The sequence below is a fragment of the Ruminococcus sp. RTP21198st1_G1_RTP21198_201120 genome (genome assembly GCF_040924265.1).
Taxonomy (GTDB): domain Bacteria; phylum Bacillota; class Clostridia; order Oscillospirales; family Ruminococcaceae; genus Hominimerdicola; species Hominimerdicola aceti.
Genome location: NZ_JBCOMH010000004.1, coordinates 57672 through 115342 on the forward strand (window position 1 = coordinate 57672; position 57671 = coordinate 115342).

Genomic DNA, 57671 nt, shown 5'->3' on the forward strand with positions numbered 1-57671 from the left:
ATCTGCACTTACAGTTCTTACCACGCTTTCAATGACATCATGCGGAGCAGACAACACCATTTCGTCTGAGGCCTCCGAAAGTGCTGTTACATCTACGGCAGACAGCGGTAAAACTGCAAAGGATATCCTTTCGGCAATAGAGGGCGACCACATGGACGCTTCGACTTTTTACGGTGAGGACAGCTTCACAAAGAATACCGAAAAGCTTTATGGTATAGAAGCTGACAAGCTCAGCGACGGAGGAATACTTTACTCCTCTGACGGCAATTATGCTGACGAGATATCAATGCTCAAAATGGCTGACGGAAGCAGTGCAAAAAGCCAGCTTGCAGACAGGCTGAGCTACAGACTTAATCAATATGAAAACTACAAGCCTGAAGAAACAAAGAAAATACAGGCGGCAAAGATATTTCAGGCTGGAGATTACTGGGTGCTTGTTATCTCTGACAATGCTGACGAGATATCTGACGAGATAACAGACATGATAAATTAAAAGACGGAGGAAAGAAAATGACAACAGCGAAAAAAATACTTACCCTCGCACTTTGTCTGACCTGCCTTACAGCGGGTATGACAGGCTGTGCAAAAGATAAAAGCAGTTCTGATACTAAAATTGCTAAAAGCACATCATCACAATCAGAAAGCAGCGACAGCGAGAAGATAAAAGAGCTTAACGACAAGCTTGAAAAGCTGGAAAACACGCTTTCTAACATTCTGGGGGAGGATATATTTGATCCCGCAGACGGTGACGGCAACGTAAACGGTGAGATACACCCTATCTATGATGATACGGCAGTGGTTGAAGCTTACAAGTCGGGTGATGATTCAAAGCTCACTGACGACAAGAACAAATACATACTCAAAGAGCTAAAAAAGGCTGTGGGCGAGATAATCAAAGACGGCATGAGCGAATATGACAAGAAAAAGGCTGTTTATGATTATGTGTTCTCTCAGACCCACTTTAATGACGATTCTCTTGTGGCGATATCTGATGACAGTGAAGATGACGAGTCATACAATCCTTACGGATTTTTCCATGACCACTCTACTATCTGTGTGGGAAACGCAACAACAATAAAGCTGTTTTTTGATGTCCTAGGTATCGACAGCAAGATAATACACTCAACAGAAAACGGCGAACACGCTTGGAACGTTGTGAAGATAGATGGCAAATGGTATCACCTTGATGTGACATTTGATGGTGGCAACGAAGCTCCAGACTACGCATATTTCAACGTACCTGACACTGCAAAGGACGACGGCTCCTATCCTTGGAACAAAGAGGACTTCCCTGAATGCACTGCCACTAACGATTGCTACATATGCAAGAATGCCAAGAAGCTTGACAGCGTTTATGATATACCTGAGCGCATAAAGGAAGCAATGTCAGATAAAGGAAAAACTATATATATGTCACTGGACGTTCCGGAGGGGGCAGGCAGCACTGCTGTTGCGGAGCAGGTCACAAACATAATATCAAACTTTTACATTGACGATTACAACGTCTCTTCCACACCTGTTATTGACGCAGGGGACAAGGTTTGCTTTGGAATTTCTTTAAACTCGGCAGATGATGACGATTCGGATAATTCTTATGACACAGACAATGCACTCGGCATTGATTACGACAAGCTTTCAAAGGCTTTCTCAGATGCTCTCGGAATAGATTATGAGTATGAGCCTGATTATTCTGATAATAACATAATGGGTTAAAGCCTATAAGGGGATTCTTTAAGGCAATACCGCACAAAGATTGCACGCCGTCAGGTGGGATTTGTGCGGTGTTGCCTTAATAAAAGCCGCAGGGCATACAGCGTAAAAACTGTATACCCTGCGGCTTTTTATATCGGATTTGATCGAAGAAAGCTTGTTCATTGGGTCACACGTCAGCTTGCCTGACTGTCTGCCCTTTTCCGATTTTGTATGTTTGAGAAATTAGTTCTCGAAAAGTGCTGTTGAAAGATATCTCTCACCTGTATCAGGGAGAAGTGCAACGATAGTCTTGCCCTTGTTCTCAGGTCTCTTTGAAAGTATCTCAGCGGCTTTAAGCGCTGCACCTGATGAAATACCAACAAGGATACCCTCTGTTTTAGCGAACTTGTTGCCTGTCTTGAAAGCGTCCTCATTCTCGATAGGGAGGATCTCGTCATAAACCTTTGTATCGAGGACATCAGGAACGAAGCCTGCGCCGATACCCTGAATTTTGTGTGGACCTGATTTGCCCTGTGAAAGAACAGGTGAAGTTGCAGGCTCTACTGCTACTATCTTAACGTCAGGGTTCTTTGATTTGAGATACTGACCAACACCTGTTACTGTTCCGCCTGTGCCAACGCCTGCGATAAAGATATCTACCTTACCGTCTGTATCTTCCCAGATCTCAGGACCTGTTGTTGCAAAGTGAGCGGCTGGGTTTGCTGGGTTTACGAACTGACCGAGGATAACTGAGTTCTCGATCTCGCCCTTAAGCTCGTCAGCCTTCTTGATAGCACCTGTCATGCCCTTTGCGCCTTCTGTGAGAACTATCTGTGCGCCATATGCCTTAAGAAGATTTCTTCTTTCGATACTCATTGTTTCAGGCATTGTAAGAATTACCTTGTAGCCCTTTGATACGCCCACAGCCGCAAGACCGATACCTGTGTTTCCTGATGTAGGCTCTATAATAGTTGCGCCTTTCTTGAGAACGCCCTTCTTCTCAGCTTCCTCGATCATTGCAAGTGCAACTCTGTCCTTAACGCTTCCTGCCGGGTTGAAATATTCAAGCTTTGCAAGGATAGTTGCGTCAGCCTCTACTGCCTTTTCAAAATTAACTGCTTCGATTATTGGAGTTTTTCCGATAAGCTCCGAAACGCCCTTATAGATCTTTGACATTTTAATCTACCTCCGATATGAAAATTATTTTATGCGGTTTTCTGTACCGCTTATGTTTGCTATGGTTATACTATATCACTTTATTCCTACTATGTCAATAGGATTAATATGCTTTCTATGTTTTATACAACAAAGCCAGCTTATTCCGAGCTTCGATTTGTGCATTATGACCTATAATCATACTCAGTAATGCAATATGGCTTATTATTTTCATCGCAAAGCTCCACAAATTTTCTGCCCACATCGGTATAAACAAGAGCCTTTATGGCTTTACCACGCTTCAAGGGATTTTTATATTCCACACGGATACGCTTCACAGCAGACTCGTTTTCCACAAACTCGTCTGTTATGTCAAGATATCTCGCATTGTTGACGTGTTCGTTCATGTCGATATAGCATTTCAGCACCGGGATATCCTCATACACCTGTGGCTCAGTATCAGGTAGGGCTATCTTTCTTGGAAGATACTCCATATCAAGCTTTGGATAGAGCTTCACCCTATCAACAAGCTCCTGTGGAACTTTTATAGGCCGCTGAGAGGTCTTGTCCATGAAAGCGCCAGAAGCTATAGACTTCACGCAGATATCACCGTTTTCGTCATATATAACTGTATTTCTGTAGCCATACATTCTTTTTAGCTCATATGTCCATGTTTTGACGGTGAGCTTTTCGTTTTGCTCAGGTCTGCGGACTATATCAAGCTGTCTTGACACAAGAAACATCACGCAGTTTTCTTTCTCAAAAAAAGGCGACATAACAGGGTGAGTGTCAAGGTGGATAACAGAGCAATCCTGCAAAAGATCAACAAGGCAGCTATTTCTTATTATGCCATGCGAACCTATCTGGCTGCAATTTACAGTGCGTTTCATTTCGTACATATTGCTTTCCTCCATTCTGCTATATGATAATTATACAACTTATTGTCGCTTTTTTCAACAGCACATAGGTACAAATGTTAACAGAGGTAAAGAAATGTTAAAAAAAACTTGTTGAAATTAGTCCGCTTTGCTACTTATAATGATATTACAGCAATTTTACAGGAGGCAAAATATGTTTTTATGGTTAATGATAGCTATTCTTGTGGCGGTCTGCTCTGTGGCTGGCTTTATTTATCTCACAAGAAGAATATCAGCTTTTGGCTTTATAAAAAAGCTTTCAAAGGATAAAAAGGTACTTAAATACGCCATAAGTGCAGGTCTTATAGTGCTCACAGGCGGCATAATATGGCTTATATGGGACTGGATAAATGCGATAATCTGTTTGCTGCATCTTGTTATATTCTGGCTTTTGTGCGACTTGTTTGTGTTCATTGGAAAGAAGATATCAAAGAAACAGGCAAGCAAATGCCTTGCAGGCTTTATCGCCGTGCCGCTGACGGTGGTTTATCTTGCGGTGGGCTGGTATCTTTGCAGCAATGTGTGGGAAACTGACTACACACTGAAAACTGATAAGAAGTCAGGTGACATAAGGATAGTTCAATTTGCAGACTCTCACGTTGGCACAACATTCCATGGGGACGGCTTCGCAAAGTACATGGAAGAGATACAGAAGCTTGACCCCGATGTGGTGCTTATAACAGGCGACTTTGTTGATGATGACACATCAAAAGAGGACATGATACAGTGCTGTGAAGCTCTTGGCAAGCTGAAAACAAAATACGGCGTTTATTTCTCATTTGGCAACCATGACAAGGGATACTATGACCCTTCGTATCGTGGCTACAGCGGTGACGATCTTATTGCGGAGCTTGAAAAGAACAATGTCAACGTATTACAGGACGACACCGTGCTTATCGACGATCGTTTCTACATAATAGGCAGACAGGACAGGTCTGAGGAAATGGAAAAGGGCGGTCACAGAGCATCTATGGAAGAGCTCACAAAGGATCTTGACAGCTCGAAGTTCACAGTTGTAATGGATCACCAGCCTTGTGATTATGACGCTCAGGCGGCGTCAAAGGTAGACCTTGTTTTGTCAGGTCACACACACGGCGGTCAGCTCATACCAATAAACTTCCTTGGCACTCTCATCGGCGGCAATGACCGCACATACGGCTATGAAAAGCGTGAGGACACCAACTTTATCGTGACATCAGGCATTTCAGACTGGGCGATAAAATTCAAAACAGGCTGCAAGTCTGAATACGTTGTTATTGATGTTTCGGAGAATTAAATAGCAGGACAAAGCAAAAGGGTCAGCGAAAATGCTGACCCTTCAGTCTGTATCAGGGCTTTGAATGCTTTTCTATCGTGATTTTTATCCAAAATGTTCATCTGTCTTTCGGGTGTTCGCTGTGTCGAAAAACGCTGTGTATAAAAGTTTAGCACAATGTTTACCCGTAGTCAAGCACCGAACTATTGACAAATCGCACTTGTGGATATATAATTTACCATGAAACTACACTTTGAAAAGGAGGTGTGGCAGTGACAAAGGTCATATATCCTGTTATCGGCAGGCAGACTTCCCTGCCCTTTTATCTCACCGGAATAGGCATTTCCGACCCTGAATTTCACGTCACAAGGGACAAAGGGCTTGTTTCACATCAGCTTCTTTTTACCTCAGGGGGCGAGGGCAGACTAATTGTCGGGGGAGAAGAATTTGTGCAGACAAAAGGCTCAGCATTTTATCTGCCCCCTAGCGTTCCACATGAATATTATCCTGCAAATGGGAATTGGATAACAAACTGGATAGTTTTCCGTGGTGAATTTGCGGGGCAAATGCTTGCAAACCTTGGCTTTGACAGCTTTAGATTCTCCCCTGAGATAAACACCCAAAAACCTGCTCAGCTTTTTGAGCGAATTTTAGTTGCCGCTGCCGACCCTGTGAATTGTGGCGAAAAAACATCCGCACTTGTGTATGAATATATCCTCGCCATGAGGACTGCAATGCTTTTCCCTGACAGCCGAAACAACGTGGGAAGCATTACAAGGCAGGCGCTTTTGTATATTGACAGCCGATACATGGAGGATATCACCGCAGAAACACTTGCAGGACTTTCGGGAGTGTCAGTACAACATTTCTGCCGTGTTTTTAAAGCAGAAATTTCAATGCGTCCCCTTGAATATATTGCAAAACGACGTATCTCTCAGGCAAAATCTCTGCTTCTTAACACCAACTCTGACATAGGCGACATAGGCAAGCAGGTGGGCTATGAGGACAGAAACTATTTCAGCATCGTTTTTAAAAAGCTGGAGGGCGTTTCGCCAAGAGAATACCGTCGTTCAAGAGGAACAGGTTTGTAATAATATTTTAAGCTTTATTAGAATTTTCTTAGCATATTTCAAAGCAAAATGTTCGTATCTTAATAATATGCAAAATATTTCAGATTGACCATACACTCCTTTAAGCTTATAATTGTCATAAGAAAGCAAGAAGCCATGCTTTATGCAAGGAGGATAACTTATGACGATACTAAAAAGGAGCGCGTCAATGGTGTCAGCATTGGTCATGATGATATCTAGCGCAGGCGCTTACAATTGCAGTGCGGAGGGAACAACGGTGAACGATAGCAATACAAATAATACAAGAGAGATAGTTATTGACGGAACTACGGCTCAGCTCAAAGAAAATATGCGCTACAGAGGGGCAGGCATGGTGAGTGCAAACAACTCATCAAGGCTTCTGTTGGATTACAAGGCTGAACACCCAGATGTATATGAGCAGATAATGGAATATATGTTTGGCAAAGAGGGTATCGGCATTACTCACCTTAAGTTGGAAATGGGTGCGGATATAAACTCATCATCAGGCACAGAACCATCTGTAATGAGAACAGAGGACGAAAAGGCTGACGTAACAAGAGGTGCGGCATACCAGCTTGCCGCTGACGCAAAGAAGATAAATCCTGACCTCACATTGGATATGCTTTGGTGGAGTGAACCAAAGTGGGTATCTGACGCTTCCGACGTTTATGCTGCAAGATACAAATGGTATAAAAACACCCTTGACGCCGCTTATGAAACATATGGACTTGAATTTGACTATGTAAGTGCTGTGCAGAATGAGCGTGGAGCTGACCCTGAATGGGTGAAATATCTTTCCTCACATCTCAAAAGTGAAAAAGGCACCCCTTATGACTACTCAAAGATAAAGATAGTCGGTGGAGAAGAGGTCTGCACATGGGGCTTTGCTGACAGAATGTATGAGGACAGCGAACTTATGAACGTTGTTGACGTGGTGGGAAGCCATTACACAAGTGAGTCCACCGAGAACGCACAGAAGCTTGCATATGAAGAAAACAAAGAGCTTTGGTTCAGCGAAGCAAGCTCGCCAATGGCATATGCGCAGTGTACATACAGATATGACGGCTCAGGGCTGGCAGGCATAAACGGCACACTTGATATTGCAAACAGAATAATCGGAATGTATCCAAACGGCAAAATGATACTTTATGAGTATCAGCCTGCTGTATCGGCATACTATGACGGCGCTTGCTACTGTCAGAAACAGCTTATCTCAGCCTGCGACCCTTGGAGCGGTTATTATATGCTTGACAGCGGTTTTTATATGTCTTTGCATTTTTCGCAGTTCATTGAAAAAGGCTGGGCTTTCGTTGACAGTGGCTGTTACAGCGACGGCAAAAAAGGCGGTGACGGACACGCTATCGTCGACGCTGTTTATAGCTACATGACCGCCACCGATACAGAAACAGGCGATTACAGCACTGTTATCACAAACACTACAAGCGAGCCTATACAGTATGACCTCAAGGTATCAGGACTTGACAAGGCGTCAAGCAACGTGAGCGTATGGGAAACAAGAGGTCCTGACAGCATTGACGACAGCTATGACGAGAATTATTTCAAGAAAACTGAGGATATAACCCCTACAGAGAACGGCGGAGCTTATACATACTCTGTGACAGTGAAGCCAAATTCTATTGTGACAATTTCTACTGTTACACCTGAGCGCACAGAATACAAAAACGCTGACGAGAGCGAACGCACTGTTTTGAAGCTTCCATATTCGGACGATTTTGAGTATACAGGCTATCCTGAGAATTATCTTTCATCAAGGGGCAATGCGCCAAGATACACAACAGATCAGGGCGGTGCTTTCGAGGTGGAAAAGACCGACAAGGGCAATATGCTAGTTCAGCAGATAACGGCTGACATGAAAGCCAACGAGTGGGGCTACACCCCCGAACCTGTGACTACATTCGGTGACGACAGGTGGTATAACTACTCTGTGAACGTTGACGCTGCTTTTGCGACTTCGCAGGACGCAGGATCAAACTATGTGGGCGTTGGTCTGAGATACACGCTTGGCTGCAATTCATACAGTGGCTATTGGATAAAGCTTTATGAGAACGGAAGCTGGGAGCTTAAAGCAAATGACGGCACTCTTAGCAGTGGAAGCATAGACAGCTTTGACGGCACAGCTTCTCACAAGCTTAAAGTCGAGGCTGTAAACAACGTTATCCGTGGATATATTGACGGAAACATGGTGGCTGAATACACTGTGAACGAGGGTGAATCTCTTATCGGTGCAGGCAGAGCGTCACTTTTCAGCTCATACAACAAAAACAGCTTTGACAACTTCTCTGCTGAACCTGTGGAGGGCAGTGACACATATGTAACTCGCTTTGACGAAACAGACTCTTGCTTCACTTTTGAGGGCAACTGGGAACACAACCTTATGAGCAGCTTCAAAAACTACAAACGAACCATATCAGATGGCACAGAGGGCGACTCTTTCACAGTAAGCTTTGAGGGAACAGGCTTTGCGCTTTCAGGTGAAACAAGAGAAAACGCTATACTCGGGGTATCAATAGACGGAGGTGATGAACAGCTCGTGACAGTTTCAAGGACAGGTCAGCGTGAGATATCATGCCATTTTGAAGGCTTGTCTGAGGGTGCTCACACCGCAAAGGTAACCATAAAATCAGGCAAATATACAATTGACGCTATGCAGGTAACAGGCGGAAAGATACCATTCGAGAAGAAAAAGCCTGCGAAGTCTGAAAGCACTAAGTCAGGCAAAAGCAAGCTTCCTATAGCTGTTGGGGCAGGCGTTTGCGCTGCTGCGGCAGTCGGTGCAGTGATATATGGCATAGCAAGAAAGAAGCGTAAGGAAAATAATGACTAAAATAAGCAGAACAACAGACATGACACAAGGCAGTGAAATGCGACACATAATAATGTTTTCACTGCCCTTGCTTGCAGGAAATCTTTTGCAGCAGACATACAATATAGTGGACACTATGGTGGTGGGGCGTTATCTGGGCGATGACGCCCTTGCCGCTGTTGGTGCTACAGGCTCTATCACTTATCTTTTTTACACCCTTTGCATAGGGCTGTCGGTGGGTGCAGGAATAATTGTCGCACAGTATTTCGGTGCAGGCAAGAAAAAAGCCATGCGGTCGGCAGTATTCAACTCAGCGCTTGTTACAGCTATATTCGGCATTGTAATAAGCCTTTTATCCGTGCCTGCCGCAAGACCGATACTGGAGCTTTTGAAAGTTCCTGACAAGCTCATCGGAGATTCTGTGGCGTATATGCAGATAGCCTGCGGCGGAACGATAGCGGTGGCAGCATACAACTGGATAAACGCCATAATGAGGGCTTTGGGCGACTCAAAAACACCGCTGATATTCTTAGGTGCAGCAAGTTTGCTAAACGCCCTCCTTGACCTGCTTTTTGTGGTGGTATTCAAATTCGGCATAGCAGGTGCGGCGTGGGCGACAGTGCTTACACAGGCACTTTCTGCCATTTCTTGTATTGTGTACTGCTTTGCAGTGAGCGGAGAGATAAGGCTCACTGCCGACGATCTGCACGCCGACAAGGACATGATGAGCCGCTGTGTGAAAACAGGCGTGCCTATCGCCATACAAAACGGACTTATCTCGGTATCAATGGTGGCTCTCCAGCGTGTGACAAACGGCTTTGGCGAAACGGTCATGGCGGCATACACAGTTTCAATGCGTATCGAGCAGTTCGTTCAACAGCCGTTTTCTTCACTTAATGCGGCGGTTTCAACATTCACAGGACAGAATATCGGTGCAGGAAAAGAAAAACGTGCGCAGAAAGGTCTTGCTTGTGCGATAAAGATATCGGTGATATTCTCGGCAGTGGTGCTTGTGCTGTTCACACTGTTCGGTGGAGCGATAACATCTTGGTTTGTCAAGGGCAAGACTGTTATAAGCATATCGGCAAAAGCGCTTATCATAACCTCACTTTTCTACTGGTCGCTGGGTATTATCCACACCACAAGGGGCTTTTTAAACGGCGCAGGCGACACAAACTATGCCCTTGTAAACGGCATGGCGGAGGTAATATGCAGGATAGGTCTTTCACTTATCTTTACAAGGATAGCTTTCATAGGCTATTGGGGCATATGGTACACCACCGCTGCAACGTGGTTTGTGACCGCCATGGTGAGCCTTATAAGATACAAGGGTGGAAAATGGAGGCTTCATTCAATTGTAAAATAGATTTTCATAACTGCTGTACCGATTGGGTGCGGCAGTTTTTTTAAGTTGAAACAGTTTCATATTATATATGAAATATTCATATGAAACCATATTGAAAATTCATAGTGCAGTGGTATAATACAATAAAAGGAGTGACGAGCAATGAACATTACCGAATTTGCAAAAGCCGCAGGAGTATCAAAATCTGCTGTGAGCAGATATTTCAATGACGGCTATGTGAGTGAAGAAAAGCGCAGGCTTATTGAAGCCGCCATAGAAGCCACAGGCTATGCCCCAAGCGTTCAGGCGCAGAACGTGAGAACAAGGGTGACAAAGCTTGTGGGAGTTATTATACCGAAGCTTTCAAGCGAGAGCTGTGCAAGAGAGGTAGAGGGAATAAGTCAGGTACTCAGTGAGCAGGGCTATCAGCTTTTGCTTGTGAACTCTGCCAACGACCCAAAGAAAGAAGTGGAATATCTGGAGCTTTTCCGAAGCAATCGTGTTGACGGAGTTATCTTCTTGGCTTCTGTTTTCACTCCGCTCCATGACGCTGTGCTGAAAAAAATGCGTGTGCCGGTGGTAATTGTGGGACAGGAATACAAGGGTGCAAACTGCGTTTGTCATGACGATTACAAAGCCGCCTATACCGCAGAGAAGCTTATGCTTGACAAAGGCTGCAAAAAGCCCGCTTTTATCGGTGTTACCGAGCAGGACAAGGCGGCAGGTCAGGCAAGAAAAGACGGGTTTCTCCACGCCCTTTCTGACAACGGCATCAACATTGAAAAGTCTGATATGCAGACGGCTGAATTTAAAATGGACTCAGGCTACAAAAGGGCTTTGACATTACTGAGAAGCGGCAGAAGGTACGACCACATTTTCTGTGCCACCGACAGTCTTGCCGCAGGCGCGCTCCTTGCCTGCCGTGAGCAGGGATTGAAAGTACCAGAGGATATAATGATAGCAGGTATTGGCGACTCTCAGCTTTGTAATGTCACGTCCACTCCCCTGACCTCTGTGCATTTTCATTATCGCACCGCAGGCATAGAAGCGGCACAAATGCTGCTCAATTCACTTAAACGAGAAAGCTCTATACCAAGGACACTGACGCTCGATTTTGAGCTGGAAGAGCGTGAGTCCACAGAGAAAAAATGTGAAACTGTGTGAAACCTTGTAACACCGCCTTGTAAGTTTATATTATTTGTCAATAGACAAATGCACTGTCATGGGTTATAATATAGTTAATGAAATCGGTATCACATAAATGATGAAACTGATAAAATAACATAGTTCGGACAAAATAATAAAAAAGCAAGCAAAGGACGGGATATTATGGATCACAGAAGTTCAGCTCGTGAGATACTTTCTGCTATAGGCGGAAAGGAAAATCTGGTCAGTGCCGCACACTGTGCCACAAGATTAAGACTTATAATCGCAGACAACTCAAAGATACAAAAGGATACCCTGGAGAACATTGATGTTGTAAAGGGCGTTTTTGAAGCTTCAGGACAGCTTCAGATCATCATAGGCACCGGAACGGTAAACAAGGTCTATGACGAATTTATCGCAGAGGCAGGCGTGGAAGCCTCTTCAAAGGACGAAGTCAAGGCTCAGGTGGCTCAGAAGCAGAACTGGTTCAAAAGACTTATCAAAACTCTCGGCGACGTATTCGTACCTATAATCCCTGCTATCGTTGCAGGCGGTCTTATCATGGGAATAATGGAAGCTTTGAATTTCATGGCTTCAAACGGCTTTATCTCCCTTGACACAAATGGATATGTTTTCACAATATTCAAACTGCTTTCAAATGCAGCGTTCACATTCCTGCCGATACTTATTGGCTATTCTGCAACTAAGGTGTTCGGTGGCAACCCTTATCTTGGTGCGGTAATAGGAATGTTCCTTATCCACCCTGACCTGCAAAACGCATGGACAGTTTCCACAAACGGATATGAGCAGACTTTCTCCATATTTGGTCTGTTCAACGTTCACATGGTAGGCTATCAGGGTCATGTAATTCCTATCATAATCGCTTCATTCATTCTTGCGACTATGGAGAAAAAGCTTCACAAGAAAGTGCCTGACATTGTCGACCTTTTCGTTACACCTCTTGTGAGCCTTACAGTAACAGCTTTCCTCGTTTACACCTTTATCGGTCCTGTATTCGTTGCCCTTGAAAATGGCATTATCACAGGCGTTCAGAAGCTTATCACTATCCCATTCGGCATTGGCTCGTTCATAATGGGCGGTTTCTATTCAACAACAGTTGTTGGCGGTATACATCATATGTACACTGTTATCGACATTGGTCAGCTTGCTAAATATGGTGCGACATATTGGCTGCCTCTGGCATCTGCCGCAAATATGGCTCAGGGAGCTGCCTGCCTTGCAGTGGCAGTAAGAAGCAAGAACAATAAGATAAGATCAATGGCTTATCCATCTGCTCTGTCTTGTATGCTTGGCATCACAGAGCCTGCAATATTCGGTGTAAACCTTAGATTTGTAAAGCCTTTCATATTCGGCTCTATCGGCGGCGCTTGCGGAGCAATGGTCGCTTCTATCCTCCACCTTGGCGCAACTGCAACAGGTGTAACAGGAATATTTGCAATACTTCTTACACTCAACCACCCAGTGAAGTATATAATCTCAATGGCTGTAGCAATGGGCGTTGCATTCACTCTTACTTGGCTTTTCGGCACGAACAACGAGCAGATAAGAAATGAGAACAAGCCTTCCGAAAACAAGACAGAAAAGGCTGAACAGCCTGCACAGGCTATCGAAACAAAGGCTGAAAATGCAGACGTAGCAGATGACGGCATTATCACAGCTCCGCTTAGCGGCAAGGCTGTAAAGCTTGAAAACGTTCCTGACCAGACCTTTGCACAAGGCATACTTGGTCTTGGTGCGGCAATAGAACCTACTGAGGGCAAGGTCGTTGCACCTGACGACGGCAAGGTCGAAACGCTTTTTGACACTTTCCATGCAGTTGGTTTGACACTTGACAACGGCAAGGAACTTCTTATCCACGTTGGAATAAACACAGTTGAACTTAAAGGCGAGGGCTTCAAGGCTTACGTTTCTGAGGGCGACAGAGTAACAAAGGGACAGACGCTTATCACTTTCGATATGGACTTTATAAAGAGTAAGGGCTATCAGACTATCACACCTGTTCTTGTGGGCAATTCAGACGAATTTGCCTCCGTTGAGGAGCTTGCAGAAGAAGGCACAGAAGTGACTATAGGAGATAAGCTAATAAAGGTAAACGCATAAAGTACAGACAAACCGTCAATAATTATAGTCAACGCATTAAAAGGAGAGGATATAAATGGATAACAAAGAAAAACTGGAAAACAGAGAAAGAATAAAGAACGCAAAATGGCGTCAGAGATTTCATATCGAACCGCCAGACGGCTGGCTCAATGACCCGAACGGTCTGAGCTTTTACAAGGGCGAATATCATGTTTATTTTCAGTACAGCCCAATTGCCGCTGACGGTCACACGCCAAGAGGCTGGGGACATTATCACGGCAGCGACCTTATGCACATGACTTATGACAGAGCAGTTATGATGCCTGACATTCCTGAGGACAGCCACGGTGTTTACTCAGGAAGCGCCATTGAAAATGACGGTGTTTTGCATATTTTCTACACAGGTAATGTGAAGATGATAGGCGATTATGATTATGTCAAAGCCGGCAGAGGTGCGAACGTTATCCACGTCACCACCACAGACGGAAGCAAAATGAGTGAAAAGCAGGTACTTCTCAGAAACAGCGACTACCCTGATTTCTGCTCATGCCATGTGAGAGATCCAAAGGTGTGGAAAGAGGGCGACATATGGAAAATGGTGCTCGGTGCAAGAACTCTTGACGACGAGGGCTGTGTGCTTGTATACCAATCTGACGATCTTATAAACTGGAAATACGCCGGCAAGGTATACAAAGAGGGCTACGGCTATATGTGGGAATGCCCTGACTATTTCGAGATAGACGGCAAGGGCTTTTTAAGCACCTGCCCGCAGGGTATGCCTCACTATGAAACAAAGTGGCAGAACCTTAACGAATCAGGCTACTTCACTGTTCAGGGCAAGCTTGAGGACAGCGTTCTCGGTGACTTTACCGAATGGGACATGGGCTTTGATTTCTATGCACCGCAGACGTTCCTTGACCCACAGGGCAGGAGGATACTCATAGGCTGGCTTGGCATGGATAACAAGGTCTACGGCAATGCCACAACTGAACTTGGCTGGCAGCACTGCCTTACCATACCGAGAGTTGTAACTGTTGCACCCAACGGCAAGCTCAGACAGCAGCCTATAGCTGAATTTGACGAGCTTAAAAGCAACGCACGCCGTCAGAGCAGCGGTCAAACTGCAGAATATCCTCTGCCATTTGAGCTTGACGGCGAGCCTGCGGACAGCTTCAGCATATCATTTGACGGTAAGCTTGAACTTAGCTTTGATAAAGAAAAGCAGCTTTTTTCAATGAGATTTACCGATGAAAAATACGGCTGTGGCAGAACGGTAAGAAACGCAGAGATAGACAGCGTGAGAAACATAAGAGTTATCGCAGATATGTCAAGCATTGAGGTATATATCAATGACGGCGAAACTGTGATGTCAACAAGAATATATCCCGATAATGACAGCGTAAAGCTTAAAGTAAACGGCTTTGAGGCACAGGTCTGGGACATCTGAGAGGGGGAACTGCAATGGGAAACACACTTATTGCCATTGGCGAAGCACTGATAGATTTTATTCCTGCACAGACAGGCTGTGCCTTTGAAGAAGTAACAGCTTTCAGCCCTAAAAGCGGCGGAGCGCCTGCAAACGTCTGCGGAGCGTTCACTATCCTTGGTGGAAGCTCGAAATTTATCACTCAGCTTGGTGATGACCCATTCGGAAGAAAGATAGCAGGCGACCTTGCAAGGGCTGGAATCGACACTTCCCTTGTGAGCTTCACCGACAAGGCGAACACAGCTTTGGCTTTTGTGAGCCTTGAAAATGACGGCAACAGGACGTTCTCATTCTACAGAAAGCCCTCCGCAGATATGCTTTTTTCAGCGGAGCAGGTAAAAGAGGAATGGTTTGAGGACGCATACGCACTGCATTTTTGCAGTGTTTCCCTTGGAGATTTTCCGATGAAAGACGCACACAAAAAGGCTATCGCCTATGCACGTCAAAAAGGCGCAATGATAAGCTTTGACCCTAATCTGCGTTTTCCTCTTTGGAACGACAAGAAAGCTCTGCATGATACCGTGAATGAGTTTATACCAATGGCTGACATTGTGAAGATATCAGACGAAGAGCTTGGATTTATCACAGGTGAAAACGACATCAAAGCCGCTCTGCCAAAGCTTTTCACAGGCAATGTGAAGCTTGTGATATACACCTGCGGCTCAGAGGGAGCATATGCTTTCACCAATAACGCTCAGGCATTTGCAGAGAGCGAAAAGGTGAAAGCAGTTGACACAACAGGTGCAGGGGACGGATTTATAGGCTCGTTCCTATATGCACTAAAAACTCTCAATGTGACCGCCGAAGGTCTTTGTGACCTTGACAATGCACAGCTAGAACGCTGTATAGCGTTTTCAAATAAATTCTGCGGTGAAAGCGTTAAACACCAGGGCGCTATCGACTCCTACAGAAAAATAGAATTTATATAAATTTGCATAATAATTATCCTTTAATAATACATTTCCTTAAAACAAAGCCTTCCCCTTTAAGAGCGTTGACATAGGAAAACAAGCAGGAACCCAGTAAAATCAACGCTTTTAAGGGCAGAGGGCAAACAGGTTAGCTCAAAAATTGAATAACCAAGCGTCAAAAGGGATGTTACCGCAAGGCAGCATCCCTTTTCGCATACGCCCACGCCGTAGATTTTGAGAAAAGTCTACGGCGTTTTTTCTGCCCAAATCTGAAAGGAGGTGCAGCCACAATGTACTTTACGAACGGCAGCAGCCGTGCGTTTGAAATGCTTATGCGGGGAAAGCCCGGCTTTGACCGCTACGAAAACGGCGGCTGTGCCGACTGTGAAGATTGCAATACCTGTCACTTTTACCGTCCGCATTGGAAGTACCAGTTCTGTGTGTACGCGGAATGTCCGTATGAGCCGGGCAAGCTGACCGCCCTCCGGCGCGGCACGGCGAAGTGAGCGAAAGGAGTTGATAACCTATGGCAGTATTTCGGGTGGAGCGCAACAGCGGGTACACCGTCATGTCAAACCACCATCTGCGAAACAAGGAGCTGACCTTGAAAGCCAAGGGGCTGTTATCGCAAATGCTGTCCTTGCCGGAGGATTGGGACTATACCCTTGCGGGGCTGTCCCATATCAACCGTGAGAGCATCGACGCGATCCGCACCGCTGTATGGGAGCTTGAAAAAGCCGGATATATCCTGCGGCGGCAGGGACGCGATGAAAAAGGCAAAATGACTGCTATCGAATACACCATCTATGAGCAGCCGCAGCCGGTGTTGGAAAATCCAATACCGGGTAAACCGATGTTGGAAAATCCGACAACGGATAATCCGACGTCGGAAAATCCAACGCAATTAAATAAAGATAGATCAAGAACTAACTTATCAAAGAAAGAAAAATCAATTACGGATCTATCAAATACCGATTCCTTTCCTATCCTTTCCCCTGACCCCTCACCTTGCGGGGCTGCGCCGGAACGGAAAGGAACGGAAGCGTTCAAACAGAGTGCCGTAGATATTTACCGTGAAATCATCATGGAGAATATCGAGTATGACACGCTCACGCAGAACCCGAAAATGGACAAAGAGCGTTTGGACGAGATCGTAGACCTTATGCTGGAAACTGTCTGCTCTGCGCGAAAGACGCTCCGCATCGCTGGCGACGATTACCCTGCCGAGCTGGTAAAGAGCAAATTCTTGAAGCTGAACAGCAGCCACATCGAGTTTGTCATGGACTGTATGCGGGAGAACACTACGAAGATCCGCAACATCAAGCAATATCTGCGGGCGGTGCTGTTCAACGCTCCGTCCACCATCGACAACTACTATACCGCCCTTGTCGCGCACGACATGGCAAGCCCTGATTGGGGAAAGCCGAAATCTGGCATCCCGGACTATTCCTGTTCGCCTGACGAAAGCCTATGAGAATATGGCTGATCTGGCGGGTGCGCCCGCCCTGACTGCGGCAGAAAAATCGAAAGGAGTGATGACCGTTGCAGGAAGAAGTAACCCGAAAGACGATTGCCCTTGCAATCAAGACGGCAAAGCTGGACGGAAAGGTGCTGCAAGCCGCGCTGCGGAAGCTCTTGCAGCTCTACCGCAAGGCAAGGGACACGCCCCATCGCGGCAAGCAAACGCTGAAACAGCTTATGCGGCATGGCACAGGCGTTTCCAATATCGAAATCACCGATGCGAATATCAAAGCCTTTGAAAGCACGGCGAAGAAATACGGCATTGATTTTGCACTGAAAAAGGCAGATGACCGATACCTTGTGTTTTTCAAGGGACGGGACGCGGACGTGCTGACGGCAGCGTTTCGGGAGTTTTCCAAGAAAAAACTGGATAAGGAGCGCAAGCCCTCTGTGCGGCGCGACCTTGCCGAGAAGAAGGCCGAAGCCGCTCAGACCGCCAAGCGGGACAAGGTGAAAAATATGGACAGGGGGATCGACCGATGAAGCCGGAAATCAAAAAGCAAATCATACTCCATCTTCCATATCTTGCTTTTGCCTATCTGTTTGGAAAGGTCGGGCAGGCGTTCCGGCTGGCGCAGGGTGCGGATATGTCCGGGAAGCTGCTACATATCGGGCAGGGCTTCTCCGCAGCCTTTGCAAGTGCCGCCCCCAGCTTCCATCCCACCGATCTGCTGATTGGGCTTGCCGCAGCCGTGATTATCCGGCTGGTGGTCTACTCCAAGCAGAAGAACGCCAAGAAATACCGCAAGGGCATGGAGTACGGCACGGCGCGTTGGGGCACAGCGGCAGACATCAAGCCGTTCATTGATCCCGTCTTTGACAACAATGTGCTGCTGACGCAGACGGAACGGCTGATGATGTCCAACCGCCCCAAAGACCCGAAGAACGCAAGAAACAAGAATATTCTTGTCATCGGCGGCTCTGGCAGCGGAAAGACACGGTTTTTCTGCAAGCCCAATATCATGCAGCTTCACAGTTCGTATGTCATTACTGACCCCAAAGGCAGCCTGATTTGCGAAGTGGGACAGCTTTTGCAGCGGGCAAAATACCGCATTGCCGTTCTCAACACTATCAACTTTTCCAAGAGTATGCACTACAACCCCTTTGCGTATTTGCGCACGGAGAAAGACATTTTGAAGTTGGTCAACACCATCATTGTCAATACCAAGGGCGAGGGCGCACAAAGCACCGAAGATTTTTGGGTGAAAGCGGAGCGCCTTTATTACACGGCGCTGATCGGCTATATCCACTACGAAGCGCCGGAGGAAGAAAAGAACTTCATCACCCTGCTTGACATGATAAATGCCAGCGATACCCGCGAGGACGACGAGGATTATAAAAATCCCGTGGATCTTCTATTTGACCGATTGGAGGAACGCGAGCCGGAGCATTTCGCGGTGAAGCAATACCGCAAGTACAAATTGGCTGCTGGTGTTGTATGCTCTAAAAGACTTCTTAATCAAGCGGTTGGGAAGTCTCTTAGAACACACAACCTAAAACCGAAGAAAGGAGCGCAAGTTATGAGAAAAAATGAGAAAATCACAGCTCTGTACGAACGACTGAGCCGTGATGACTTTGGCAAAGATGATGACCAACAGCGTGAGAGCAATTCCATATCCAATCAAAAGGCAATGTTGGAGGAGTTCGCCGCACGGCAGGGCTTTACAAACATTGTCCATTTCACGGACGATGGCATTAGTGGTACTTGCTTTGACCGTCCCGGATTTTTAGCAATGATGAAAGAAGTGGAAGCCGGGAATGTGGAGTATTTGTGCATCAAGGACATGAGCCGCATGGGTCGTGACTATCTGAAAGTCGGTCAGATTATGGAAATCCTGCGTCAGCGTGGCGTTCGCCTTATCGCCATCAATGACGGCGTGGACAGTGCCAGAGGGGACGATGATTTTACCCCTTTCCGCAACATTATGAACGAATACTACGCCAGAGACACCAGCCGTAAAATCCGTTCCACTTTCCAGTCCAAAGGCAAGTCCGGCAAGCACCTCACAGGCACGGTCATTTACGGCTATCTTTGGAACGAAGCCAGAGACCAATGGTTGGTTGACCCCGAAGCCGCCGAGGTGGTCAAGCGCATCTTTGCCATGACGATTGACGGCTACGGTCCGTATCAGATCGCCAGCAAGCTGAAAGAAGAAAAAGTCCTCATTCCGTCCGCTTACCTTGCCCGGCACGGCGAGGGCGTGAACAAAAATAAGACCTTCAAAGATGTGTACGGCTGGGGTTCTTCCACCATCTGCAACATTCTTGAAAAGCGTGAATATCTGGGACACACCATCAACTTCAAGACCCGAAAGCACTTCAAGGACAAGAAAAGCCATTATGTCCCGGAGGACGAATGGACAATTTTCGAGAATACCCATGAAGCTATCATTGACCAGCAGACCTTTGACCTTGTGCAGAAAATCCGTGGGAATGTCAGACGCTACCCGGACGGCTGGGGCGAAGCAGCTCCCCTCACAGGCTTGCTTTATTGTGCCGATTGCGGCGGCAAGATGTATGTCCACCGTACCAACAACGGCAAGCGTATTTTTCAATATACCTGTTCCCAATACAGCAAAGTCCCAGTTGGAAAGCTCTGCACGACACAGCACCGTATCAATGAAGATGTGGTACTGTCCCTTGTTTCCGAAATGCTGAAAGCTATTGCCGAGTATGCGAAGCATGACAGAGCCGAGTTTGTCCGTGTGGTGCAGGAAGCGCAGTCCAGCCAGCAGACGGCAGAGGTCAGGAAACAGCGGACACGCCTTGCCACCGCAAAGCAGAGAGTTTCCGAGCTGGAAGTCCTGCTCTGTAAAATCTATGAGGACAACATTTTAGGAAAGCTGTCTGACAGCAGATATGCCACTCTGGACGCTCAATATGAAAAGGAGCAGACCGAGCTTACCGCTGAAATCTCTGTTCTGGAAAAGGCTATCAAGAGCTACGAGAAGCACGAAAAGGACGCTGACCGTTTTATCGCTCTGATTGACAAGTATGAGAACTTCGACAAGCTGACGATTGCCATGCTCAATGAGTTTATTGAGAAAATCCTTGTGCATGAGCGTGACCGCAAGGGCAGTATTCAGACCACACAGGAGGTCGAGATTTACTTCAATTTTGTTGGGCGATTCGTTCCCCCGGCGTTTGGAGAAGCGGAGCTGACCCCGGAGGAATTAGAGGAAATCCGCAAGCGTGAGGAACGCAAGGACAGGCTTCATCAGAACTACTTGAAGCGGAAAGCCAGCGGAGCGCAGAAGCGATACGAGGACAAAATCAAGAAGCGGAAAAAGGCAGAAATTGAAGCTAAGAAAGCCGCCATTCGTGCGGAGGACATTGCAAAGGGCGTGTTCGTCCCTGTCAGCAGTTTACCGCAGAGAGAGCCGATGAAAGGAGTACAAACAGCATGAATATCACTTACACACAGAACGGAGATTATCTTATCCCGAACATCGTTATCCGCAAGACCAAGCCCCTCGGACATTACGGCAGACTTCGCAAGGCGTATCTGGAAATGCACCGTCCGATACTGTTCAATGAGCTGGTGCTATCCGACAAGCTCTTTGAGCATTGCGCCGAGATTGACGAAACAGCACGAAACCGCATGGAGCTGATCGTGCGGTCACTGGCAGAGCAAAACGGCGTGACCGAGCAACTGAAAGCCGAAAACCAAATGGAATGGGTGCGGCAGATGAACGCTTGCAAGGCACAGGCAGAGGAGATTGTGAAAGTGGAATTGATTTATGATTGAGCGAGAAAGTCCGGGCAGAAAACTGTTCGGACTTTTCTCATATATTCAAAAATGACGGTAGAATTGTTCACAAGTTTTATGGTACAATTTATGCGAATAAAGAAAACGGAAAATTAGAATCTAACAAGAGAATGTGGTTGTATGAAAAAATCCATATTAGTATTTTGGGCAATCGTGTGTCTGTTACCTATTCAAAGGAGGTTTAAGAATTTTAAATGAAACATATAAGAAATATATTGCTGTTGATTACGATTATTTTTGCTTTTGTTATGCAAGCTGAAGTATATCAAAATATGCTCTGGAACTTTAATGGTGCTTATTATTTATCGTCCAGATACACAACTACTAATGACGATATGGATTCATTTTTAGCCAATGCAGAAGATACAGCTGAGAAGCATGGTGTTCATATTTTTTCGACTTTTAATCAGAGAGTTTCTAATTATCAGACAAGACTTTATATTTATGGTGATGATACCGTTGTTCGGGATAGTCTTAAAAGCACAATGGATATTGAGGAAAAAACATATACGGCTTTGATAGGCGGAATCACCGTAATAGAATTTGAAGATTTTAGAGAAGCAAAAAACACAGGCAATGGACAGGAAATAATGGTCAGCTATATCGGTGACGATGATGACATTATTGCCACATATCAAGATTTGGCAAAAGAATATTCTATATCGCAGCCAGAGTTTTGGCAATCAACCGAAACTGATATGATGTTCATTGTTTGGGGCCTGGTTGCCATATTGATGATTGTACTTAATATGATTGAGGTGATACGCAGACAAAAGGAAGTAGTTGTACGAGCTTCTCTGGGCGAAAATGCTGCTGTGATTGCTCTAAAAGCTGTAGTGGCTGATATGATTTCATATGCTGCATTATTCGTCTTAGCAAAGTTGCTTGTTTCTCAATTTATATCGGGAGCGTATGAAGATCATCTCATTTTGGCAGTGTATTGTGCCGGAGCAGTTCTTTCCGTAATTTCTTATGCTGCTTTTGTCCGCTTTGATGTAAAAAAAGCCTTTGCCAATGCTTCAGATAAAAAAGGTATGTTTTATCTTCTGAACGGTCTTAAAGTATTTGCTACTGCTATGACGATTTTTACAATAACTACAAATCTCAGTAGCATTCAAGGTAATTTACTTACAAACACTACTCTTTTAGAAAATCATTATAATGATTACTATTTTGGAGTTATGCAGATTGAACCTCCTTTTGAAGAAAATGAGGAGGAATCCAAAGAGAGCGAATTTTGGAATGACCTTTACGAAAATGAATACAACACTATAAATCCGGTGGTCTGCATAGGCAGCCGGATAAGCGATACGGATAATTATATTTTTGTAAATCATAATGCCAGAGATATGCTGCAAGGGTTTTCTGATATGCTTACTGAAGATGATGAAAAAGAGGATATCGTGGTCTTCGTGCCAAAGGGAAAAAATACGGAATCATACAAAGATATCGCAAAAGAGGAAATTGACTCTCTTACCCAAAATGCAGAAGAACTGCGTGTTGTTTATAAAGAATATTCTGGCAGAGAGCAATTTTATTATCTCAATTCGAACAGAGAAGAGGCTATTGACGGATTGTCAAGAGCAACAAATCCGATTGTTATTTATCAGGCAAATGAGGCTGTTGCTTTGAATGGAAGTTATATCGAAACAGGAACATATAATGGTGAGGTGATCTACGGATGCGATGAAAGCACAATTCGTAATGCTGCGAAAAAATATGCAGAACAGCTTGGTCCACACTATTTTATGCTGACGAATGTCGGGGAGGATTATACTTATAGTCATAGTTTCCTCGTGAAACTGATTGGCTTTATAAGCTCTCTTTGCGTATTAGTATTGCTGTTAGATATCGCTATCATCATATCTGAAGTGAAAATGGAATTTAGACTTAATGCGATGGAAATCTCCCTCAAAAAGGTTTTGGGCTATCGCTTTTATGAAAGGCACAAAAGATTTATTTCCGTTAATCTCTTAGAAAATATAGCCGTTGTGATATTGATTTGCATTGTTTCGCTTTTTATATCTAACGCAAGTGTCGGGATTGCTTTACTGGTTGGAGCATTGCTCACCATTATTGAAATGGCAATCATTTTCACAAATGTTATGTGGGTTGAAAAAACAAATATCTCAAAGTCCTTGAAAGGTGGATGTTTATGATTATAATTCGTGGCTTAAATAAAGCATTTGGAGAGAAAATAATTTTCTCCAACTTTAATTTGGAAATTCCGGATGGAAGTTTTGTAGTAATCAGCGGGGATAGCGGCAGTGGAAAAAGCACTTTGCTCAATATGATTGGTGGTATCGAAAAGCCGGATAGCGGCAGTATCATAATCGAAGGGCTGAATATTACCCGGCTTAAAAATAAAAACAGTTTTTTTGCGGATACAGTGGGGTTTCTTTTTCAGAATTTTGCACTGCTTGAAAATAAGACAGTTAAAGAAAATTTAAGTTTGATTAAAAAATCAAGCCGAACTAAAGTATCACTTAAAGAAGCTCTTAATCGTGTGGGGTTATCAAAGGAAGTTAACAAAAAAGTTTATCAGCTTTCCGGTGGTGAACAACAGAGAGTTGCTTTAGCTCGTCTTATGATGAAAAAATGTTCTGTTGTTTTGGCAGATGAACCTACTGGCTCACTTGACAAGAAAAATAGAGATATTGTTATGAGGTTATTGCACGAACTCAATGAAGAAGGTAAAACGGTTATCATTGTTACCCACGATCAGGGTATTATTGAAGATGAACCTTATGTTGTGAAAATCTGAGAGTACCTCTTAGAAATGTCTTGATCTACATTTTATGTAATTTGGGTCAGAAGAAAATCCCTTTAGGAACTAAAGGGCGCACTTCTATACTCTCCTATCGGGAGTATGTGCGTCCTGCGGAGCTTCATTCCCGGTCAGCAGAGAAAAACTGCTTGACCGAAAATGTTTCGTCACTTCGTTCCGTCAAGGGAGCTACACTCCCTTGCGACGCTTGTGCGTCTATCCCTTGTGGACTTGCCGTCCGCAAACAGCATGAAATGCTGTTCGCCGCCAGCAAGTTTGGAAAAATAAATACCGAAAATCAGACCGTTGACTGGTCGCAATGTGCGAAAAGTTGACGGTCTTTTTTTATCCCAAAAATCAAAAAAGGAGGTCAATCACAATGACAAAACCGAAAACCCTCGATCAGCTTCGAGCCGAAAAGGAACGAGCTGAGACGCAGCTTGCACAGGAGAAGCACAAGCTGGAGCGTCTGGAGAACAGAAAGAAGTATCTGGAGAAAGGCGAACGCACCAAGCGCACCCACCGCCTTTGCAATCTGGGCGGCACGATTGAGAGCCTTGCCCCGGAGGTCAAAGATCTCACACGCACCGAAATGACGGAACTCATGGAACACATCTTTTCTCTGTCAGAAGTCCAGCGAGCCGTCCGTCACATGGCGATTACCCATATCAGCCAAGCGAACAGAGAAAAGGAGCTGAAAGCCGATGGCACTATTTCATCTGAGCGTCACGCAGACTAAGCGAAGCGCAGGACAGTCCGCTATTGCTTCTGCCGCCTACCGTGCCGGGGAGCGATTGTATAGCGAGTATTACGGCGAATACAGCGACTACACCCGCAAGGGCGGCGTGATCTGCTCTGACATTCTCCTGCCGTCCCATGCACCGCCCGAATACGCAGACCGCCAGACCCTATGGAACGCCGTGGAAAAAGCCGAGCGTGGAAAGAACGCCCAGCTTGCATACAGCTTTGACATTGCCTTGCAGAATGAATTTTCCCTTGAGGAAAACATCGCTCTTGCAAGGCAATTTTTATTGGAGAACTTTGTGAGCCGGGGCATGGTGGTTGACCTCGCCGTACACCAGCCAGACCGGGAGGACGGCGGCATACCCAATCCACATTTTCATGTGCTTTGCCCTATCCGCCCCATCGAGCAGAACGGCAAATGGGGGCTAAAGCAACGCCGGGTGTATGAGCTGGACGAGGACGGCAACCGTATCCGGGACCAGAACGGCGAGTTTGTTTTCAACGCCGTTCCCACTACCGACTGGGGCAGTCCCGAAACGCTGGAATACTGGCGGCAGACATGGGCAGAGTTATGCAACGCCAAGTTTGCGGAAAAGGGGCTTGACGTTCGTATCGACCACCGAAGCTATGAGCGTCAGGGCGTAGAGCTTCTTCCCACCGTCCATGAGGGCGCAACCGTCCGGGCAATGGAGAAGAAAGGTATACGCACCGAGAAAGGCGAGTTCAATCGCTGGATCAGAGCGACCAATGCCGTTATCCGGGACATTAAGAAGAAAATCGCTCTCCTGTTTGATTGGATTGCCGAAGCAAAAGCGGAGCTTGCCAAGCCGCAGGCACCCGACCTTGTTTCTCTGCTGAACGCCTATTACACCCAGCGCAGAGCCGGGGCTTATTCGCAGAAAGGCAAGGTCAGCAACCTAAAGGAGATGAACGAAACTTTCAATTATCTCCGGGCAAACGGCATTTACTCCCTTGAAGATTTGGAACACCGTGTCAGCGAACACAGTGCTGCCACAGAGAGCTTGAAGAAAACGCTGGACGAACAGACCGCCCGAATGAAAGCAATTAAGCAGCTCTATGACAGCTCTGCTGCTTTCCAGAGCTTGAAGCCTGTCTATGACGGCTTGCAGAAAATCAAGTTTGAGAAGCCCAGAGCCAAGTACAAGGCTGAACACGCCGACGAACTGAAAATGTTCTACGCCGCCAGACGCAAGCTGACCGGGGAGTTCCCGGACGGCAAGGTGGATATGAAAAAGCTGACCGAAGAGTATGACGAGCTGGAACAGGCGCACGAAACCACCTATGGCGAGTTTAAGGCTGTCAGAGACGATTTACACCGCCTTTGGAAGGTCAAGTCATGTGTAGATACTGCCGCCCGATTTAACGAGCGTACAGAGGAACAAATGCTCCAAAATCGACCCCAAACACGACACAAAAAGGAGGAACTATCCCGATGAATTACACCCAAGCGCAGATTGACCGGGCAAACGCCGTCAGTCTGGAAGATTTTCTCCGCACACAGGGAGAGACACTTATCAAAAGCGGACGGGAATACCGCTGGAAAGAACATGACAGCCTGACCGTCCGGGGAAACAAGTGGTTTCGCCACAGCCAGAGTAAGGGCGGCTATCCCATTGATTTCGTCATGGAGTTTTACGGCAAGTCCTTTCCCGAAGCCGTCCAAATGCTGACCGGCGAAAGCGGCGAAGGACAGACCGAAGCCACCACAGCACCGCCCACAGCGTTCCACTTGCCCTTGCACAACCGAACAGCCGACAGGGTAATTCAATATCTTTGCGAAAGCCGGGGTCTCAACAAAACGCTTGTTGAGGCTTTTCTTCTTTCCGGGGATATTTACGAGGACGCAAAGCGGCACAATGTTGTCTTTGTCGGCAGAGACCGAAACGGCACACCGAGATACGCCCATGTGCGAGGAACGGCAGACCCATTCAGACAGGACATTGCCGGGTCTGACAAGTCCTATCCGTTCCGCTATGAGGGAAACGGCAACCAGCTCTTTGTCTTTGAAGCACCGATTGACCTGTTATCGTTTATCTGCCTATATCCGCAAGACTGGCAGACAAGGAGCTATCTTGCCCTGGGCGGCGTTTCGGGCAAAGCACTTGACCGTTTCCTTTCTGAACGCAAGGACACCCGAAAAGTGTTCCTCTGCCTTGACAGCGACACCGCAGGAAGCGAAGCCTGTACCCGACTGGCACAGTCCATTCCCGGCGAGATCGCCGTCATTCGCCTTGTCCCGGCAAGGAAAGACTGGAACGATGTTCTCCGTCAGCAAGGGGACATTCCCAGCCGCAAATTCATAGCCGAGACAATCACGCTGCGAGAGCTGCCCACCGCCCAGCCTGTTCCCATGCTCCGCATGGCAGATGTGGAGCTGACGAGCGTGGATTGGCTATGGTTTCCCTATATCCCCTTTGGAAAGCTGACGATCATACAGGGCAACCCCGGCGAGGGCAAGACCTACTTTGCCATGCGTCTTGCGGCGGCTTGCACCAACCGAAAGCCTTTACCCGGTATGGAGACCCTTGAGCCTTTCAACATCATCTACCAGACCGCAGAGGACGGTCTGGGCGATACCGTCAAGCCCCGACTGATGGAAGCGGAAGCAGACCTTGAAAGAGTGCTTGTCATTGACGATAGGGACATGCCGCTGACCCTTGCCGATGAGCGCATAGCAAGGGCAATCCGTGAGAACAACGCAAGGCTGGTTATCATTGACCCGGTGCAGGCGTTTCTGGGCGCAGATGTGGACATGAACCGGGCAAATGAAGTCCGTCCCATCTTCCGCAGTCTGGGAGACATTGCACAGGCTACCGGGTGCGCTATCGTGCTGATAGGACACCTCAACAAAGCCGCAGGAACGCAAAGCACCTACCGGGGATTGGGGTCTATCGACATTACGGCGGCAGTCCGCAGTCTGCTTTTTATCGGCAAGCTGAAGGACAGCCCCACAACGAGGGTGCTTATCCATGAGAAAAGCTCCCTTGCACCGCCCGGACAGTCCCTTGCCTTTTCTCTGGGAGACGTGAAAGGCTTTGAATGGATAGGAGCTTATGACATTACCGCTGACGAGCTTCTTGCCGGGACAGACACCTCCAAGACCGAAAGCAAGACTGCACAGGCAGAAGCACTGATACTGGAACTGCTGGCAGACGGAAAGCGTATGCCAAGTGCAGAGCTGGAAAAGACGGTCAATGAGCGTGGAATTTCTTCACGCACCATGAGAACGGCAAAGAGCCGTATCGGGGACAGACTTGTGACCGAGAAAGACGGCACAGCATGGGTCTGCTATCTCCGAAACTGACAACAGGAACACGGCAAGCGTGGCAAAGACGGCAAGGTTTTTATAGATACCTTAATGTTGCCGCCTTGCCTTGTTCCATCATACCGACACCGCCCGATGATGAACAGTCACCGGGCATTTTTCATTTACAGGAGGATTTTGAATGAACAACAATACCGCAACCAACACCGCCACTTGCCCGACTGTCAGAAAGCAGATTGGCAAGACCACCTATATCGTCCGTGTCCATTTCAGCGAGACCGCCAAGGAGACGATGGAGGACAAAATCAAGCGTATGCTTCGTGAGGAAGTCCGCAAAATGTGACTTCTTTTTGAATTTGATGAAAAAGTCCTTGACTTTTCGTCTCTGGCAAAACAGCCAAGTCGATTCTGATTTCCTGCGGCGCACGGCTTGCTCCTTTTGACATCAAAGAGCTGCGCGACCTGATGGCGTATGACGAGATGGAGCTTGATACCATCGGAGATAAGAAAACGGCGCTGTTTCTCATTATGAGCGACACCGATTCGACCTTTAACTTTGTCATTGCCATTCTCCAATCCCAGCTTACCAATCTGTTATGCGACAAAGCCGATGATGTGTACGGCGGGCGGCTGCCCGTTCATGTGCGCTTTATTCTGGACGAGTTTGCCAACATCGGTCAAATCCCGCAATTCGATAAGTTGATTGCCACCATCCGAAGCCGTGAAATATCGGCTTCTATTATTTTGCAGTCGCAGAGCCAGCTAAAGGCGATTTACAAGGATAACGCCGATACCATAGTCGGCAACTGCGATACCATGTTGTTTTTAGGCGGTAAGGAGAAAACCACCCTGAAAGAAATCTCGGAGATATTGGGCAAGGAAACCATCGACAGCTTCAATACCTCAGAAAATCGGGGAAAGGAAATCTCCCACGGCTTAAATTATCAGAAATTAGGAAAGGAGCTGATGACGCAGGACGAAATTGCAACAATGGACGGCGGAATGTGTATCTTGCAGCTACGTGGTGTACGCCCGTTCTTCTCCAAGAAGTATGACATCACCAAGCACCCACGCTATAAGTACCTGTCCGACGCCGACAAGAAGAACACCTTTGATGTAGAACGCTACATTCGGGTGCAGCGAAAAAAGAAGAAACATCCCTCGGCGGTGATTGCACCGGAGGAACCGTTTGACCTCTATGAGATTGAGTTGTCCGACGAGGACGCTGATTTTACCGCCGCAGAATAACGCGGCAAAAGGAGCTGTTTATGGAACTCTCGAATTATCAGGCATTTATGGAATGTATGCGCAAATGGGAAAAGATTGGCTGCAACATTCTCTGCGGTCTTGCCCTTTGGGAGCAGATGCAGGATTGTGACAGGCGTGGTGTTCCCTATACGGACATCGACATTGAAGCGGTTTCGCAGGATGTAGCCTACCGCCTTATGATGTCGCATGACAGGCTGTATGCACTCGCCCTGTACGAATGGACAGAGCAGCACTTCGCCCAAAACAGCAACACTTCCGATGCCGCAGCCGGAGAAAACGGCTGCAATTTTCCTACACACAACAATTCAACATGATTTTATGGAGGTACGAATATGGCATTTTTCAATAGCGCAGTTGGTGTTTTGCAGACCCTCGTGATCGCACTCGGTGCAGGCCTTGGCATTTGGGGTGTGATTAACCTCTTGGAGGGCTATGGCTCGGACAACCCCGGCGCTAAAAGTCAGGGCATGAAACAGCTCATGGCGGGCGGCGGCGTTGCCTTGATCGGCGGCGTTCTTGTCCCGCTGCTCTCCGGCCTGTTCAGCTAACCGATTCTGAAATACACCGCCGCGCCGTCCCCTGACCGGGGGCGGCGCGGGAAAGGAGGTGCTGCCTTTTGATTATTGATTGGCTGGAGGAATGGTTTAAGGGCGTTCTGATCGACGGAATCATCGGCAACCTGTCGGGGCTGTTCGATACGGTGAATACAAAGGTGGGCGAAATCGCCGCTGATGTCGGAGCGACGCCGCAGGGCTGGAACTCCGGCATTTTCAATATGATCCACAACCTGTCCGAATCCGTCATCATCCCGATTGCGGGTGCAATTCTCGCATTTGTAATGACCTACGAGCTGATCCAGATGGTGACAGAGAAAAACAATCTGCACGACATTGACACCTTTATGTTCTTCAAATGGGTATTCAAAACCTACGCGGCTGTTCTGATTGTCACGAACACTTGGAATATCGTCATGGGCGTTTTTGACGCGGCGCAGCAGGTCGTCAATCAGAGCGCAGGCGTGATAATCGGCAATACCAGCATTGACATAGATTCCCTTGTGGGCGATCTGCAAACGTCGCTGGAAGCTATGAGCCTTGGCGGACTGATTGGACTGTGGTTTCAATCCCTGTTTGTCGGGCTGACGATGAACATTCTTTCCATCTGCATTATGCTGGTGGTCTACGGGAGAATGATTGAAATATATCTTGTGACCTCGCTGGGCCCCATCCCGCTTGCTACCATGACAAACGGAGAATGGCACAATGTCGGGCAAAATTACCTGAAATCTCTGCTGGCGCTGGGCTTTCAGGCGTTTTTGATTATGGTGGTCGTGGGCATCTACTCGGTCTTGATCCAGAGCATTTCCGCGACGGGCGACGTGTCCGGCGCAATCTGGCTGGCAATGGGCTATACGGTGCTGCTGTGCTTCTGCCTGTTCAAAACGAGCAGTATGGCAAAGGCCGTGTTCAGCGCCCATTGACGGAGGGCTTGCCTATCGGAACGTACAACATCATTTACGCAGACCCGCCGTGGCGCTATGAGCAGAGAAAGGTGCAGGGCGCGGCAGAAAATCACTATCCCACCATGAGCATTGACGAGCTTTGCGCCCTGCCCGTGCCGGAGCTGGCGGCGAAAGACTGCGCCCTGTTCCTCTGGGCGACTTTTCCGCAGCTTCCCGAAGCCCTGCGGTTGATCCACGCATGGGGCTTTCGCTATAAAACCGTGGCGTTTGTCTGGCTCAAACGCAACCGCAAAAGTCCGTCATGGTTTTACGGCATGGGCTACTGGACGCGCAGCAATGCGGAAATCTGCCTGCTGGCGACCAGGGGCAAACCCAAACGGCAGTCGGCAGGCGTACATCAGTTTATTATCAGCCCTATTGAGCAGCATAGTAAAAAGCCGGATGAAGCGCGGGACAAGATTCTTGCGCTCATGGGCGATCTGCCCCGCGTGGAGTTGTTCGCCCGGCAGAAAACGCCGGGCTGGGACGCATGGGGCAATGAAATTGCAAGCGATATTACGCTTGCGGAAAGGAGTTAGCACATGGCCTATGTAAACGTGCCAAAGGATTTGACGAAAATCAAATCCAAGGTGCTTTTCAATTTGACAAAGCGGCAGCTTATTTGTTTTGGGCTGGCGGCGCTCATGGGAGTGCCGCTTTTCTTTTTGCTCAAAGGCGGCATCGGGACGACGGCTGCGGCAATGGTGATGATCGTTGTCATGCTCCCCGGTTTTCTGTTTGGGGTGTATGAGAAGAACGGGCAGCCCCTTGAAGTGGTGGGGCGGCAAATCATAGAAAGCTGCTTTCTGCGCCCCAAGGAGCGCCCCTATCAGACCGTCAACGCATACGACGCCCTTGTGTGTCAATATCAAATGGAACAGGAGGTAAAGGCAATTGTCGAAAAGAGCAGACAGCGCGGAAGCAAAAAGCATGGCGGACAAGTCCAAGCTCACCCGCGCCGAAAGAAAACAGATTGAAGCCGTCATTCGTAAATATCGCGGTGACGGCAAGCCCCATACCGCGCAGGACACGATACCCTATCAGATCATGTACCCGGACGGTATCTGCTATCTCGGAAACAGGCGCTATTCGCAGAGCATTGAGTTTTTTGACATCAACTATTTGCTTGCGCAGCCTGACGATCAGACGGCTATTTTTGAATATCTCTGCGATCTGTATAACTATTTGGATTCTTCCATCCATGTGCAGTTCACCTATCCCAACCGTAAGTCCGATCGGGAGCAGCTTGCTCGGAGCTTTGAAATGCCGCCCTGCAATGACGGTTTAGATCCGATCCGGCAGGAGCAGACGGACATTCTCAAGCGGCAGCTTGCCCGCGGCAACAACGGCAGCGTGAAAACCAAATACATTACCTATACCATTGAAGCCGATAACCTCAAAGCGGCACGGGCAAGGCTGTCGCGTATCTCGCTGGATATTCAGGGCTACTTCAAAATCATGGGTGCGGTGTCCCGTGTGCTGGACGGCAAGGAGCGTTTAGAGGTGCTGCACGGCATCATGCACCCGGATGGAGAACGCTTCAACTTTGACTGGAAGTGGCTTGCCGCTGGCGGGCTTTCCACCAAGGACTTTATCGCGCCATCCTCCTTTGCGTTCAAGAATAGCCGTATGTTCCAGATGGGCGGCAAGCTCTGCGCTGCAAGTTTTTTGCAGATCATTACGCCGGAGCTGACCGACCGCATACTGACCGATTTTCTTGATACGGACAGTAGCCTTGTCGTCAATGTCCATATTCAGGCATTGGAGCAGACAGAAGCCGTAAAAATGGTGAAGCGGAAAATCACAGACCTTGACGCTATGAAAATTCAGGAGCAGAAAAAGGCTGTCCGGGACGGCTACGATATGGATATTCTGCCGTCCGACCTTGCTACCTACGGCGGTGCGGCGAAAAAGCTGCTGCAAGATCTCCAAAGCCGCAACGAGCGGTATTTTCTGCTGACGTTTCTTGTCCTGAATTACGGCGACACCAAGCGCAAGCTGGAAAACGAGGTATTCCGTACAGCAGGCGTAGCGCAAAAGCACAACTGCACCCTGACGCGGCTGGACTTCCAGCAGGAGCGCGGTCTTGTGTCCTCGCTGCCGCTGGGGGAAAATCAAATCCATATCACGCGGGGCATGACGACCTCGGCCGTGGCAATCATCGTTCCCTTTGTGACGCAGGAGCTATTTCAAGGCGGCGATTCCCTCTACTACGGGCTAAACGCTAAGTCCGGCAACATGATTATGCTTGACCGCAAAAATGCGCGTTCGCCCAACGGTCTTGTATTCGGCACACCGGGCGGCGGCAAATCATTCTCCTGCAAACGGGAAATGATCGGTGTGCTGCTGAAAACCCACGATCATGTGCTGGTATGTGACCCGGAGGGCGAGTATGCGCCGCTGGTAAAGCTGCTGCATGGGCAGATTATCAAGCTCTCTCCCACCAGCCGCGATTATCTGAATCCGCTGGACATCAACCTGAACTATTCCGAGGACGAAAACCCGCTGGCGCTCAAATCCGATTTTGTGCTGTCCCTCTGTGAGCTGATTATGGGCGGCAAGACCGGGCTGGAAGCCATCGAACGCACCGTAATTGACCGCGCTGTGCAGCGTATCTATCAGCCCTACTTTGCAGACCCGCGCCCAGAGAATATGCCGATCCTCTCCGACCTCCACGCCGCGCTGACGGCGCAGCATTTGCCGGAAGCCGACCGTGTGGCGCAGGCACTTGACCTGTATGTGTCGGGATCGCTCAATTTCTTCAACAACCAAACGACGGTTGACATTGACAACCGCTTTGTCTGTTTTGACATCAAGGAACTGCCGAAGAACCTGAAAAAGCCGGGGATGTTGGTGATTCAGGATCAGGTCTGGAATCGCGTCACCCGCAACCGCAACACAGGCGTATCGACGTGGTACTACGCCGACGAGTTCCATTTGCTGCTGAAAGAGCCGCAAACCGCAGCATACAGCGCGGAGATCTGGAAGCGATTCAGAAAATGGGGCGGTGTGCCAACAGGTGCGACGCAAAACGTCAAGGATCTGCTGTCCAGCCCTGAAATTGAAAACATTCTCGAAAACAGCGACTTTATCTGTATGCTCAACCAAGCGGCAGGCGACCGCAAAATTCTTGCTGAACGTCTGAATATCTCGCCGGAGCAGCTAAAGTTCGTTACCAACTCCCCACCCGGCGAAGGGCTGCTGTTCTTTGAAAATGTGATCCTGCCCTTTGCAGACAAGTTCCCACGGGACACCGAGCTTTACCGCATCATGTCCACCAAGCCAAGCGAGGTGAACGGCGTATGATGATGGAGCTTGATACCATTCTCTGCGGCGACAGTCTGAATGTGCTGAAAGCCCTGCCGGAGGGCAGTGTTCATTGCTGCGTGACCTCGCCGCCCTACTACGGGCTACGGGATTACGGCATGGACGCACAAATCGGACGGGAAGCCACGCCGGAGGAATACATTTCGCGGCTGACAGCGGTATTCCGCGAGGTGCGCCGGGTGCTGCGCCCGGATGGGACCTTGTGGGTAAATATCGCGGACAGCTATTGCGGCACAGGCAGCAAAGGTGATACCCGTGACCCCAAATATCCGCAGGGGCGCAACGGGCAGAACATTTCTCTCTGTCAAGCGGCGCGGGGCTACAAGCAAAAGGACATGATTGGGATCCCGTGGATGCTGGCCTTTGCGCTCCGCGCCGACGGCTGGTATCTGCGCAATGACGTGATCTGGGCAAAGGGAAACCCCATGCCGGAGAGTACCAAAGACCGCTGCACCCGCAGCCATGAGCATATTTTTATGCTCACCAAGAGCAGGCGTTATTTCTATGACTGGCTTGCCATTGCCGAACCCATTGCCCCCACGACCGCCCTGCGCAAAAAGGCTGGGCGCGGCGTGGGCAAGTATTCCGCTCCCGTTCCGGGACAACCGCAGACACAGAATATCAATAAGCCGAGGGAAAAAGGCAGCATCACCGACGACATGATCTCACCCGTCCGGGCAAAGCGCGATGTGTGGTTTATCAACACCGTGCCTTACAAGGGCGGGCATTTTGCCGCCTATCCGCCCCTGCTGGCGGAAACCTGTATTCTGGCGGGCTGTCCCAAGGGCGGCATTGTCCTTGATCCATTCATGGGCAGCGGCACAACGGGGCTTGCGGCGAAGCGGCACGGCAGGCATTACATCGGCATTGAACTGAACACGGAGTTTTGTTCCCTTGCACGGGAACGGATCGGAGGTGATACCCATTGAAAGAATTTAAGCCCCGCGATAAGCTCACCCAGCGTATGACCCGCGATGGCGCGGTGCTGGACAATCAGACCACGGGTGCAGAAATCCATATTTCCGAGCGCGACGCGGAAAAGCAGCTTTCCCCGGATAGGCAGCCTGTCCAGATGGGAAAACGCGACGCACCTATGAATCCGGCAGAGGATGCCCCCAAGCACGGGCGGCAGCTTCGCCCGCAGGAGCAAAAAGAGCCGGAAAAGGAGCAGCCCAAACCGCAGCAGCCAAGCGCCGAGCCATTTCAGCCGCAGGGCGGCAGCCCCGTTTCCAATATCCCGCAGGACATTCCGACTTCCGCTGCGCCGGGCGGTACAGCGGAAAAGTTCTTTGACCGTGCGGCCGCAGAGCATGACGCACACAAGGCACGGCAGACGGCGCGGATGTCCCGCGATGCGGCGCAGCAGCGGTATTCTGCATCCCGTTTGCAATTTTCCGAGGAAGAACGCGCTGCGCCGGAGCTGCACAAGCATATCCACCGTGCGGAAAAGGCCGCCGACAAGCTGGATGCGGCACAGGCAGCGATCCCCAAGAAACGGGTGCTGCGCAAGGAGCGTGTCTTTGATGAAGCCAGCGGCACAGCCAAGGCCAAGCTGCGCTTTGATACCGTGGATAAGTCCCCGCCCAAGCTGAAACCGAATCCGTTAGGTCGTCCGCTGCGGGAGGTCGCAGTACAGGCGCACGGAAAAATCCATGAGGTCGAGCATGAAAACGTCGGCGTGGAAAGCGGGCATAAAGCCGAAGAACTTGCCGAGCATGGCGCAGGCGGTGCAATTCGCTGGGAGCGCCGTCACCGCAAGCTGAAACCCTACCGCGCTGCGGAAAAGGCCGAGCACAAAGCGGTAAATGCCAATGCAGAATACCACTATCAAAAGGTGCTGCATGATAACCCTGAAATGCTCTCCGGCAATCCGCTCAACCGCTTTTTCCAGAAGCAGCGTCTAAAGCGTGAATATGCCAAGGCTGCGCGAACGGCAAAGGCTGCGGGCAGCACCGCGCAGGCAACCGCCAAAGGTGCCGAAAAAACCGCAGAAGCCACCGCGACGGCAGCGAAAAAAGCGGCAGAAAAGGCAAAGGAAGCAGCGGAGTTCGTTGCCCGCCATTGGAAAGGTGTGCTGGTCGTTCTGGCTGGTTTCCTGCTGATTGTCATGCTGATCGGCGGGCTGCAATCCTGCTCTGCGCTGGTGGGCGCGGCTGGCGGAGGTGTGGCTGCATCCAGCTATCAGTCGGAGGACGCGGACATTCTCGCCGCCGAAGCCGCCTACTGTGCGCTGGAAGCCGAGCTGCAAGAATATCTCGACACCTATGAACGCACCCATGATTACGACGAATACCACTATGACCTTGACGAGATCAAGCACGATCCCTATGTTCTGGCATCGATCCTCTCCGCGCTGCATGACGGCGCATGGACGGCAAGCGAGGTGCACGGGACGCTGCAAATGCTCTTTGAAAAGCAATATATTCTCACGGAAACCGTCGTGACCGAGGTGCGCTACCGCACCGTTACCCGAACAGACAGCGAGGGCAATGAGTATGAGGTAGAAGTTCCGTATAACTACTACATCTGCACCGTCGAGCTGGAAAACTTCGATCTCTCGCATCTCCCCGTCTATATCATGGACGAAGAAACGCTGTCCAAATATGCGCTGTATATGTCGGTGCTGGGCAACAAGCCGGAGCTGTTCGGGGATAGCGAGTACATCCCGAAGTACATCACAAACCGCCCGGAGGGATATGAGATCCCGCCCTCTGCAATGGAGGACGAAACCTTTGCCGCCGTTATCACAGAAGCCGAAAAATATTTGGGGTACCCCTATGTGTGGGGCGGCAGCAGCCCGTCCACCTCCTTTGACTGCTCCGGCTTTGTGAGCTGGGTGCTGACAAACAGCGGCGTGTGCAATACGGGCAGGCTGGGCGCACAGGGGCTTTACAACATTTCCACCCCTGTTTCCAACCCGCAGCCGGGCGACCTCGTGTTTTTCGTCGGGACATACGATACTCCGGGCGTTAGCCATGTGGGAATCTACGTCGGCAATTCCATGATGATCCATTGCGGAGATCCGATCTCCTATTCCAACCTGAACAGCAGCTATTGGCAGGCACATTTCTACGCCTATGCCAGACCGCCGTACAACTAAGGAGGGCGGCTATGCTGACGCTGATCCCTGTTTCTCTTGCGCAGGCGAACGAGTTTGTGCGGCAGCATCACCGCCACCACAAGCCCGTTGCCGGACACAAGTTTTCCATTGGCTGTGCTGAAAATGGGCGGCTTTGTGCCGTTGCCATTGTGGGACGGCCTGTGAGCCGCTATTTGGACGACGGCTTTACGTTGGAAGTTAACCGCTTGTGCAGCGATGGCACAAAGAACGCTTGCAGCATCCTCTATGCGGCAGCGGCACGGGCTGCGCGGGCGATGGGCTACCACAAAATTGTCACCTATACCTTAGACACCGAAAACGGCGCGAGCCTACGCGCCGCAGGCTGGACGAACGCCGGACTTGCGGGCGGCAAGGCGTGGACAGGCAGCCGCCGTCCCACCCAGCCGCTCTATCCGGCACAAATGAAATACCGCTATGAAAAGCGGCTGAATGGAGGTTGAGCTTATCAATATTGTTTCCTTTGGGGGCGGTACGAACAGCGCGGCAATGCTGGTCGGGCTGCATCAACATGGCATCCCCGTCGATTTGATTTTGTTTGCCGATACAGGCGCAGAGCAGCCGCACACCTATTGCTTCATTGAAACGATGAACGAATGGCTTGCAGCACACAATATGCCCTCTATCATCACCGTAGAGAATGTAGACCGCTTTGGAAATCGGCTGTCCCTTGAAACGGAGTGCTTGCGCTCTCAAACGCTGCCCTCGATTGCCTACGGGTATAAGAGATGTTCACAAAAGCACAAGATCGCACCGCAGGGAAAATTCTGCAATAACTATCCTCCGTGCCGTGCGGTGTGGGCATCCGGCGAGCGCGTGACCCGCTTCCTCGGCTACGATGCAGGCGAGATCAGACGGTACAATCATTCCAAGACATACGACGCGAAAGACAAAAAGTATCATAATCGTTATCCTCTGATTGAATGGGGATGGAGCAGGACGGATTGTGTCCGGGTATTGGAAGCGGCAGACTTGCCGCAGCCCGGAAAATCCTCCTGCTTTTTTTGCCCCAGCATGAAGCGAGAGGAAATTATGCTTCTGAAAGAACAGCATCCTGATTTATATGCCCGTGCGATTGCCATTGAGGACAATGCCCGTCCTCGGCTGGAAAAAGTGAAAGGTTTGGGGCGCAATTACGCATGGAAAGACCGATTCGGAAAGGAGTAATCACCTATGGCTATGAGCAAAATTGACCGCATTGACCGTGAGATTGAAAAGACCCGCGGCAAAATCACCGAGTACCAAAACAGGCTGAAAGAGCTGGAAGCCCAGCGCACCGAGCAGGAGAACTTTGAAATCGTCAATCTTGTCCGCTCTATGTGCATGAGCCGTGACGAGCTGATGAACTTCCTGCGCGGCGGCGGCAACGACGCGCCGCCCGTGGAAACCGCCTATCACGAACAGGAGGACATGACCGATGACGAAGAATAAGCATTTTCGCTCTGTATTTGCCGCGCTGCTCTGTGCGGTGCTGTGCATGACGGCCTTTGCCACTGTTGCGTATGCGGACGGCGGTGACTACTACGATGATGAGCTGCCGCCCGAAACGTGGCAGGAGGAAACGCAGCCGGAGGACAACACGATTGTCCCCGGCACTCCGTTCACCGAGGACGGCATCGCCGCGACCCGCGATCTTCTCTACGATAAACACACCAATAAGCAATTTATCACCGTGGAAACCCGAAATGGGCATACGCTGTATATCGTCATTGACTACGACAAGCTGCTCGACGAGGAAGAAGAACGCTATCAGACATATTTCTTAAATCCCGTGGACGAAGCCGACCTGATGGCGCTGCTGGAGGACGACAGCCAGAATACGCCCGTTGTCTGCTCCTGCACCGAAAAATGCACCGCTGGCAAGGTCAATACGAACTGCGCCCTCTGCAAAACGGATATGACAAATTGTGCCGGAAAGGAAGCGACGCCGGATGAAACAGAACAGCCCGACGAGCCGACGCCGGAGAAGAAAAACAATGTGGGTGGCATCCTGATCCTTGTACTGATCCTTGCTGCGGGTGGCGGCGGTGCGCTGTGGTACTTCAAGCTGCGCAAGCCGAAATCCAGCGTCAAGGGCGGCGACGAGCTGGACGAGTTCGATTTTGACGAGGATGACGAAGCCGAAGAATACGGGGATTATGAGGACGCAGACAGCGCCAGCGATCCCGATGAACAGGAGAATGAAGAATGAGCGTTTTGATTATTTGTGAAAAGCCCTCCGTGGCAAAGACCGTTGCCCTTGCGCTGGGCGCTGCGGAGCAAAAGGATGGGTATCTTTCCGGCGACGGGCTGCTGGTGTCATGGTGCATCGGACATCTTATCAGCATGGCAGACGCGGGCAGCTATGACGAGCGATACAAAAAGTGGCGCTATGAGGATCTTCCCATTCTGCCGCAGGCATGGAAATATGCCCCTACTCCCGGCAAGGAAAAGCAGCTTGCCGTTCTGAAAGAGCTGCTGCACCGCAGCGACGTTTCCGAGGTGGTGAACGGCTGCGACGCCGGGCGTGAGGGTGAGCTGATTTTCCGCTTTGTCTATGAACAGGCCGGATGCACGAAGCCATTTTCCCGCCTTTGGATTTCCTCTATGGAGGACAGCGCCATCCGCGAGGGCTTTGCCGGGCGCCGAGCCGGAACGGAATACGACGCGCTGTATCAATCGGCGCTGTGCCGTGCGCGGGCAGACTGGCTTGTGGGCATCAATGCGACGCGGCTTTTCTCCGTACTGTATCACAAGACGCTGAATGTGGGACGGGTGCTGTCGCCTACGCTGAATCTGCTGGTGGAGCGCGACGGAAAAATTACGATGTTCCACAAGGAAAAATACCACATCGTACATATCGGCTACTGCGGCGTGGACGCGGAAAGTGAACGCATTTCCGACGCTGCCGCTGCGGAAACGCTGAGAACGGCTTGCGAAGCGTCGCAGGCCGTTTGTGTTTCTCTCAAAAAAGAGAAGAAAACCGCGCTGCCGCCGAAGCTCTTTGACCTTACCTTGTTGCAGCGGGAAGCCAACCGCGTTTATGGCTTTACCGCCAAGCAGACCCTTGACTACGCGCAAAGCCTGTATGAAAAGCGCTTCCTGACCTATCCCCGCACCGACAGCAATTATCTCACCGAGGATATGGCGCAGACGGCAACTGACCTTGTTGCGGCGCTGCTGCCTGTGCTTCCCTTTATGCAGGGCGCAGAGCTTACGCCGGAGATCGGGCGCGTCATCAACAGCGCCAAGGTTTCCGACCACCACGCGATTATCCCCACGGCGGCCTTTGCAGGCAACGGCTTTAACGGACTGCCGGAGAGCGAAAAGAAGCTGATGTCCCTTGTCTGCTGCAAGCTGCTGTGTGCCGTTGCCGCGCCGCAGGAGTATGAAACCGTTACGGCGGTTTTTGATTGCGGCGGCAAGCAATTCACCGCCAAGGGCAAAACGATCCTGATGGCAGGCTGGAAAGACATTGACGCCCGTTTCCGCGCCGCGCTCAAGGCAAAGCCGGACGAGGACGGCGCAGAGGATGCGGCGCTGCCGGAGCTTTCCGAGGGGCAGATTTTTGAAACGGTCACGGCTTCTGTCTCCGAGCATTACACCACGCCGCCCAAGCCCTACACCGAGGATTCGCTTCTGTCCGCAATGGAGAACGCGGGCAAGGAGGATATGCCGGAGGATGCAGAGCGGCAAGGGCTGGGAACTCCGGCAACGCGGGCAGCGATGATTGAAAAGCTGCTCTCTGCCGGATTTGTCGAGCGCAAGGGCAAAAGTCTTGTGCCGACCAAGGACGGCATCAATCTCGCTGTCATCCTGCCGGATATGCTGAAATCGCCGCTGCTCACCGCTGAATGGGAAACCCGCCTGACGGAGATCGCCAAGGGCAGCGACGACCCACAGAGCTTCATGCAGGGAATCGAGGATATGACGCGGGAGCTGGTGAAGCAGTATTCCCACATCACCGAGGACGGTAAAAAGCTGTTCGCACCGGAAAAGGAAGCAGTCGGCATCTGCCCACGCTGCAAAAGCCCTGTCTATGAGGGCAAGAAGAATTTCTACTGCTCTGACCGCTCCTGCCGCTTTGTCATGTGGAAGAATGACAAGTTCTTTGAAAGCCGGAGAACCGTCTTTTCCAAGAAAATCGCCGCCGCACTCCTAAAGGACGGCAAGGCGAAAGTCAAGGGGCTGTACTCTGAGCGCACGGGCAAGACCTATGACGGGACGGTGCTGCTGTGTGATACGGGAGAGAAGTATGTGAATTACCGTATCGAGCAGAGAAAATGATCCGGCTGAATGACGCGCAGCATCGCAGAGTGAAAAAGCTGATTCGCTGCCATTGCGCCAACAATATGCGCGGATGCTGTCTGCTGTTGGACGACGGCGAGCCGTGCGTCTGTGTGCAGGCCATCAGCTATTCGCTGCTCTGCCGATACTTCCGGGAAGCGGTGCTGCCCGCAGACCGGGAGTTGTGCGCGGATCTTGCAGCCACGGCGGACACCCGCAAGAAATGTGAGCTATGCGGCAAGCCTTTTCCCGCCCGCAGCAACCGTGCAAAATACTGTGACCGCTGTGCGCCCTATGCTGCCCGACGCAATGCAGCCGAGCGCAAGCGCCGCCAGCGGGCAAAGGCGCGGTGCGTCACGGTTTAGGGGCTTCAAAAGCCTTGCGGCAAGCGGTTTTCCAGACGCGCTTTTGGAGTATGCGGGGGATTCCTATGGAAACTGCGAAAAACGGCTTTGAAAGCGTGACCGAACGCATTTTGAGGAGATAAAAGAACGATTCAGTAACGCAGCAAGCATAGGGAGTGTGGCTACAACTCCCGAAAATCGCCGTCCGGTGCAGACCGGGCGGCGATTGCTTGTTGGGATAGTCCCAAACCCTTATGTCAGAAAGGAGCGCAGACGTGGACGAACACCTTTTGGAAGTATATCTTATCAACACCGCACGGCACACCGAGGAAACGCCTGTTGCGGAATGGGTATCGCTGCCTACCGACGCCGAAACGATGAAAGCTGTTTTTGAACGGCTGGGCGTAGACGGGAGCGACACGGAACAGTATCAGGTATCTGCCTATCAATCCTCTTTGGACGGGTGGAGCGAAGCCTTGCAGCCCGGCGAAAGTCTGGACGACTTGAACTATCTTGCCGCGCTGCTCACCCAGCGCAGCGACGAGGAACGCGACAAGTTTGCCGCTGCTGTGCTGTGCGGCGACCATGCGGCAAGCGCGGCGGACTTAATCAACCTGACGCACAATCTGGACTGCTACTGGCTTTATCCAACCGTACACAATTCCGACGATTACGGGCATTACCTCATTGACGATCTGGACGAGCTGGAATTGCCGGACGCTGCCAAGAGGTTCTTTGATTACAAGAGCTATGGGCGCGAAGCGGTCAAAGAGGATCGCGGCATTTTTACCGATTATGGCTATGTCTACAATAACGGCAACGATTATGCGGAGTGGTACAAAGCCAACCAAGTGCCGCAGGAATATCGTCTGACTGCGCAGCCCAGCCCCCAACGGGATATGGACGAGCTGCCGCAGGGCGCGGCGCTGCCTGTCGAGCCAATCCCCGTGCGTCCGCTGGTGCTGAACGCCACCGACACACAGGGCAGAATCAAGGAGATCACCGAGCATTTGGAACAGGGCGTACAGGAGGTTTTTGAAAGTGAACGGTATCGGGATTACCTGAAAGCCATGTCCCGCTTCCACAATTACAGCCTGAACAATACGCTGCTGATCGTCATGCAGAAGCCGGACGCATCCCTTGTTGCAGGCTATGGAAAGTGGCGCGACGAATTTGAACGCCATGTCAAATCCGGCGAAAAGGGCATCAAGATTCTTGCGCCCGCGCCCTATAAAATCAAAAAGGACGTGGCGAAAACTGACCCGGACACCGGGCAGCCCGTGATCGGCGCAGACGGTAAGCCCGTCACGGAGCAGCAGGAGGTGACGATTCCGGCGTTCAAGGTGGTGTCGGTATTTGATGTGAGCCAGACCGAGGGCAAGGAGCTTCCCGACATTGCCGTGGACGCACTCACTGGCAATGTGGAACAGTATGAGGATTTTTGGCGAGCCTTGAAGCTGACCTCTCCCGTTCCCGTGACGCTTGAAAAAATCGACGGCAGCGCACACGGCTATTATGACCTTGCAGAAAAGCGCATTGCCATTGACGACGGCATGAGCGAGCTGCAAACCATCAAGACGGCAATCCATGAGATTGCCCATGCCAAGCTGCACGATATTGACCTGAACGCGCCGGAGCAGGCGGAGCGCCCTGACCGCAGCACCCGCGAGGTGCAGGCGGAAAGCGTCGCCTATACGGTGTGCCAGCATTTCGGACTGGACACGTCGGACTACTCCTTTGGCTACGTCGCCGGGTGGAGCAGCGGCCGCGATATTAAGGAGCTGAAAGCATCCCTTGAAACCATTCGCACCGCCGCCAGCGAGCTTATTTCTGAAATCGAGGGGCATTTTGCAGAGCTTCAGGCGCAGCACACCGCAGAGCAGGAACAGACTGCTGCGCAGGATGTGCCGGAGAACACTTTTTCTATCTATCAGCTTAAAGACGGCGACGCAACGCGGGATCTCCGATTTGAGCCGCTGGAACAGGTAAAGGCCGCCGGGCTGCGGGTTGACCGTGACAATTATGAGCTGGTCTATACCGCACCGCTGTCCGACACGGACACGCTGGAGGACATTTTCGTTCGCTTCAATATGGACAGGCCTCCGGATTTTACCGGGCATAGCCTTTCCATGTCCGATGTCATTGTGCTGCATCGCGGAGAACAGGAAACGGCGCACTATCTGGATCGCGGCGGTTATACCGAAGTGCCGGAGTTTTTACAGCCGGAGCAGACCGCAGAGCAGGAAGCACAGGCTGACACCCCGCCAGCGGAACGACCGCTGACAGAGTTACAGAAACAGGCTGTTGAAATTGCCAAGCGGTATGAAACGCTTTCCATGCAGGAAAAAATCGGCATAATTGCGCAGGCGTTCGGCTGCACGTCCGGCACGATTGAAACCTCGCCCTGCACGGGAAAATGGCGCGGCACAAGTGATATTTCCATTCGCTTTGATAACGGCGGCTCTCTGTTTTTGGGCAACCATATAACGCGGCAAGCCAGAACAAAAAAGGTACAGCAGGAGCTTGTCGATAGCGCGTTGGTACGGTATAACCCTGAAATCATCCGAATTGCAAAGGAAACTGCTTATACCGCCCTCAAAGAACGTGAGCTTCAGGACAATACCATTGCCGCAGAAAAGGGCTTAAAGCCCTACACGCTGCTGAATGTGGAGTTCAACGACGGCGCAGATCAGCAAAGCAGCGGTTACATAGGCTGGTACTATGCGACGCTGGCGGTGGACGGAAAAATCTGCACGCATTTGGAAACGGGCTTGAATCACGACATTGCATCCGGAAGCGTAAGCCCGACACCGACGCGGGAGAATTACTACGCGGCCGGGGCGCTGAAAGAAAGCGATGTGGACTATGTTTTCAATAACGTCGGCTTTTCCTCTGCTTCCGACCTTTACTCCCTGCATCTCAGCGACGCCGCACGGGGACGTGCTGAATTGGAGCTTGCGAAAAAGCTGATTGACGATTACTGCCGCGAAGAATTTCATTCCGGCGCAGATTTCAGCGACCTGTCCGCCGTCGGCATTGGACACACAACCGTTACGGATGATGAAATCCCCATTCAGGCATACGCAAACCTGACGGACTTCCGCATTGAAAAATATTTGGGTGATGTGCTGATTGAAAGCCGACAGTATGAATCGCTGGCTGCGCTGATCCAAGGCGAGCTGAACGATTTGGAGTTTGACGACCTGACCTATGCCAGCGACGAACAGCTTGCCATGTTCCATGCCCAAGAGGAAGTGTCCGGCAAGGAAGCACCCTCCCTTGATCCTGCGGTACAGCCTGTCGTGACGATTGTTTGGAGCGAGAGCGATAAGCTGCAAGAGGGTGAACAGCTCCCGCTTGCCCGTGCCGACGCGCTCTTTAAGGCGCTGGACGATGAAAAGCGTTCCGAGCGTGAGAAGCCCGGTTACACAGGCGGCTGGTACGATAAAACCAAATTCCGCATTGACTGCACATTCCACGGGGAACGCGACAGCTACGAGGGACGGCAGGACTTTGGCGACGGGGACGGCGCTCTGATCGACCATATCCAAGCCTATCACGAATACTACGCCAAGGACGAAAGCTGGAAAAACTTTGTGCTGCACAACGAGGGTACGGAAGCGTGGGAAAAGGACAAGGCCGAGCGTGAAACGCTTCTCACCGAGTTTGTACCGTATATGCGGCTGCATTGCAATCTCTCCGAGCAGGAGCGCACCGCTGCGGAGATGCTGGAAAATGGAGAAGCCCTGACGCCGGAGCAGACAGCATATTTTCATGCGGTTCTTGCCCATGTGGACGCTTGCCGGGAAAAGCTGAACGCGGGCGATTATCACTTGCCCGATCCACCGCAGCTTTCCGATTTTGATAAAGAGCTTCAGGACTACAAAGCCCATGTAGAAAGTGAGATCGCACAGGAAGCCGAAGCCGCAGGCATGACCGTGGAGGAATATGCCGCCAATGGCTACGAGCAGCAGGAGCAGCCTGCCGACGTACAGGAGCAGCCAGAGGAAGCGCCGCCCGCAGATACCGCGCCGGAGCAAGCCTCCGTCAGGTATTATACCATCAATGAGGGCGCTGCCCGCCGTGCCAACGATGCAAACAGCTACCGCGACTACGCCGCAGGCAGCGCCACCGCCGAATATCGGCAGATGGTAGATCAGGCAGCGGCGATTGCACAGCGGCAGAAAGAGCGCGTCGATCCCATGTACCACGAGAAAATTGACGCGCTGCTGGACACCTACGCCCGTAAGCTGGCGGAAAACCTGAACGACCACTATGCCATTGAAGCCCGCGTTCCCTCTATCCTCGTTGCAGGCGGCAGCAATTTCCCTGTTCGCAAGAAAGAGAAGCAAAACGCCGCCCGTGACCGCAATATGCAGGAATGGCAGGATGTTCAGGGGATTTTGGACAAGATCCGCAGCACAGGCATGGGCGGTATCAGCATGGACGATCCGCAGGCGGCGGCAAAGCTGGAAGCCAAGCTCGTCAAGCTGGAATCGGCGCAGGAAACCATGAAAGCTGTCAACGCCTATTTCCGTAAGAATAAGACTTTGGAGGGTTGCCCCAGTCTGACGCCGGAGCAAATCACCAAATTGCAGCAGGAAATGTCGCAGTCCTGGCATCTGGATAAGAGCCGGCCGTATCCCGCCTATATGCTCTCCAACAACAATGCTGAGATCCGCCGCATCCGTGGGCGCATTGAACAGGTGCGGCAGCATGAGGACACCAATTTTGCCGGATGGGAATTTGACGGCGGGCGCGTGGAAGCGAACAAAGCAGATAACCGTCTGCAAGTGTTCTTTGACGGCAAGCCGGATGAAGCAGCACGGGACGAGCTGAAAGCAAACGGCTTCCGCTGGGCACCCAGCGTCGGCGCATGGCAGCGCCAGCTTAACAAAAACGCATACTACGCCGCAGGGTACATTTCCTGTATTCAGCCTATCTCCGGGGAAAAGCCCATTGACGTACAGCGCAGCGCCCAGCAGCAGGAATCCGCTGCCCCCGACGCCCACCTGACCGGGGAGCGCGTTTCAACACCGCGCGGCAGCTTTCATGTTGCCAATATGACCCGTGAGCAGATGGAAGCCGCAGGCTATGGGTATCACCACAGCACCGATGACGGTAAGTACCTTATCATGGGCAACGGCACACATGCTTTTGCCATTGCCGCCGAGCAGCGGGAGCAGGAAAACTATATGCGCACGGCGGAGCTGTCCACCGAACAGAACTACAATATGATTGACGGGCAGATCAACAACACCCCGTCCGTGGACGAGCTGGAAGAAAAGGCAAAGCGCGGCGAGGTGATTTCGCTCTCTGCACTTGCCGCAGCGGTCAAGGCTGAGGACGGCAGAACGCCGCAGCGCGACCCGGACGGCAAAAAGCCGTCTATCCGCGCACAGCTCAAAGCAGATCGTGTGCAGTCCGGCAAGCCGCAGCAGCGGGAAAAGGAACAGGAAGCCAAGCGGAGCATCCGGCAGGCTTTGGAAATGGAGTGACCTATGAATAAATTTGAAAATGTGGATGTGCTGGCATCCCTGCAACAGATTATGCAGCAGAACACAGCCGCCTTTCAGAATGATTTTGACATTGACAAGAAGATTCTGACACGGGCGGCAAAGAGCAAAAATGCCGAGGATAAGGTCTATCTATGGTTTTCCCGCCCCAACGGAACGCATTGTCTGCGGGAACGGGACGTGTTTCTGCGCGGAACGCGGGAGCATAATACGTTCCGTTTCTACCATGAGCAGACCAAGGAGCGTGTGCTTGCCTATGCCGTGGTGCTGTCCGGCATGGAAAGCGGCAAGGTAAAAGGCAGCATTTATGAGCTGGACTATGCAGTGAAAGCCGAGCTTGCAATCCAGACCGCCTTGCGGACAGACAATAACCGTCTGATCTATGAAAATGGTTCACGGGAGCTGCCCAAGGAATACCGCTTTGAAGCAACGCCGGATCGGGAGTATGGGAAATTCGTGCGCTATGAAGCCGTTCCGCATGACCCGGATGCGCTGCGGGATCTGCTGCGCGACGAAAGCCAGAAGCGTGAGCGGCTGAAACCCGGCAATTTCAAAGAGCATGTCGGGCGGCTTTCCGACGAAAAGGTGCTTGCCGAAGCACAGCGCCTTTCGGCGGCGTTCCAATCCCTGCAAGCGCCCAACAGCCCCAACGGAACGCATTTTACAGTAGAAGTATCACCTTGGTTTGAGCGTATCGCATCCAGCAAGGAGCATGAGCGGCTATTTGCGCTGCTTCCGTATAAGACGCTGTATCTTTCCTCGGTCAAGGACAGACACGGCGTTTTCGCTTTTATCAGCAAGGACGAGCGGCGTGATCTTCCGCTGCGCAAGCAGCGTCCCTCTGTCCGGGCGCAGCTTAAAGAGGGGCAGTCAAAAAAGGTCGCTGCACCCAAAAAGGCAGCGGCAAAGGCGAAAGATAATGATTTGGAGGTATGAGCATGAACAATGTTCCGTTCACCATTGAGGAAGAAAATCTGATTTGCATTTACCACAAGCACGGCCGCCGCAGAACGATTGCGGCGATTTCCGACGTGCTGCCGGATATGGACGCAGATATGCGCCCGCTGGCGGAGCAGACGATCCATAAGCTGCACAATATGACCGACGCAGCATTTGAGGAAGCGCAGTTCACAATGACGCTTTCCGACGCAGAGTAAAAGACAACGCGGGGCGCGGCAGCCGATGATGGCTACTGCGTCCCGCGTTTTTTATGTTTTGGCGAATAAATCTATTTTCCCACGTTTTCCGTCCCCGAAGCCCGTGGTTTGGTTTCTACAATTTTGCATTGCAAATTTCATCCCAAGTCTATATACGGAAAACAGATGCCCATGAAGATTGATATAAAATGTAAAGGCGGCCTGCTGCTCCTCAGTCCAATGCTCCCAAAGCCTTGGGCTTATGATGATATTTTCGCTATATAGCGGGAGCATTAAATCAAAATAGTATTTCACTTTATCAACATTGGCCGCTTGAAGCTGTTGGAAGAAGCCCTTGTAAACTTTACTGTCTGTATGCAGGCAGCTTAAAAGAATAAATGAACGGCGTTCTTCAGGAAAGACCGTGATATATAGTCTGTGCATAATGCCATTTTTAGTATTTTTTATCTTTCGACCATATAAATCATAGTCCGGCGCAATGCAAGCATAATTGGCAAAGCCTATGCTTCCGGGGATCTCAATTACACAAGTTTGTAAAATGCCATAGTTATTTGCTAAGATAGCTTTGTCAAAGGTATCTTTAACTGTATCCATTTCACGCATCGTCAGAGAAATATCACGGTAATACGCTACCATCATCCGGCTCTTTAATGCGGACGGTTTTGCTTTTATCATTTGTTGGAAAGTTTTTTGCTCTACCAATTTCTTGTAATATTCAAAAATAAAAGCCTTATACGCATACAAAAACTTATGCTCATCATTGCCTTTATCAAAGGCTGGCGCACCTTTTTCTATGGCTGCAAAGACTTCATCATCGTGTATATCGCAAAAACAGGTTGCCGTGGTTGCACGATTAACGCCGACTTTATCTAATAAGGTCAAAGTTTCTATTTCACCTTTTTCAGTAGGGATAATTAACGGCGGCTTTTTATCGTTCAGCATATATACATGACCGTTCTCTGAAAGCAGCGAAATGATTTTGTTGTTTTGAAGCGCGTGAGCCTCTTTTATGTGTTTTACGCACCGAGATTTATCTGGATGCAAGCAACATTTATACTGAGATTTTTTCAATGTTTCCGCAGCTTGAACTTCGACAGGTCGCTTATTATCTCGTTGAAAGGAGTCCTCCCGTTTTTTACAGCAAAGTGAGTACTTCATTCCACTTCCGCAGGGACAAGGTTCTTCGTCAAATATTCTGTAATGTTTAAGGGGATTCATTGTGTATACCTCCTGTGTCACGCTTTCAAACTCGTTTTTCATAACTGGCAGGGAAACATACGACCTTTATGTTTCCCGCACTGTAAAGCCGCTCCCAGCAAGGCATACAGGCACTCTAAGCCGTGACTATGCACTTGCTTTCAGTTATCCCGTGCGCGTAGGTGCAGCGCACCGACCACGAGGAATACCAGCCCGAAAATCACACAGCCCCAAATGGGATCATGCTCCGAAATGAAGTAGGCCAGCAGCCCGAACACCGCCGCATAGATCAGCGTGAGCAGCCCGCCGACGAGCCAGAAGCCGATGCTGGTATTTTGCAGCCACAACAGCAGCAGAAATGTTGCAATGCCGATTACAAGGCACAGCGCCGGATGAATTGCGGTGAACTGGTTACAGCACACTCCAGCGGCAATGCCGAGAGCAATGCTGTCAAAGAGAATGATATGCCCGAAGAATAGTCCGATCACCGAGCAGACAAGCCCAATAAAAAGCCCAATCGCCATAATCGCGCCCTGCGCTGCCAGCCAACCCATAAAGAATCCTCCTTTCGTTTACACCATGATTGCGTCCATAATCGTCTGAATGGTATTACAGGTATCATCAAAGGAAATGTCCTTTGCGTACTCATACTCGCGGCTGTATTTCTCCCACAGTCTACGGAGCGTATCGCTTTCGCGGATCTCTTTCATAATCTCCGGGTAGTCTGTCAGGATCATGCCGCTGCCGCGTTTCTGCGCCGTCCGTTCCAGCGCCCGGCGCAGCGTCGCTTTGTCGCAATCCGCGCCGCGCAGCGCGTACAGGATATGTACGTCGTAATAATCTCTTGGACGGGTATTCGCAATGTTGCGGGATAGCACAGTTTCCAGCTTTTCCGCCAGCACCGTTTCAAGGTTGTAGGCAAGAATACTGATCGTGCGGTCATCGAACAGCAGGGAGAATGTGTATTCCACCTCGCGGGGAGTTATCATGTCGCCCGTGGTGACATCCACCGTCAGCGGTACGCTGATCGGCGGATAGTTCGCTTTCAGCGCGACCCGGATGCCGGGGTAATCGTCGGTTTCCCGAATGTCAGAGATACCGACGACCTCAAACTGCACGTCATCGGCAATCTGGACAGCGCAAATCTCCGTAAAGATTTTGCGGATTGCTTCATGCGTCAGGGTGAAGCCTTTGATTGTTGTGTCCAGATCCATTGTTGCCCGCGTGTCCAGTCCCACAACGGCGGAAATCAGGAATCCACCTTTGAGAATGAAATTGTTCTTATAGGGCGAGAGCGAAATTCGTTCCAGCAGCCGTTCGAGCATATAGTTCTGCATGACAAGCTGTGCCGAAATATGCTTCTCTGCCGCTTTGTTCTTGATAAAGGCTTTCAGTTGCATCGGATTTTTTGTAATCATAGCAAAACCTCCATGTATCGCAGCACCTTGGGCTTCACACGAAGCTGGTCTGCGTACTGCATCAGTTTGTGAATGTTCTTGTCCTTGGATGCTGCATAGCGTTTCATAGCTTCTCCGACGATCTGAACATCGCTGCCGCTGCCGCGCAGGATGTCGCACAGCGTCCGTTCCAAATCGTAAACACGAATCGGATTGCCGGAGGGGGATTCAATTTCAATTCTGCCGAACTCGTAGTTCTCCGGCACAACGCGCTTGATGATTAAGTTCTCCTGCTTCAAGGACGGGGCATTGTAGCCCTTGGGAAAGGTCATCGTATATTTCGCCGGGGTACGGTCTGAATAGCCCAACAGATACAGGGCGGTATCGTGCGAGTAAATCCCGCGCCCATACTTGCGCTGCAAGAGGTAGAAATCGTCCTCCCATGCGCTGCTCCGCACATACAGACCGCGCCCGAAACGGTACATTTCACCGCTCTTAACAAACTCCTGTAAAATGCTGCGGTGCAGTCCGGCTTCCGTCACCTGCGCAGCGGTAATTGTGCCGTCCTCCGACGCTTCCAGCAGTTCTTCGATTTTCTCCTTGGCGTTCATGCTTCTCACCTCACTTTGACAATCACACATTATATTATAGAGAAATAATGTGCGGTTGTCAACCGCGAAACGACGAACACACATTAAATTGTTTGAAAATAATGTGTGATTGTCAGAAAAGCTACAAGGCCTTGTCCTGTTCCTGCCCACGATTGGGGGACAAGATGCTGTCGATGTTCTGCTTGACGGCATCGTATTCCCGCATACGTTTTTTCAGGCTTTCGTACTCAGCGTACAGCCGATCCTTTTCTTCGGACAGTCTGGAATATTCCTCGCGCAGCTTGGCAAGGTCGGGGAGTTTGTCACCGACGCCCGCCGCTTTCAGCGCCCGCGCCGACGCTTCAAAGAGAATGATTTCGCGCTCACGTCCTCGCAGATACTTTTCCTTGTCACGGGATTTTTTGTATTCGCTATACAGCGGCTTTAGCTCTTTGCAGGTGGCGGTATGCTTTATCAGCAGTGCCAGATCAGACAGGCGGCGTTCCGCCGTTTTCAGAGCAGCGGCAGTTTGCTCGTTGCTGTCCTGAAGCTCCGTGATCTTCTGCTCCAAATCGGTATAGCGGGAAATGCCGTGCTGGTCGAGAAATACCATTGTGCGGGCAGCGCGTTTCAGGTTTTCAATTTTCGCCCAGCGTTCATAGCCTGCGGATTGCTGCGCCTTGATGCAGTTTTCAATGTCAATCAGCAGCGATACACCGCTGCGCTCCGGCTTTGGCGTTTTCAGAATGACTTTGCCCTTGATGCGTTCGGCTATGGCTTCCTCGGTGTAGGCTTCACCCAACGTCTTTGCACGGGTGAATCGCTCCTGACCGGGAGCGCGGAATGAGATATACTTTCCACGCTTGATTTCATACCCCTCGGCTTCCAGCCGACGCAGGAGGTCGTCAAGGTCTTTGGAAATGGAAATGAGCCTGTCAATGGCGATTTTCAGCTTTTGCTTATAGCTTGTCCCTTTCCGCTGCGCGTCCCATTCGGCGTACTGCTTGCCGCGCTCCGCGCCGGGCGCGACAACGGACAGCCCGTTTTCCCGGCACAGCCTGTCGCTGACACGGCGGATCTGCGCATAGCTTTTGCGGTTGGAAATGTACTTCTTATGCTCCGCAAAATCCACGGCGCAGAAAATAATATGGTTATGGCAATGCTCCTTGTTGATGTGGGTAGCAATGACATACTCATACTTGCCGCCGAGAATTTCATCGGCAAGCTGCCGCCCGATTTCGTGGGCTTGCGCATAGCTGACCTCACCCGGCTCAAAGGCCTGTATCAGATGGTGAGCGAGATTATTGCCTTTCTGCATAGCAAGCAGCCGTGTTTTTTCAAACTCAAGGTCTGCGGTTTCTACGGCGCAGCCGAACGAGGACACCAGCAGCTTATCGTCGGTCTTTGTAGGATCAACGATATAGTCAATGGCTTTTTTCAAGGTGCTTTTGATAGGATGGATCTTTGTAATTGCCATATCTCCGCCATCGCCCCCTTGATGTCCTCAATGTCCTGCGCATAGAGTGTTCCCGTAGCGTTCACGCGCTTTGCAATCTGATTGATGTTTGTGCCGATTTTTTGCAGCTCGGCGGTCATTGCTTTCACGTCGCTGTAATCCAGCCGGATCACATAGCCGTCTATGAGCATTTTCCGCGCATAAACGGAAAAACAGCCCGTACCCATCTGCTGCATTTTATGCTCAATCATTGCGCGTTCCTCGGCAGTCACAGGAACGCGCAGCACGATATTCCGCGTTCGGTTTGCCATTTGTTCACCGTCCTTTCCGCTCCGAATAAGGGTTTGGGATTATCCCAACAAGCAAAGTACAGTCAGGTGCTTTTTCGGGAGTGTGGCTACACTCCCTATGCTTGCTACGGTATCTCCCTCACTACTACAACGGCGGCACAGCCGCAATTTGGCAAACCATAGGCAAACTTTTTCAAAAGAAAAACGCCATGAACTACCCGTTCATAGCGTTCCTTACACCGTATTCAATTTTCTCCCTCGCTGTCTGCTCTTGCGTCCAGCAGTGCTTGTGCTGTTGCCGTGAGGATTTTGATTTCCGCATCTGTCAGCTCGTCCAACAGGGTTTCAAACTGCATACGCTCCGTAGACTTGCCCTCCATAGTTTCACCATGAAGAATCTGATCCACAGAGATATGATAGCGGGACATCAACTCTAAGAATACCTGTACGCTTGGATGCTGTCCCTTGTTTTCAATGTTGGCGAGATAGCGCGGCGAAATAAACAGCGCGTCGGCTGCCTTATTCCGAGATTCTTTTTGTTTAGTGCGCCCAGCTTTGATTGCTGCGCCATACGGCTTAAAGTCGATTTTCGCAACAGGGCGCTTCTCTTTCTTCGCTCTTTTAGGCATATTTAATCACCCTATTACATTCTACTGTTCCCCTTTCTTACGGAATATGCTTTATATATTCATGGTAATGGCTTAAATAATTCACATTTCATTTCTTGCGATCATTCGGCTGACCGTATATAATAAAAGCTGAATTGATTTGCAGGAGGAATTACAATGCTTGAATATATCTCCGCCCCAGAAGCGGCGAAAAAGTGGGGCATTTCTGAGCGACGGGTTCAAAAACTGTGCGAGGAAAATCGCATACCGGGTGTGGCAAAGTTCAGCCGTATGTGGCTGATACCAAAGGACGCTGAAAAGCCTGTTGACGGTAGAAGAAAAAATAAAACATTGTGAGGTTTCTGTGACATTTGGGTGCTACACTGAAAATGAAGGAGTGTGATATCATGCGAATTTTAGTAGTCGAGGATGATCGGCTTTTGAATCATACTTTATGCTATAACTTGAATACTGCGGGCTATGCGGTGGATTCTGCGCTGACAAAATCAGCGGCCGGTAGTTTCTTGACAGAGCAGGACTATGACCTAATTGTGCTGGATGTAAATTTGCCGGATGGGAACGGTTTTGACTTCTGCCGGGAGGTAAAAGAACGCCGTCCCGATACCGCTATTATCTTTCTGACCGCAAATGATATGGAAAGCGATATGCTCAAAGGGTATGAACTGGGCGCAGAGGATTATGTGACAAAACCTTTCCCTATGAGCGTCTTTCAAAAGAAACTGGCGGTGGTGCTGGGGCGGCTGACAAAACAACATGGTGGTGATACTTATGAGGATGGCACACTGACCATCAATTTTTCAGAGATGAGTGCTGCCCTGTCAGGAAAGCCACTTACATTCACCCCACTGGAATATCGACTTTTGAAAATCCTGATGAAAAATCCACAGATCGTTTTGACGCGGCAAGTCTTGTTGGAAAAACTGTGGGACGCAGACGGAAATTTTGTGAATGAACACGCTCTGACTGCGGCTATCAGCCGGGTACGAAACAAAATCGAAACACCCGACCGTCAGTACATCAAAACGGTATATGGTATGGGCTATATGTGGATCGGAGGGGCGCTGAAATGAATGTGCGAAAACTTTCCGTCAACAAAGCCTGTATCTTTTTAGCTGTTCTCCTGCTGGCGGCAATGGTGACGGTTTCAGTGGCTTTATATGCGTTGACCCAAGATATAACCGCTGTTTGGTATGTACTATTGTTCGGCATCTTTGTGCTGTTTTGCTCTATTTGTTTTATGGTGCTGGTTCGCCGCAAATTGGCGATGTTCTCCGATGCTTTTTGCAGTTTGATGGATGATATGTTGTCCGGGAATATGCAGCCGAAACAGACTGTGGAAGAAGAAAGTCTTTTCTATAAAATTGAATATCGGTTGAACCGTTTGTATGAAGTCGTGCAGGAAAACAAGAACAGCATTGCACAAGAGCGGGCTGACTTGCAAGAACTTATTTCTGATATTTCCCATCAGGTCAAGACCCCGATTGCGAACTTGAAAGTGATTAACAGCACCCTGCTTGAAAATGAAGTCCCTGTGCAAAAGCAAAAAGAGTTTCTTACAGCACAGGCCACCCAACTTGATAAGCTGGATTTTCTCATGCAAGCTATGATTAAAACCTCGCGTCTGGAAACAGGTGTCATTTCTCTGGAAAAGAAAAGCCAGCCGCTTTATGACACGCTTGTCGCCGCATTGGGAGGTATTCTTCTGAACGCCGAGAAAAAACAGATCAATGTTCAAGTGGACTGCCCGGAGAACTTGGTCGTTTCCCATGACAGAAAATGGACAAGCGAAGCACTGTTCAATATTTTGGACAATGCAGTGAAATATACGCCGGAGGGCGGTCAAATCCGTGTTTCGGTTGAAAGTTGGGAAATGTATGTGAAAATCGACATTGCAGATACAGGCATTGGCATTTCAGAACAGCATCAGGGAGCAATTTTCAAGCGTTTCTATCGAGAGGACATCGTACATGATGTAGATGGAATTGGTATTGGTCTATATCTGGCTCGTGAGATCGTAACCTTGCAAGGCGGTTATATCCGAGTAACATCCGAGGTTGGGAGGGGTTCAACTTTTTCCGTCTTTCTGCCTCGACAATAAAATAAGTACGCTAAAAAACAAAGTTTCCCGTGACATTTCTGTGAGGTTTACCTTTTATGATAGAGCCATCAAAAAGAAAGGGTGGTGTTCTATATGAACATATTACAAACGACAGATTTGAAGAAATATTACGGCACCGAACCGAACATTACAAAAGCATTGGATGGCGTGACTCTATCCATTGAGGAAGGTGAATTTGTTGCCATTGTTGGTACTTCTGGCAGCGGTAAGTCTACTTTGCTGAACATGATGGGCGGGTTAGATACGCCAACTTCCGGCAGTATTAAAGTAAAAGGGAAAGAATTATCGAAACTCAAGGATGAACAGCTTACCATCTTCCGCAGACGTAACATCGGGTTTATCTTTCAGAATTACAATCTTGTTCCTGTGCTGAATGTCTATGAAAATATTGTCCTGCCGGTGGAGCTGGATGGTGATACCGTGGACAAGCGGTTTATGGATGAAGTCGTGAAAATGTTGGCTCTCGATGGGAAGCTGAACAGTATGCCTAACAATCTGTCCGGCGGCCAGCAGCAGCGTGTAGCGATTGCCCGCGCCCTTGTTTCCAAACCAGCTATTATACTTGCAGATGAACCGACAGGCAATTTGGATAGCCGGACAAGTAGTGATGTTCTTGGTTTGCTGAAAGTTACAAGTCAGAAGTTCCATCAAACGCTTGTAATGATTACCCATAACAATGAAATTGCCCAGCTTGCCGACCGAATTATCCGTATTGAGGACGGAAAAATCGCACAGTGACAGGGGGTGACATTGATGGATGATATTTTATTTGGGAACAATAATCAGGCAACAATCAATCGTCTTGCCAAAAGAAGCTACCGCGCTAATAAGCAGAGAAATGTTTTCGTTACCATCGCATTATTCTTGACCGCCTTTATGATTACATCTGTGTTTAGTTTGGGGTGCAGTTATTTTGAAACCTATCAAATGCAGCAAATTCGTGCGATGGGCACGACTGCGGATGTGGCAATTACAAGTCTCTCAGAAGAACAATATGAAGAATTGAGCCGATCCAGCTTGGTATCCGTAGTTGGTGTCAGTCAGAGATTGGGCAGCATTGATACATCTGGAATGGACGATGCCCTGCTGAGTATTACTTGGATAGACGAAACAGAATGGCAAGAACACCGTGTACCAACAATTTCGGATATACACGGAGATTATCCGCAAGCAAAAAACGAAATTATGCTCTCTACATGGGCTTTGCGTGCAATGGGGATTGATGATCCACAGATAGGGATGAATATTTCCCTTTCCTATCAACTCGGAACAGATTATCAATATATCTCCGATGAATTTGTTTTGTCGGGCTATTACACAGATTATTCGGCTTCGCGTGCAGGCAACCGTGGTGCCGCTTATGTTTCGAAGCTTTTTGCAACACAAACAGGGCTTCCCTTTGATAGTGTGTCTACCGCAATGATTTCTTTTTCTGATGACAGTAATGCCCTGCGATCCTGTGAAAAACTAAAACGGAAGATTTCGT

Annotated in this window: 52 protein-coding genes and 3 pseudogenes (2 of these 55 cut by a window edge); 46 read left to right on the plus strand and 9 right to left on the minus strand. The window is 49.7% G+C overall.

From position 1 onward, the window contains the following. Together AB5627_RS03685 and AB5627_RS03690 are read left to right on the plus strand one after the other, a co-directional pair. Positions 1–493, plus strand: partial view of a DUF4358 domain-containing protein gene (locus AB5627_RS03685; protein ID WP_022286642.1) — the 3' portion only. It extends 29 nt beyond the left edge of the window; only the last 493 of its 522 coding nucleotides appear in the window; its start codon lies beyond the left edge, outside the window; it ends in the stop codon at positions 491–493. Positions 494–510: 17 nt separating this feature from the next. Continuing rightward, a complete protein-coding gene (locus AB5627_RS03690; protein ID WP_368369678.1) occupies positions 511–1713 on the plus strand; it encodes a transglutaminase domain-containing protein in 1203 nt (400 codons plus the stop codon). A 222-nt stretch (positions 1714–1935) separates the two neighbouring features. On the opposite strand, the gene cysK is transcribed toward AB5627_RS03690, so the two are convergent. Together cysK and AB5627_RS03700 are read right to left on the minus strand one after the other, a co-directional pair. After that, complete coding sequence (gene cysK, locus AB5627_RS03695) at positions 1936–2868, minus strand: cysteine synthase A (RefSeq protein WP_022286644.1); 933 nt, start codon at positions 2866–2868, stop codon at positions 1936–1938. A 164-nt stretch (positions 2869–3032) separates the two neighbouring features. Further along, on the minus strand, positions 3033–3746 hold the full coding sequence (locus AB5627_RS03700) for an acyl-[acyl-carrier-protein] thioesterase (RefSeq protein WP_022286645.1): 714 nt from the start codon (positions 3744–3746) through the stop codon (positions 3033–3035). 172 nt (positions 3747–3918) lie between these two features. Between AB5627_RS03700 and AB5627_RS03705 the strand changes: the two genes are divergently transcribed. The 39 genes and pseudogenes from AB5627_RS03705 to AB5627_RS03895 all read left to right on the plus strand — a co-directional run bounded on the left by AB5627_RS03705 (position 3919) and on the right by AB5627_RS03895 (position 48507). Beyond that, entirely contained in the window at positions 3919–5040 is a 1122-nt protein-coding gene (locus AB5627_RS03705) for a metallophosphoesterase (protein WP_022286646.1), read from the plus strand. 251 nt (positions 5041–5291) lie between these two features. Next, positions 5292–6110, plus strand: a complete 819-nt coding sequence (locus tag AB5627_RS03710) for an AraC family transcriptional regulator (protein ID WP_278644948.1) — start codon at positions 5292–5294, stop codon at positions 6108–6110. A gap of 160 nt (positions 6111–6270) precedes the next feature. After that, complete coding sequence (locus tag AB5627_RS03715) at positions 6271–8955, plus strand: glycosyl hydrolase family 59 (protein ID WP_265290407.1); 2685 nt, start codon at positions 6271–6273, stop codon at positions 8953–8955. Continuing rightward, positions 8948–10300, plus strand: a complete 1353-nt coding sequence (locus AB5627_RS03720) for an MATE family efflux transporter (RefSeq protein WP_265290406.1) — start codon at positions 8948–8950, stop codon at positions 10298–10300. The genes AB5627_RS03715 and AB5627_RS03720 overlap by 8 nt, the downstream gene beginning before the upstream one ends. Positions 10301–10441: 141 nt before the next feature. Next, positions 10442–11443, plus strand: coding sequence for a LacI family DNA-binding transcriptional regulator (locus AB5627_RS03725; RefSeq protein WP_117958002.1), 1002 nt, complete (start codon positions 10442–10444; stop codon positions 11441–11443). A 165-nt stretch (positions 11444–11608) separates the two neighbouring features. Continuing rightward, positions 11609–13546, plus strand: coding sequence for a PTS beta-glucoside transporter subunit IIBCA (locus AB5627_RS03730; protein ID WP_118053818.1), 1938 nt, complete (start codon positions 11609–11611; stop codon positions 13544–13546). A gap of 55 nt (positions 13547–13601) precedes the next feature. Beyond that, a complete protein-coding gene (locus tag AB5627_RS03735) occupies positions 13602–14972 on the plus strand; it encodes a glycoside hydrolase family 32 protein (protein WP_118053821.1) in 1371 nt (456 codons plus the stop codon). 14 nt (positions 14973–14986) lie between these two features. Further along, positions 14987–15940, plus strand: a complete 954-nt coding sequence (locus tag AB5627_RS03740; protein ID WP_022286653.1) for a carbohydrate kinase — start codon at positions 14987–14989, stop codon at positions 15938–15940. A gap of 272 nt (positions 15941–16212) precedes the next feature. Next, the gene (locus AB5627_RS03745) at positions 16213–16428 is read left to right on the plus strand and encodes a hypothetical protein (RefSeq protein ID WP_016413686.1); all 216 of its coding nucleotides are present in this window, start codon (positions 16213–16215) and stop codon (positions 16426–16428) included. Positions 16429–16448: 20 nt separating this feature from the next. After that, positions 16449–17396, plus strand: coding sequence for a helix-turn-helix domain-containing protein (locus AB5627_RS03750; RefSeq protein WP_265290404.1), 948 nt, complete (start codon positions 16449–16451; stop codon positions 17394–17396). Between the two features lie 68 nt (positions 17397–17464). After that, the gene (locus AB5627_RS03755) at positions 17465–17926 is read left to right on the plus strand and encodes a PcfB family protein (RefSeq protein WP_212821606.1); all 462 of its coding nucleotides are present in this window, start codon (positions 17465–17467) and stop codon (positions 17924–17926) included. Then, a pseudogene (locus AB5627_RS03760) lies at positions 17923–18876 on the plus strand (type IV secretory system conjugative DNA transfer family protein); the annotation flags it as partial. The gene AB5627_RS03755 and the pseudogene AB5627_RS03760, both read left to right, overlap by 4 nt. An 87-nt stretch (positions 18877–18963) precedes the next feature. Beyond that, positions 18964–20850 carry a DUF4368 domain-containing protein gene (locus tag AB5627_RS03765; RefSeq protein WP_368369683.1) on the plus strand — a complete coding sequence of 629 codons (1887 nt, stop codon included), beginning with the start codon at positions 18964–18966 and terminating at the stop codon, positions 20848–20850. Beyond that, a complete protein-coding gene (locus tag AB5627_RS03770; RefSeq protein ID WP_265290403.1) occupies positions 20847–21191 on the plus strand; it encodes a TnpV protein in 345 nt (114 codons plus the stop codon). Before AB5627_RS03765 ends, AB5627_RS03770 begins: the two co-directional genes overlap by 4 nt. A 215-nt stretch (positions 21192–21406) precedes the next feature. Further along, complete coding sequence (locus AB5627_RS03775; protein ID WP_265290402.1) at positions 21407–23371, plus strand: DUF1430 domain-containing protein; 1965 nt, start codon at positions 21407–21409, stop codon at positions 23369–23371. After that, positions 23368–23976, plus strand: coding sequence for an ATP-binding cassette domain-containing protein (locus tag AB5627_RS03780; RefSeq protein WP_002593328.1), 609 nt, complete (start codon positions 23368–23370; stop codon positions 23974–23976). Before AB5627_RS03775 ends, AB5627_RS03780 begins: the two co-directional genes overlap by 4 nt. A 152-nt stretch (positions 23977–24128) precedes the next feature. After that, complete coding sequence (locus AB5627_RS03785) at positions 24129–24314, plus strand: hypothetical protein (RefSeq protein ID WP_080543147.1); 186 nt, start codon at positions 24129–24131, stop codon at positions 24312–24314. A 44-nt stretch (positions 24315–24358) separates the two neighbouring features. Continuing rightward, entirely contained in the window at positions 24359–24718 is a 360-nt protein-coding gene (locus AB5627_RS03790) for a DUF3847 domain-containing protein (protein ID WP_006875983.1), read from the plus strand. Beyond that, complete coding sequence (gene mobQ / locus AB5627_RS03795; protein WP_265290401.1) at positions 24684–26180, plus strand: MobQ family relaxase; 1497 nt, start codon at positions 24684–24686, stop codon at positions 26178–26180. The genes AB5627_RS03790 and mobQ overlap by 35 nt, the downstream gene beginning before the upstream one ends. Next, complete coding sequence (locus tag AB5627_RS03800; protein WP_055162988.1) at positions 26177–28048, plus strand: AAA family ATPase; 1872 nt, start codon at positions 26177–26179, stop codon at positions 28046–28048. Before mobQ ends, AB5627_RS03800 begins: the two co-directional genes overlap by 4 nt. Positions 28049–28190: 142 nt before the next feature. Then, positions 28191–28352: a transposon-encoded TnpW family protein gene (locus AB5627_RS03805; RefSeq protein WP_079851490.1), complete on the plus strand. Its 162-nt coding sequence runs from the start codon at positions 28191–28193 to the stop codon at positions 28350–28352. A gap of 41 nt (positions 28353–28393) precedes the next feature. Further along, positions 28394–29257 (plus strand): annotated as a pseudogene (locus AB5627_RS03810) (VirD4-like conjugal transfer protein, CD1115 family); the annotation flags it as partial. A gap of 20 nt (positions 29258–29277) precedes the next feature. After that, entirely contained in the window at positions 29278–29592 is a 315-nt protein-coding gene (locus tag AB5627_RS03815; protein WP_147561411.1) for a hypothetical protein, read from the plus strand. 18 nt (positions 29593–29610) lie between these two features. After that, on the plus strand, positions 29611–29826 hold the full coding sequence (locus tag AB5627_RS03820; RefSeq protein ID WP_173849741.1) for a Maff2 family mobile element protein: 216 nt from the start codon (positions 29611–29613) through the stop codon (positions 29824–29826). Positions 29827–29894: 68 nt separating this feature from the next. Further along, positions 29895–30758 carry a VirB6/TrbL-like conjugal transfer protein, CD1112 family gene (locus tag AB5627_RS03825; protein WP_265290400.1) on the plus strand — a complete coding sequence of 288 codons (864 nt, stop codon included), beginning with the start codon at positions 29895–29897 and terminating at the stop codon, positions 30756–30758. 8 nt (positions 30759–30766) lie between these two features. Then, a complete protein-coding gene (locus AB5627_RS03830) occupies positions 30767–31318 on the plus strand; it encodes an MT-A70 family methyltransferase (protein WP_147563629.1) in 552 nt (183 codons plus the stop codon). Positions 31319–31321: 3 nt separating this feature from the next. Further along, the gene (locus AB5627_RS03835; protein ID WP_265290399.1) at positions 31322–31756 is read left to right on the plus strand and encodes a PrgI family protein; all 435 of its coding nucleotides are present in this window, start codon (positions 31322–31324) and stop codon (positions 31754–31756) included. Beyond that, the gene (locus tag AB5627_RS03840) at positions 31710–34085 is read left to right on the plus strand and encodes a VirB4-like conjugal transfer ATPase, CD1110 family (RefSeq protein ID WP_265290431.1); all 2376 of its coding nucleotides are present in this window, start codon (positions 31710–31712) and stop codon (positions 34083–34085) included. Before AB5627_RS03835 ends, AB5627_RS03840 begins: the two co-directional genes overlap by 47 nt. Then, the gene (locus AB5627_RS03845; protein ID WP_265290398.1) at positions 34082–35035 is read left to right on the plus strand and encodes a site-specific DNA-methyltransferase; all 954 of its coding nucleotides are present in this window, start codon (positions 34082–34084) and stop codon (positions 35033–35035) included. The genes AB5627_RS03840 and AB5627_RS03845 overlap by 4 nt, the downstream gene beginning before the upstream one ends. 35 nt (positions 35036–35070) lie before the next feature. Then, positions 35071–37206 carry a CD1108 family mobile element protein gene (locus AB5627_RS03850; RefSeq protein ID WP_265290430.1) on the plus strand — a complete coding sequence of 712 codons (2136 nt, stop codon included), beginning with the start codon at positions 35071–35073 and terminating at the stop codon, positions 37204–37206. 11 nt (positions 37207–37217) lie between these two features. Beyond that, positions 37218–37667 carry an XF1762 family protein gene (locus AB5627_RS03855; RefSeq protein WP_265290397.1) on the plus strand — a complete coding sequence of 150 codons (450 nt, stop codon included), beginning with the start codon at positions 37218–37220 and terminating at the stop codon, positions 37665–37667. A 4-nt stretch (positions 37668–37671) separates the two neighbouring features. Further along, positions 37672–38391: a phosphoadenosine phosphosulfate reductase family protein gene (locus AB5627_RS03860; RefSeq protein WP_173849612.1), complete on the plus strand. Its 720-nt coding sequence runs from the start codon at positions 37672–37674 to the stop codon at positions 38389–38391. 6 nt (positions 38392–38397) lie between these two features. Continuing rightward, positions 38398–38655, plus strand: a complete 258-nt coding sequence (locus AB5627_RS03865; protein WP_173849605.1) for a DUF4315 family protein — start codon at positions 38398–38400, stop codon at positions 38653–38655. Then, a complete protein-coding gene (locus tag AB5627_RS03870; RefSeq protein WP_265290396.1) occupies positions 38642–39415 on the plus strand; it encodes a DUF4366 domain-containing protein in 774 nt (257 codons plus the stop codon). The genes AB5627_RS03865 and AB5627_RS03870 overlap by 14 nt, the downstream gene beginning before the upstream one ends. After that, positions 39412–41490 (plus strand): DNA topoisomerase 3, encoded by a 2079-nt coding sequence (locus AB5627_RS03875; RefSeq protein WP_265290395.1) that lies wholly within the window; start codon positions 39412–39414, stop codon positions 41488–41490. Before AB5627_RS03870 ends, AB5627_RS03875 begins: the two co-directional genes overlap by 4 nt. Then, entirely contained in the window at positions 41487–41855 is a 369-nt protein-coding gene (locus tag AB5627_RS03880; RefSeq protein ID WP_265290394.1) for a cysteine-rich VLP domain-containing protein, read from the plus strand. The genes AB5627_RS03875 and AB5627_RS03880 overlap by 4 nt, the downstream gene beginning before the upstream one ends. Positions 41856–42094: 239 nt before the next feature. Further along, a pseudogene (locus AB5627_RS03885) lies at positions 42095–47332 on the plus strand (YodL domain-containing protein); the annotation flags it as partial. A gap of 3 nt (positions 47333–47335) precedes the next feature. Further along, on the plus strand, positions 47336–48286 hold the full coding sequence (locus AB5627_RS03890) for a hypothetical protein (protein WP_265290392.1): 951 nt from the start codon (positions 47336–47338) through the stop codon (positions 48284–48286). 2 nt (positions 48287–48288) lie between these two features. Beyond that, positions 48289–48507 carry a transposon-transfer assisting family protein gene (locus AB5627_RS03895; RefSeq protein WP_265290391.1) on the plus strand — a complete coding sequence of 73 codons (219 nt, stop codon included), beginning with the start codon at positions 48289–48291 and terminating at the stop codon, positions 48505–48507. Between the two features lie 51 nt (positions 48508–48558). Here AB5627_RS03895 and AB5627_RS03900 read toward each other — a convergent pair whose 3' ends face one another. From AB5627_RS03900 to AB5627_RS03930, 7 genes are all read right to left on the minus strand, one after another. Then, the gene (locus tag AB5627_RS03900; protein WP_265290390.1) at positions 48559–49725 is read right to left on the minus strand and encodes an SEC-C domain-containing protein; all 1167 of its coding nucleotides are present in this window, start codon (positions 49723–49725) and stop codon (positions 48559–48561) included. Between the two features lie 140 nt (positions 49726–49865). Then, positions 49866–50258, minus strand: coding sequence for a hypothetical protein (locus tag AB5627_RS03905; protein ID WP_265290389.1), 393 nt, complete (start codon positions 50256–50258; stop codon positions 49866–49868). A gap of 18 nt (positions 50259–50276) precedes the next feature. Next, positions 50277–51122: a nucleotidyl transferase AbiEii/AbiGii toxin family protein gene (locus tag AB5627_RS03910; RefSeq protein WP_265290388.1), complete on the minus strand. Its 846-nt coding sequence runs from the start codon at positions 51120–51122 to the stop codon at positions 50277–50279. Then, on the minus strand, positions 51119–51712 hold the full coding sequence (locus AB5627_RS03915; RefSeq protein ID WP_265290387.1) for a type IV toxin-antitoxin system AbiEi family antitoxin domain-containing protein: 594 nt from the start codon (positions 51710–51712) through the stop codon (positions 51119–51121). Before AB5627_RS03915 ends, AB5627_RS03910 begins: the two co-directional genes overlap by 4 nt. Before the next feature lie 121 nt (positions 51713–51833). Then, positions 51834–53168, minus strand: a complete 1335-nt coding sequence (locus AB5627_RS03920) for a relaxase/mobilization nuclease domain-containing protein (protein ID WP_265290386.1) — start codon at positions 53166–53168, stop codon at positions 51834–51836. Further along, complete coding sequence (locus tag AB5627_RS03925; protein ID WP_265290385.1) at positions 53129–53458, minus strand: MobC family plasmid mobilization relaxosome protein; 330 nt, start codon at positions 53456–53458, stop codon at positions 53129–53131. The genes AB5627_RS03920 and AB5627_RS03925 overlap by 40 nt, the downstream gene beginning before the upstream one ends. Before the next feature lie 224 nt (positions 53459–53682). After that, entirely contained in the window at positions 53683–54066 is a 384-nt protein-coding gene (locus tag AB5627_RS03930) for a helix-turn-helix transcriptional regulator (protein WP_265290384.1), read from the minus strand. A 156-nt stretch (positions 54067–54222) separates the two neighbouring features. Between AB5627_RS03930 and AB5627_RS03935 the strand changes: the two genes are divergently transcribed. From AB5627_RS03935 to AB5627_RS03955, 5 genes are all read left to right on the plus strand, one after another. After that, entirely contained in the window at positions 54223–54402 is a 180-nt protein-coding gene (locus AB5627_RS03935) for a helix-turn-helix domain-containing protein (protein WP_195388196.1), read from the plus strand. Positions 54403–54452: 50 nt separating this feature from the next. Next, positions 54453–55136 (plus strand): response regulator transcription factor, encoded by a 684-nt coding sequence (locus AB5627_RS03940; RefSeq protein ID WP_368369679.1) that lies wholly within the window; start codon positions 54453–54455, stop codon positions 55134–55136. Then, positions 55133–56164, plus strand: a complete 1032-nt coding sequence (locus AB5627_RS03945; protein WP_265290382.1) for a sensor histidine kinase KdpD — start codon at positions 55133–55135, stop codon at positions 56162–56164. The genes AB5627_RS03940 and AB5627_RS03945 overlap by 4 nt, the downstream gene beginning before the upstream one ends. Positions 56165–56257: 93 nt before the next feature. Next, positions 56258–56923, plus strand: a complete 666-nt coding sequence (locus tag AB5627_RS03950) for an ABC transporter ATP-binding protein (RefSeq protein WP_005335790.1) — start codon at positions 56258–56260, stop codon at positions 56921–56923. Between the two features lie 15 nt (positions 56924–56938). Further along, positions 56939–57671 carry the 5' end (the start) of an ABC transporter permease gene (locus AB5627_RS03955; RefSeq protein ID WP_265290381.1) on the plus strand. Its footprint extends 1778 nt past the window's final position, so the window shows 733 of its 2511 coding nt (coding positions 1–733); its start codon is at positions 56939–56941; its stop codon lies beyond the right edge, outside the window.

Coding starts and splice junctions, on each gene's coding strand:
- AB5627_RS03740 (WP_022286653.1), top strand. CDS start 14,987: ATGGGAAACACACTTATTGCCATTGGCGAAGCACTGATAGATTTTATT.
- AB5627_RS03950 (WP_005335790.1), top strand. CDS start 56,258: ATGAACATATTACAAACGACAGATTTGAAGAAATATTACGGCACCGAA.
- AB5627_RS03805 (WP_079851490.1), top strand. CDS start 28,191: ATGAACAACAATACCGCAACCAACACCGCCACTTGCCCGACTGTCAGA.
- AB5627_RS03925 (WP_265290385.1), bottom strand. CDS start 53,458: ATGGCAAACCGAACGCGGAATATCGTGCTGCGCGTTCCTGTGACTGCC.
- AB5627_RS03875 (WP_265290395.1), top strand. CDS start 39,412: ATGAGCGTTTTGATTATTTGTGAAAAGCCCTCCGTGGCAAAGACCGTT.
- AB5627_RS03835 (WP_265290399.1), top strand. CDS start 31,322: ATGGCCTATGTAAACGTGCCAAAGGATTTGACGAAAATCAAATCCAAG.
- AB5627_RS03815 (WP_147561411.1), top strand. CDS start 29,278: ATGGAACTCTCGAATTATCAGGCATTTATGGAATGTATGCGCAAATGG.
- AB5627_RS03790 (WP_006875983.1), top strand. CDS start 24,359: ATGACAAAACCGAAAACCCTCGATCAGCTTCGAGCCGAAAAGGAACGA.
- AB5627_RS03720 (WP_265290406.1), top strand. CDS start 8,948: ATGACTAAAATAAGCAGAACAACAGACATGACACAAGGCAGTGAAATG.
- AB5627_RS03940 (WP_368369679.1), top strand. CDS start 54,453: ATGCGAATTTTAGTAGTCGAGGATGATCGGCTTTTGAATCATACTTTA.
- AB5627_RS03930 (WP_265290384.1), bottom strand. CDS start 54,066: ATGCCTAAAAGAGCGAAGAAAGAGAAGCGCCCTGTTGCGAAAATCGAC.
- AB5627_RS03905 (WP_265290389.1), bottom strand. CDS start 50,258: ATGGGTTGGCTGGCAGCGCAGGGCGCGATTATGGCGATTGGGCTTTTT.
- AB5627_RS03800 (WP_055162988.1), top strand. CDS start 26,177: ATGAATTACACCCAAGCGCAGATTGACCGGGCAAACGCCGTCAGTCTG.
- AB5627_RS03700 (WP_022286645.1), bottom strand. CDS start 3,746: ATGTACGAAATGAAACGCACTGTAAATTGCAGCCAGATAGGTTCGCAT.
- cysK (WP_022286644.1), bottom strand. CDS start 2,868: ATGTCAAAGATCTATAAGGGCGTTTCGGAGCTTATCGGAAAAACTCCA.
- AB5627_RS03725 (WP_117958002.1), top strand. CDS start 10,442: ATGAACATTACCGAATTTGCAAAAGCCGCAGGAGTATCAAAATCTGCT.
- AB5627_RS03870 (WP_265290396.1), top strand. CDS start 38,642: ATGACGAAGAATAAGCATTTTCGCTCTGTATTTGCCGCGCTGCTCTGT.
- AB5627_RS03935 (WP_195388196.1), top strand. CDS start 54,223: ATGCTTGAATATATCTCCGCCCCAGAAGCGGCGAAAAAGTGGGGCATT.
- AB5627_RS03780 (WP_002593328.1), top strand. CDS start 23,368: ATGATTATAATTCGTGGCTTAAATAAAGCATTTGGAGAGAAAATAATT.
- AB5627_RS03840 (WP_265290431.1), top strand. CDS start 31,710: ATGGCGGACAAGTCCAAGCTCACCCGCGCCGAAAGAAAACAGATTGAA.
- AB5627_RS03945 (WP_265290382.1), top strand. CDS start 55,133: ATGAATGTGCGAAAACTTTCCGTCAACAAAGCCTGTATCTTTTTAGCT.
- AB5627_RS03750 (WP_265290404.1), top strand. CDS start 16,449: ATGGCAGTATTTCGGGTGGAGCGCAACAGCGGGTACACCGTCATGTCA.
- AB5627_RS03895 (WP_265290391.1), top strand. CDS start 48,289: ATGAACAATGTTCCGTTCACCATTGAGGAAGAAAATCTGATTTGCATT.
- AB5627_RS03855 (WP_265290397.1), top strand. CDS start 37,218: ATGCTGACGCTGATCCCTGTTTCTCTTGCGCAGGCGAACGAGTTTGTG.
- AB5627_RS03915 (WP_265290387.1), bottom strand. CDS start 51,712: ATGAACGCCAAGGAGAAAATCGAAGAACTGCTGGAAGCGTCGGAGGAC.
- AB5627_RS03850 (WP_265290430.1), top strand. CDS start 35,071: ATGACCCGCGATGGCGCGGTGCTGGACAATCAGACCACGGGTGCAGAA.
- AB5627_RS03765 (WP_368369683.1), top strand. CDS start 18,964: ATGAGAAAAAATGAGAAAATCACAGCTCTGTACGAACGACTGAGCCGT.
- AB5627_RS03715 (WP_265290407.1), top strand. CDS start 6,271: ATGACGATACTAAAAAGGAGCGCGTCAATGGTGTCAGCATTGGTCATG.
- AB5627_RS03890 (WP_265290392.1), top strand. CDS start 47,336: ATGAATAAATTTGAAAATGTGGATGTGCTGGCATCCCTGCAACAGATT.
- AB5627_RS03865 (WP_173849605.1), top strand. CDS start 38,398: ATGGCTATGAGCAAAATTGACCGCATTGACCGTGAGATTGAAAAGACC.
- AB5627_RS03745 (WP_016413686.1), top strand. CDS start 16,213: ATGTACTTTACGAACGGCAGCAGCCGTGCGTTTGAAATGCTTATGCGG.
- AB5627_RS03770 (WP_265290403.1), top strand. CDS start 20,847: ATGAATATCACTTACACACAGAACGGAGATTATCTTATCCCGAACATC.
- mobQ (WP_265290401.1), top strand. CDS start 24,684: ATGGCACTATTTCATCTGAGCGTCACGCAGACTAAGCGAAGCGCAGGA.
- AB5627_RS03705 (WP_022286646.1), top strand. CDS start 3,919: ATGTTTTTATGGTTAATGATAGCTATTCTTGTGGCGGTCTGCTCTGTG.
- AB5627_RS03775 (WP_265290402.1), top strand. CDS start 21,407: ATGAAACATATAAGAAATATATTGCTGTTGATTACGATTATTTTTGCT.
- AB5627_RS03820 (WP_173849741.1), top strand. CDS start 29,611: ATGGCATTTTTCAATAGCGCAGTTGGTGTTTTGCAGACCCTCGTGATC.
- AB5627_RS03730 (WP_118053818.1), top strand. CDS start 11,609: ATGGATCACAGAAGTTCAGCTCGTGAGATACTTTCTGCTATAGGCGGA.
- AB5627_RS03690 (WP_368369678.1), top strand. CDS start 511: ATGACAACAGCGAAAAAAATACTTACCCTCGCACTTTGTCTGACCTGC.
- AB5627_RS03910 (WP_265290388.1), bottom strand. CDS start 51,122: ATGATTACAAAAAATCCGATGCAACTGAAAGCCTTTATCAAGAACAAA.
- AB5627_RS03920 (WP_265290386.1), bottom strand. CDS start 53,168: ATGGCAATTACAAAGATCCATCCTATCAAAAGCACCTTGAAAAAAGCC.
- AB5627_RS03900 (WP_265290390.1), bottom strand. CDS start 49,725: ATGAATCCCCTTAAACATTACAGAATATTTGACGAAGAACCTTGTCCC.
- AB5627_RS03735 (WP_118053821.1), top strand. CDS start 13,602: ATGGATAACAAAGAAAAACTGGAAAACAGAGAAAGAATAAAGAACGCA.
- AB5627_RS03845 (WP_265290398.1), top strand. CDS start 34,082: ATGATGATGGAGCTTGATACCATTCTCTGCGGCGACAGTCTGAATGTG.
- AB5627_RS03880 (WP_265290394.1), top strand. CDS start 41,487: ATGATCCGGCTGAATGACGCGCAGCATCGCAGAGTGAAAAAGCTGATT.